This is a genomic window from Microbacterium allomyrinae (genome assembly GCF_020682705.1).
In the GTDB taxonomy this organism is placed as follows: Bacteria; Actinomycetota; Actinomycetes; order Actinomycetales; family Microbacteriaceae; genus Microbacterium; species Microbacterium allomyrinae.
The window spans coordinates 56,782-114,452 of the sequence record NZ_JAGTTN010000008.1; the positions used below are offsets into that span (position 1 = coordinate 56,782).

At 70.0% G+C, this 57,671-nt stretch carries 43 protein-coding genes (2 of these 43 only partly in view); 30 read left to right on the forward strand and 13 right to left on the reverse strand.

The window, feature by feature from the left end:
- The 4 genes from KEC57_RS17305 to KEC57_RS17320 form a co-directional block, all read left to right on the forward strand.
- Nucleotides 1–874 carry the 3' portion of an ATP-binding cassette domain-containing protein gene (locus KEC57_RS17305; protein ID WP_229385943.1) on the forward strand. The gene continues 194 nt to the left of window position 1, outside the view, so only the last 874 of its 1,068 coding nucleotides appear in the window; its start codon lies off the left edge, out of view; its stop codon occupies nucleotides 872–874.
- Nucleotides 871–1,683 (forward strand): ABC transporter permease, encoded by an 813-nt coding sequence (locus tag KEC57_RS17310; RefSeq protein WP_229385944.1) that lies wholly within the window; start codon nucleotides 871–873, stop codon nucleotides 1,681–1,683. The genes KEC57_RS17305 and KEC57_RS17310 overlap by 4 nt, the downstream gene beginning before the upstream one ends.
- A gap of 358 nt (nucleotides 1,684–2,041) precedes the next feature.
- A complete protein-coding gene (locus KEC57_RS17315; RefSeq protein WP_229385945.1) occupies nucleotides 2,042–5,608 on the forward strand; it encodes a lamin tail domain-containing protein in 3,567 nt (1,188 codons plus the stop codon).
- Nucleotides 5,609–5,721: 113 nt separating this feature from the next.
- Entirely contained in the window at nucleotides 5,722–8,760 is a 3,039-nt protein-coding gene (locus KEC57_RS17320) for a hypothetical protein (protein WP_229385946.1), read from the forward strand.
- Nucleotides 8,761–8,809: 49 nt separating this feature from the next.
- Here KEC57_RS17320 and KEC57_RS17325 read toward each other — a convergent pair whose 3' ends face one another.
- Complete coding sequence (locus tag KEC57_RS17325) at nucleotides 8,810–9,517, reverse strand: DUF1684 domain-containing protein (RefSeq protein ID WP_229385947.1); 708 nt, start codon at nucleotides 9,515–9,517, stop codon at nucleotides 8,810–8,812.
- An 89-nt stretch (nucleotides 9,518–9,606) separates the two neighbouring features.
- On the opposite strand from KEC57_RS17325, the gene KEC57_RS17330 reads away from it, so the two are divergent.
- The 11 genes from KEC57_RS17330 to ligD all read left to right on the forward strand — a co-directional run bounded on the left by KEC57_RS17330 (nucleotide 9,607) and on the right by ligD (nucleotide 23,405).
- A complete protein-coding gene (locus KEC57_RS17330; protein ID WP_229385948.1) occupies nucleotides 9,607–12,255 on the forward strand; it encodes an ABC transporter substrate-binding protein in 2,649 nt (882 codons plus the stop codon).
- Complete coding sequence (locus tag KEC57_RS17335; protein ID WP_229385949.1) at nucleotides 12,252–13,247, forward strand: ABC transporter permease; 996 nt, start codon at nucleotides 12,252–12,254, stop codon at nucleotides 13,245–13,247. The genes KEC57_RS17330 and KEC57_RS17335 overlap by 4 nt, the downstream gene beginning before the upstream one ends.
- Nucleotides 13,244–14,104, forward strand: a complete 861-nt coding sequence (locus KEC57_RS17340) for an ABC transporter permease (RefSeq protein WP_229385950.1) — start codon at nucleotides 13,244–13,246, stop codon at nucleotides 14,102–14,104. Before KEC57_RS17335 ends, KEC57_RS17340 begins: the two co-directional genes overlap by 4 nt.
- Nucleotides 14,105–14,109: 5 nt before the next feature.
- On the forward strand, nucleotides 14,110–15,678 hold the full coding sequence (locus tag KEC57_RS17345; RefSeq protein WP_229385951.1) for a dipeptide ABC transporter ATP-binding protein: 1,569 nt from the start codon (nucleotides 14,110–14,112) through the stop codon (nucleotides 15,676–15,678).
- Between the two features lies 1 nt (nucleotide 15,679).
- Nucleotides 15,680–16,747 (forward strand): peptidase C39 family protein, encoded by a 1,068-nt coding sequence (locus tag KEC57_RS17350; RefSeq protein ID WP_229385952.1) that lies wholly within the window; start codon nucleotides 15,680–15,682, stop codon nucleotides 16,745–16,747.
- 136 nt (nucleotides 16,748–16,883) lie between these two features.
- Nucleotides 16,884–19,379 (forward strand): ATP-dependent helicase, encoded by a 2,496-nt coding sequence (locus tag KEC57_RS17355; RefSeq protein WP_229385953.1) that lies wholly within the window; start codon nucleotides 16,884–16,886, stop codon nucleotides 19,377–19,379.
- Nucleotides 19,380–19,612: 233 nt separating this feature from the next.
- Complete coding sequence (locus KEC57_RS17360; RefSeq protein ID WP_229385954.1) at nucleotides 19,613–20,770, forward strand: SseB family protein; 1,158 nt, start codon at nucleotides 19,613–19,615, stop codon at nucleotides 20,768–20,770.
- 87 nt (nucleotides 20,771–20,857) lie between these two features.
- Nucleotides 20,858–21,253: an ArsR/SmtB family transcription factor gene (locus KEC57_RS17365; protein WP_229385955.1), complete on the forward strand. Its 396-nt coding sequence runs from the start codon at nucleotides 20,858–20,860 to the stop codon at nucleotides 21,251–21,253.
- Nucleotides 21,250–21,726, forward strand: coding sequence for an SRPBCC family protein (locus KEC57_RS17370; protein ID WP_229385956.1), 477 nt, complete (start codon nucleotides 21,250–21,252; stop codon nucleotides 21,724–21,726). Before KEC57_RS17365 ends, KEC57_RS17370 begins: the two co-directional genes overlap by 4 nt.
- 1 nt (nucleotide 21,727) lies before the next feature.
- Nucleotides 21,728–22,324: a dihydrofolate reductase family protein gene (locus KEC57_RS17375; RefSeq protein ID WP_229385957.1), complete on the forward strand. Its 597-nt coding sequence runs from the start codon at nucleotides 21,728–21,730 to the stop codon at nucleotides 22,322–22,324.
- A gap of 49 nt (nucleotides 22,325–22,373) precedes the next feature.
- Complete coding sequence (gene ligD / locus KEC57_RS17380; protein ID WP_229385958.1) at nucleotides 22,374–23,405, forward strand: non-homologous end-joining DNA ligase; 1,032 nt, start codon at nucleotides 22,374–22,376, stop codon at nucleotides 23,403–23,405.
- A 526-nt stretch (nucleotides 23,406–23,931) separates the two neighbouring features.
- Here ligD and KEC57_RS17385 read toward each other — a convergent pair.
- Both KEC57_RS17385 and KEC57_RS17390 read right to left on the reverse strand, forming a co-directional pair.
- Complete coding sequence (locus KEC57_RS17385; RefSeq protein ID WP_229385959.1) at nucleotides 23,932–24,978, reverse strand: ATP-dependent DNA ligase; 1,047 nt, start codon at nucleotides 24,976–24,978, stop codon at nucleotides 23,932–23,934.
- A gap of 52 nt (nucleotides 24,979–25,030) precedes the next feature.
- The gene (locus KEC57_RS17390; protein ID WP_229385960.1) at nucleotides 25,031–26,188 is read right to left on the reverse strand and encodes an AI-2E family transporter; all 1,158 of its coding nucleotides are present in this window, start codon (nucleotides 26,186–26,188) and stop codon (nucleotides 25,031–25,033) included.
- A gap of 171 nt (nucleotides 26,189–26,359) precedes the next feature.
- On the opposite strand from KEC57_RS17390, the gene KEC57_RS17395 reads away from it, so the two are divergent.
- Nucleotides 26,360–27,940 carry an aspartate:alanine exchanger family transporter gene (locus tag KEC57_RS17395; RefSeq protein WP_229385961.1) on the forward strand — a complete coding sequence of 527 codons (1,581 nt, stop codon included), beginning with the start codon at nucleotides 26,360–26,362 and terminating at the stop codon, nucleotides 27,938–27,940.
- Between the two features lie 16 nt (nucleotides 27,941–27,956).
- Here KEC57_RS17395 and KEC57_RS17400 read toward each other — a convergent pair whose 3' ends face one another.
- The 5 genes from KEC57_RS17400 to KEC57_RS17420 form a co-directional block, all read right to left on the reverse strand.
- The gene (locus tag KEC57_RS17400) at nucleotides 27,957–29,189 is read right to left on the reverse strand and encodes an acyl-CoA dehydrogenase family protein (protein ID WP_229385962.1); all 1,233 of its coding nucleotides are present in this window, start codon (nucleotides 29,187–29,189) and stop codon (nucleotides 27,957–27,959) included.
- Between the two features lie 102 nt (nucleotides 29,190–29,291).
- On the reverse strand, nucleotides 29,292–29,753 hold the full coding sequence (locus KEC57_RS17405) for a MaoC family dehydratase (protein ID WP_229385963.1): 462 nt from the start codon (nucleotides 29,751–29,753) through the stop codon (nucleotides 29,292–29,294).
- A complete protein-coding gene (locus KEC57_RS17410) occupies nucleotides 29,750–30,499 on the reverse strand; it encodes an SDR family oxidoreductase (protein WP_229385964.1) in 750 nt (249 codons plus the stop codon). The genes KEC57_RS17405 and KEC57_RS17410 overlap by 4 nt, the downstream gene beginning before the upstream one ends.
- 64 nt (nucleotides 30,500–30,563) lie before the next feature.
- Nucleotides 30,564–33,278 (reverse strand): cation-translocating P-type ATPase, encoded by a 2,715-nt coding sequence (locus KEC57_RS17415; protein WP_229385965.1) that lies wholly within the window; start codon nucleotides 33,276–33,278, stop codon nucleotides 30,564–30,566.
- Nucleotides 33,279–33,349: 71 nt separating this feature from the next.
- Nucleotides 33,350–34,057 (reverse strand): TetR family transcriptional regulator, encoded by a 708-nt coding sequence (locus tag KEC57_RS17420; protein WP_229385966.1) that lies wholly within the window; start codon nucleotides 34,055–34,057, stop codon nucleotides 33,350–33,352.
- 211 nt (nucleotides 34,058–34,268) lie between these two features.
- On the opposite strand from KEC57_RS17420, the gene sucC reads away from it, so the two are divergent.
- The 4 genes from sucC (at nucleotide 34,269) to KEC57_RS17440 (ending at nucleotide 37,768) form a co-directional block, all read left to right on the forward strand.
- Nucleotides 34,269–35,432, forward strand: a complete 1,164-nt coding sequence (gene sucC / locus KEC57_RS17425) for an ADP-forming succinate--CoA ligase subunit beta (RefSeq protein ID WP_229385967.1) — start codon at nucleotides 34,269–34,271, stop codon at nucleotides 35,430–35,432.
- 11 nt (nucleotides 35,433–35,443) lie between these two features.
- Nucleotides 35,444–36,346, forward strand: a complete 903-nt coding sequence (sucD, locus tag KEC57_RS17430; RefSeq protein ID WP_229385968.1) for a succinate--CoA ligase subunit alpha — start codon at nucleotides 35,444–35,446, stop codon at nucleotides 36,344–36,346.
- A 135-nt stretch (nucleotides 36,347–36,481) separates the two neighbouring features.
- Complete coding sequence (locus KEC57_RS17435; RefSeq protein ID WP_229385969.1) at nucleotides 36,482–36,919, forward strand: nitroreductase family deazaflavin-dependent oxidoreductase; 438 nt, start codon at nucleotides 36,482–36,484, stop codon at nucleotides 36,917–36,919.
- Between the two features lie 105 nt (nucleotides 36,920–37,024).
- Nucleotides 37,025–37,768 carry a formylglycine-generating enzyme family protein gene (locus KEC57_RS17440; protein ID WP_229385970.1) on the forward strand — a complete coding sequence of 248 codons (744 nt, stop codon included), beginning with the start codon at nucleotides 37,025–37,027 and terminating at the stop codon, nucleotides 37,766–37,768.
- 62 nt (nucleotides 37,769–37,830) lie between these two features.
- Here KEC57_RS17440 and KEC57_RS17445 read toward each other — a convergent pair whose 3' ends face one another.
- Nucleotides 37,831–39,297: an NCS2 family permease gene (locus KEC57_RS17445; protein WP_229385971.1), complete on the reverse strand. Its 1,467-nt coding sequence runs from the start codon at nucleotides 39,295–39,297 to the stop codon at nucleotides 37,831–37,833.
- Between the two features lie 129 nt (nucleotides 39,298–39,426).
- Here KEC57_RS17445 and KEC57_RS17450 point away from each other — a divergent pair, with 129 nt between their 5' ends.
- The 7 genes from KEC57_RS17450 to KEC57_RS17480 all read left to right on the forward strand — a co-directional run bounded on the left by KEC57_RS17450 (nucleotide 39,427) and on the right by KEC57_RS17480 (nucleotide 49,631).
- Complete coding sequence (locus KEC57_RS17450) at nucleotides 39,427–41,103, forward strand: cell division protein PerM (protein ID WP_229385972.1); 1,677 nt, start codon at nucleotides 39,427–39,429, stop codon at nucleotides 41,101–41,103.
- A 9-nt stretch (nucleotides 41,104–41,112) separates the two neighbouring features.
- Nucleotides 41,113–41,715, forward strand: a complete 603-nt coding sequence (gene purN / locus KEC57_RS17455; RefSeq protein ID WP_229385973.1) for a phosphoribosylglycinamide formyltransferase — start codon at nucleotides 41,113–41,115, stop codon at nucleotides 41,713–41,715.
- A 31-nt stretch (nucleotides 41,716–41,746) separates the two neighbouring features.
- Nucleotides 41,747–43,351, forward strand: coding sequence for a bifunctional phosphoribosylaminoimidazolecarboxamide formyltransferase/IMP cyclohydrolase (gene purH, locus KEC57_RS17460; RefSeq protein ID WP_229385974.1), 1,605 nt, complete (start codon nucleotides 41,747–41,749; stop codon nucleotides 43,349–43,351).
- Nucleotides 43,352–43,429: 78 nt separating this feature from the next.
- On the forward strand, nucleotides 43,430–45,037 hold the full coding sequence (locus KEC57_RS17465) for an Ada metal-binding domain-containing protein (protein WP_229385975.1): 1,608 nt from the start codon (nucleotides 43,430–43,432) through the stop codon (nucleotides 45,035–45,037).
- Nucleotides 45,034–45,561 carry a methylated-DNA--[protein]-cysteine S-methyltransferase gene (locus KEC57_RS17470; RefSeq protein WP_229385976.1) on the forward strand — a complete coding sequence of 176 codons (528 nt, stop codon included), beginning with the start codon at nucleotides 45,034–45,036 and terminating at the stop codon, nucleotides 45,559–45,561. The genes KEC57_RS17465 and KEC57_RS17470 overlap by 4 nt, the downstream gene beginning before the upstream one ends.
- A gap of 396 nt (nucleotides 45,562–45,957) precedes the next feature.
- Entirely contained in the window at nucleotides 45,958–47,817 is a 1,860-nt protein-coding gene (locus KEC57_RS17475) for an ABC transporter ATP-binding protein (RefSeq protein ID WP_229385977.1), read from the forward strand.
- Entirely contained in the window at nucleotides 47,814–49,631 is a 1,818-nt protein-coding gene (locus KEC57_RS17480; RefSeq protein ID WP_229385978.1) for an ABC transporter ATP-binding protein, read from the forward strand. Before KEC57_RS17475 ends, KEC57_RS17480 begins: the two co-directional genes overlap by 4 nt.
- A 110-nt stretch (nucleotides 49,632–49,741) precedes the next feature.
- Here the strand turns inward: KEC57_RS17480 and KEC57_RS17485 are convergent, their stop codons facing one another.
- Together KEC57_RS17485 and KEC57_RS17490 are read right to left on the reverse strand one after the other, a co-directional pair.
- On the reverse strand, nucleotides 49,742–50,707 hold the full coding sequence (locus KEC57_RS17485) for an acetylxylan esterase (RefSeq protein ID WP_229385979.1): 966 nt from the start codon (nucleotides 50,705–50,707) through the stop codon (nucleotides 49,742–49,744).
- 146 nt (nucleotides 50,708–50,853) lie between these two features.
- On the reverse strand, nucleotides 50,854–51,306 hold the full coding sequence (locus KEC57_RS17490; RefSeq protein ID WP_229385980.1) for a GNAT family N-acetyltransferase: 453 nt from the start codon (nucleotides 51,304–51,306) through the stop codon (nucleotides 50,854–50,856).
- A gap of 144 nt (nucleotides 51,307–51,450) precedes the next feature.
- On the opposite strand from KEC57_RS17490, the gene KEC57_RS17495 reads away from it, so the two are divergent.
- Nucleotides 51,451–53,682: an NADP-dependent isocitrate dehydrogenase gene (locus KEC57_RS17495; RefSeq protein ID WP_229385981.1), complete on the forward strand. Its 2,232-nt coding sequence runs from the start codon at nucleotides 51,451–51,453 to the stop codon at nucleotides 53,680–53,682.
- A gap of 192 nt (nucleotides 53,683–53,874) precedes the next feature.
- Here KEC57_RS17495 and KEC57_RS17500 read toward each other — a convergent pair whose 3' ends face one another.
- Both KEC57_RS17500 and KEC57_RS17505 read right to left on the reverse strand, forming a co-directional pair.
- Entirely contained in the window at nucleotides 53,875–55,383 is a 1,509-nt protein-coding gene (locus KEC57_RS17500) for a L,D-transpeptidase family protein (RefSeq protein ID WP_229385982.1), read from the reverse strand.
- A gap of 98 nt (nucleotides 55,384–55,481) precedes the next feature.
- Nucleotides 55,482–55,967, reverse strand: a complete 486-nt coding sequence (locus KEC57_RS17505; protein WP_229385983.1) for a hypothetical protein — start codon at nucleotides 55,965–55,967, stop codon at nucleotides 55,482–55,484.
- Nucleotides 55,968–56,117: 150 nt separating this feature from the next.
- Between KEC57_RS17505 and KEC57_RS17510 the strand changes: the two genes are divergently transcribed.
- A complete protein-coding gene (locus KEC57_RS17510; protein ID WP_229385984.1) occupies nucleotides 56,118–57,314 on the forward strand; it encodes an ROK family transcriptional regulator in 1,197 nt (398 codons plus the stop codon).
- Between the two features lie 142 nt (nucleotides 57,315–57,456).
- Nucleotides 57,457–57,671, forward strand: partial view of an extracellular solute-binding protein gene (locus KEC57_RS17515; protein WP_229385985.1) — the beginning only. Its footprint extends 1,120 nt past the window's final position; 215 of the gene's 1,335 nt are visible here — the first part of the coding sequence; it begins with the start codon at nucleotides 57,457–57,459; the stop codon falls past the right edge of the window.

Here is a 57,671-nt window from a genome sequence, read left to right on the forward strand (position 1 = left end):
CACCGCTCGGGTCGTCGGCTTCGACATCCTCCGCCAGCCGGCCGAGGTGCGTGCCCGCATCGGCTATGTCGGGCAGCTGACCAGCGGCAGCTTCTCGCAGCGGGCACGCGACGAGCTGCTCAGCCAGGGCGCGTTCTATGGAATGTCCAAGGCGGCGTCGCGCGCGCGGGCCGACGAGCTGATCGAGTCGCTGGATCTTTCAGGCTTCGCGACCCGATCCGTGCAGCAGCTGTCGGGCGGACAGAAGCGCCGGCTGGATGTCGCGCTCGGCCTCATGCACGCCCCACCGCTGATCTTCCTCGACGAGCCGTCGACCGGGCTCGACCCGCAGAGTCGTGCGAACCTCTGGCAGCACATCCTCGACCTGCGCCGGAAGTACGGCACGACGGTATTCCTCACCACGCATTACCTCGAGGAGGCCGACCGCTATGCCGAGCGCGTGATGGTCATGGACAAGGGGCGGGTCATCGCAGACGACACCGCGGCGCGGCTCAAGGCGAATCTGGCGGGCGACGAGCTGACCTTCGGCTTCGCGTCGGGAGCGGATGCCGAGACCGCCGTCGCCGTGATCCAGCGGCTCACCGATCGCGAGGTGCGACGGGAAGGCGAGGCATCCGTCGTTCTCACGGCGCCCGAGGGGGACTCCCTGCTTCCGGCAGCCGTGCGCGCTCTCGATGCCGCGGGCATCCAGGTGCAGCGGGCGACAGGGGTGCCGCCCACCCTCGACGACGTCTTCCTCGCGCTGACGGGACGGACCCTCCGCGAGGCCGGCGAGGGCGAGGCGCCAGACGAAGAAGAGAGCGAAGAGCATGCCTCCGCCGAGGCATCCGGCGCCACCGATGCGGTGGCCGAGACGACGGGAGCGAACCGATGACCACTGTGGGAAATGACACCGCGCGGACCGAGACGCGGCCCGACACCGTGGTGCGGGCGAACCCCGTGCGCGACACGTGGAACGTGCTCACCCGCGAACTCAAGCCCGTCGTGCGCGACCCGTTCACGCTCATCTTCAGCCTCGTCCAGCCGTTGGTGTTCCTCGGGCTTTTCGCTCCGCTGCTGGTCGGCTCGTCGGGTCAGCCGGTGGGGGAGACGCTGCAGTGGTTCGTGCCGGGCGTGCTCGTCATGATCGTGCTGTTCGGCACCGGAGCCACCGGATCCAACCTGCAGTACGAGATGATGACGGGCTCCCACGAACGCACGCTGGTCGCGCCCCTCGCGCGGTCTTCGCTGCTGGTGGGCCGTGCGCTCAAAGAGATCGCGCCGATCGTGGTGCAGGCGCTCATCATCGTGCTGATCGCCTGGCCGTTCGGATTCACGATCAACGTGCCGGGACTCGTGATCGGGCTCGCGCTGCTCGCCGTGTTCGGCGTCGGACTGGGATCGCTCTCGTACACGCTGGCGCTGAAGACCAAAGACCGCGAGTGGCTGTTCTGGGGCGTGCAGCAGACACTGATCTTCCCCCTGCTGATCCTCTCGGGCATGCTGCTGCCGCTGGATGAGGGGCCGGCCTGGATGAAGGCGATCTCCACGGTGAACCCCGTGAACTGGGTGGTGCAGGCCGAGCGTGCGCTCCTCGCGGGCGACCTCGGCGACATCACGGTGCTGTGGGGCTGGATCGCCGCCCTCGTGCTCGCCGCGCTCGGTCTCTGGGCCGGCATCCGCGCGATGCGCAAGAGCAGCTGACGGTCGCCCCTCGCAGAGAGGGGATACACCGTGAACGCGACGAGACATCATGCACGGCGTGGTGGTTCGCCGCGTTTGCGGTGTATCGCCCTGCGCGGAGTTGGGATACACCGTGAACGCGACGAGACATCATGCACGGCGTGGTGGTTCGTCGCGTTTGCGGTGTATCGCCTCGACGGATGCCCGCCCCGCACACGCGGGGGCGGGCATCCGTCGTTCCCGTCGTCGGGGCGCTCGATCGAGACGTCGCGCGCCGGCGTGATGCCTCGCGTTCACCCGGCCGACACCCTGCGTCTTCGATTCGTTCGGCGCGACCCGGTCATGTGGCAAGGTTCCCTCTCACCCGCACAGGAGCCCCATGCCTCGCATGCATCGCGCGCTCGCGGCAACAGTGGCATGCGCCTTCGGCGCAGCCACTCTCGTCGCGCTGCCCACGGCCGTCATCGCCGCCGAGCCCACCATCCGTATCAATGAAGTCGAGTCGTCCGGGGGCAGTCCCGGTGATTGGATCGAGTTCCACAATCCCGGCGCCGATCCCGTCAGCCTCGCCGGGTTCACGGTGAAGGACGCGGCCGACGACCACGCCTATGTGTTCCCCGCGGGCACGACGATCACCGGCGGCGCGTATCTCGTCATCGACGAGCTGACCGGCGGTGCCGGAGACTTCGACTTCGGCCTCGGCGGCGACGACCGGGTACGGCTGTACGACGCGGAGAACGTGCTCATCGACGAGCAGGCCTGGACGGCGCACGCGACCACGACCTGGGGAATCGGCGACGGCGGCGCCTGGCTGCTGACGAGCGCGCCGACGAAGTCCGCCGCCAACACGTTCCCTGAGCCGGTGGGGCCCGAGCCCGACGCCTCGACGGTCGTGGTGAACGAGATCGTGTACGACGGGATCTCGGGGTTCTCCGACCGCGTCGAGCTGTACAACGCGGGCACGAGCGCGACCGATCTCACCGGGTGGCGCATCTCGGACGACAAGCGCACCGAGTTCGGCGATGTGCCGGCCGGCACGGTGCTCGAGCCGGGGGAGTTCGTCGTCCTGGTGACCGACGTCGACTTCGGCTTCGGCCTCGGCAAGGGCGACGAGGTCGTCCTGTACGACGCCACCGGCACCGAGGTCGACAGCTACGCATACCTGAACACCGCACCCATTGCGGTGTGGGCGCGCTGCCCCGACGGCACGGGCGACTGGGCGCCTGCGACCGTGGCGACACCGGGCTCGGCGAACGACTGCGCGCCGCTCGCGGCGTCGGGCGAGATCCTGATCAACGAGATCGACTCGCAGCCGGCCGACTGGGTCGAGTTCTTCAATCCGGGTACGACGTCTCTGGACATCTCGGGTTACGAGATCCGCGACAACTCCGATGACCACCGCTGGCAGTTCCTGCCCGGTTCCACGATCGAGCCCGGCGCGTTCCTGATCGTCGACGAGCACAGCATCGGCCTGGTCGACGGTCAGCAGGCGGAGTTCAACGCGCCGATCGGGATCGGCAGTGCCGACCGCATCCGTCTCTACGACGCCGCAGGAACGCTCATCGACGACTCGGGCACGTGGGAGGGCCACGCCGCCATCGACGGCGACGCCGCGGCGGCGACGCTCGCGCGCTGCCCCGACGGCGCCGGTCCGTTCGTGCTCGCCTACACGACGCCCGGTGCGGCGAACGAATGCGTGATGCCGGATGCCGCCATCAACGAGATCGAGTCGAACGGCGACGCGACCGACTGGGTCGAGATCGTCAACACGGGCGCTACCACGCTCGATATCTCGGGCTGGACGCTCATGGACAACGATCCGGCCGGGCACGCCGCCGACACGACGCCACTGCCGGCCGGCACGACTCTCGCATCGGGCGAGTTCTTCGTCTTCGATCAGAACACCCATTTCACCTTCGGTCTGGGCGGCGGTGACACCGTCACCGTGCGGGACGCGCGCGGCAACACCGTCGCCGAGTACACGTACACCGCCCACGCGGACGGCGTCTGGGCGAGCTGCCCCGATGGTGCGGGCGCGTTCGTCGACATCGCGGTCTCGACCAAGGGTCTGCGCAACGCCTGCGGCAACCCGGTGCGCATCAACGAGGTCGAGTCCGACGGCGGTTCGCCCGACGACTGGATCGAGCTGGTGAACCCGACCGCATCGACACTCGACGTCGGCGGCATCGTGGTGCGAGACGACAGCGACGACAACGCGTACGCCATTGCGGCGGGCACGACGATCGCGGCCGGCGAGTACCTCGTCATCGAACGCGCCGACCTCGGCTTCGGGCTCGGCGGCGGTGACGCGGTGCGCCTGTTCGACGGCGACCTGCTCGTCGACGAGACCACGTGGGGCGAGGGGCACGCGGCCACCACGTGGGGGCGCTGCCCCGACATCGCGGGTCCGTTCTCGGTCACGGCCGAGGCCACCAAGGGCGGGGCGAACGTGTGCGCCGGAGAGATCCCGGTGGGGCTCTGGCCGGGATCGGCGGACGTGACGGTGATCGATCAGACGCCGACCTTCCTCGAGGACAGCTCGGGCCTGGACGTGCAGCAGACCGCGAACGGCACGTTCCTGTGGGCGATCGACAACGGCACCGGGCGCTTCTGGAAGCTCGCGATCGCCGATGACGGCACCGCCTCGTTCGCCCCCGGCTGGGAGGCAGGCAAGCGAGCTCGGTTCCAGAAGGACGCCGCAGACCCCGCCGCTGACGGTCCCGACGCCGAGGGAATCACGGTCGATGCCGCCGGGAGCCTGTACGTCGCTTCCGAGCGCGACAACTCGAACAGCGGGGTGAACCAGAACATCGTGCTGAAGATCGCTCCCGATGCCGCAGGCCCCGACGTGGTCGCGACCCAGCAGTGGGACCTCACGGCTCTGCTGCCCGCGGTCGGCGCGAACCTCGGCATGGAGGCGATCGAGTGGGTGGCCGACGGCGACCTGGTCGGCGAACTCGTCGACGGGTCGCGGAGCACGCTCTACGACCCCGCCGACTACCCGGGTCACGGCGACGGGCTGTTCTTCGTCGCGGTCGAGGACACCGGTGACGTCTACGCGTTCGCCCTGAACGCCGACGGGTCGGCATCGCTCGTCACGACGATCGATCCCGGGCTGGCAGGCGTCATGGCGCTCGACTACGACGCCGTGCTCGGAGTGCTGTGGGCCGTGTGCGACGACGGGTGCGAGGGTGCTGCGGCGCAGATCACGCTCAACGGCACGGATGCTCCCGGGATCGCGCATGTCGCACGCCCGGCCGGCATGCCCAACCTCAACAACGAGGGATTCGCCACGGCGCCCGCGTCGCTGGCCGTCGACGGGAAGCGCCCGGCATGGTGGTTCGCCGACGGCGCAGCCTCCGAGTCGCTGCGAGTCGGAAGTCTGACGGCGAGCACCGATCCGACGGACCCGACGGACCCGACCGACCCGACCAATCCGACCGATCCCACGGATCCGACCGATCCCACGGATCCGACCGATCCGACGGATCCGACCGATCCGACGGACCCCGTCGATCCGTCTGATCCGACATACCCGCTGCCGGGATCGTCGCTCGTCGACGGTAATCGCGGCGACGTGACCGCACCGTCGACTGCGACGGCCGGGAGCAGCATCACGATCGGAGCCGGTCCGCAGCACGCGGGCACGGACGTCCGGGTGTGGATGTACTCGTCGCCCGCCCAGATCGGCGTGGGCGCGCTCGACGCGTCCGGCCGGATCACGGTGACCATCCCCGCGGATGCCGTCGCAGGCGCACACCGCCTCGCGGTGTACGACGCGGACGGCGACCTGCTGGGGTGGACCGAGATCACCGTCACCGCATCGGGCGCCCTCGCCGTCACCGGTGGAGGCGACGCCACCGGTGCGCTCGCGATCGCGCTGATGATGCTCGCCGCCGGTGCGGCAGCGCTCGTCGTCCGCCGCAGGCGGACGCACGCGGCCTGACCGCGCTATCGAGGGTCCCGCGTCGGCGCGTACCGGCGCGGGGCCCCTCGTCGCGCCCCGGTGCCGAACTCCGCGGCGAAAGGGACATCGCAGAGGCGAGTAGCCTTTCACGCATGACACAGGCGACACGGCGGGGCATCCTCGCCGTGATCACCGTGATCGTGCTGCTCGCGCTGGGTGCGGGGCTCGCGTTCGCCGTCGGCGACGCGCTGGGCATACGCACCGAGCCCGCAGCGCAGATGCAGCCGGCCGCCGCGATCGTCCCCGACGTGGCCGATCCGGTGGCGCCGCCTGACTTCGTCTCGCTGGATGTGCCCGCCACCGTGCGGGTCGGAGTGGCGATCGACGAACTGCTCGACGCCGTCGCCGATGCGCCGACGCGCGAGGGCGAGGGATCGCTCACCGTCGTGCAGTCCGCCGCGGCGGGTGACGAAGCGGCCGACGGGTACACCCTGGAGGGCGACGCCGCGTCGCTGCGCATCGTCTCGGACTCCGAGACGGCGACGGTGCGGGCCATCTACGACCTCGCCGCGCAGGTGCGCGCCGCGCGACCGCTCGCGGACCTGCTCGGCGCGCACGCGCCGTCGGCCCTGCCCCTGCGGATGACCGATCTCGGCGCGGTGGGTGTGGCCCCCGACCCGGCCGAGTGGGAGTCGGGCACCGACTACTCGCACGCCTCGAAGGCGTTCGCCGACGTGTTCCAGCCCGAGGCTCCCTACATCGACGAGGCCGCGCTCGCCGAGTCGTATCGCGATTTCGACGAGTTCCTCCGCCATTCGCTCGCGAACGGGTTCAACGCCCTCGCGTTTCCCGGGTTCGTCGAGTTCGTGACCTTCGACGATGCCCCCGGTGGTCCGGTCTACGCCGACGGCGACGATCACCGCGACAAGGCGCTCGCCCTGCGCGAGGCCTTCGCGCCGTTCTGGGAGCGGGCGGACGAGCTCGGCGTGCAGGTGTTCCTCCGCACCGACATGCTCGCCCTCACGGGCCCGCTCGAGCACTATCTCACCGACCGCTTCGGCTCGCTCGACACCGAGAACCCCGAGTTCTGGGATGTCTACACCGCCGGGCTCGACGAGCTCTACGACGCGGCGCCCGCTCTCGACGGCGTGCTCATCCGCATCGGCGAGGCGGGGCCCGTCTACGACGTCGGCGGCTGGGACTATTACTCCGCGCTCGAGGTGACCACCGTCGATGCCGTTCGCACGATGCTCGGCGCGTTCACGGGGCAGGCGGAGGCATCCGATCGCGAAGTGATCTTCCGCACGTGGTCGGTGGGTGTCGGCGCCGTCGGCGACATGCACACGAATCCGGAGTCCTACGAGGCGGTGCTCGGCGGCATCGATTCGCCGGCGCTCATCGTGTCGACGAAGTACACGCTGGGCGACTTCTACACGTGGCTGCCGTTGAACGACACCCTCGAGCAGGGTGCGCAGCGCCGCATCGTCGAACTGCAGAGCCGGCGCGAGTTCGAGAACTTCGGCGCGTTTCCCAACGACCTGGGCGCCGAGTACCAGTGGGCGCTCCAGCAGATCCTCGCTGCGAACGATCAGCTCGAAGGCATCTGGGTATGGACCCAGGACGGCGGGCCGTGGCGCGCCGGCCCGATGACGCTGTATCTGAAGGCCGGGTTCTGGCAGCTGTACGAGCTGAACACGCAGGTCGCGGCATCCCTGGCGCAGAACCCCGACGTCGACGTCGCCGACGTCACGGCGGACTGGGCGCGCGAGTGGTTCTCGGACGACTCCGAAACGGTCGAGGCGATCGTCGACGCGATGACGAACTCGCGAGAGGCGATCGCGCAGGGCATGTACATCGAGCAGTTCGCCGCGCAGCGGGTCTTCGCGATCGGCCTCGAGCCGCCGCCGATGATGTGGATCTTCGAGTGGGACATCCTGACCGGCGACTCCGCCGTGCTCGACGTCCTCTATGCCATCGCGCGCGACGCGACCGGCGGCGACATCGCGCAGGCGATAGAGGGCGGCGACGACGCGGTCGCGGCGGCGGAGCGCATGCGCGGGCTGGTCGAGCAGACGGATGCCTCGACCTGGCGCTCGCCGGAACTCCGCGAAGCATTCGTCTCGACTCTCGACTACGAGGTCGACGTGCTCCGGTTGCTCACCGCGTATCGCGCCATGATCCTGCATCAGGGCGAGTGGCACGACACCCTGTCGCCCGACGCGTACGCCGCATGGGATGCCGATCGCGCCGCCTTCGAACAGCTCGCCGCCGTGCACCTCGATCGCTATGAGGGCGACATCGATCACCCGGCGTTCAACGTCACTGCCGCCCAGCTGGGCGTGGATCGCGCCGAGCGCGACCAGGTGATGGCGTGGATCGCACGCGGGCTGCTGGCGCTTGCCGCCGCGTGGGTCCTGATCGGCATCCTCGCCGCTCGGACTCGACTGGTGCGCCGGCCCGGGGCCGCCGCGGCGCGGGGGACCTGGCTCGGGTCCACGCGGCCCTGGCGGGCACGCGAGTCCACCCTCGGCATGCTCGAGCTCGATCGCTGGCTGCTGCTGATCGTCCCGGCGGCGCTGCTGGTCGCCACGCGCGCCGTCCAGACGTCGTTCCTGTCGTGGACGCACCTCGCCGTCGTGCTCGGAGCGTGGCTCATGTTCGCCGTCGTCGTGCGCATCTGCATCCGGCGTCGTTCGCCCTGGCCCGTGATCGCCGCGGTCGGCGGGGTGGTGGTGCTCCGCTGCATCCTCACTCTCTTCGCGCTGTCGTTCTCGGGACCGGGGGGGTACTGGTTCGCGTTCTGGACCGAGCCGGTGCTGCGCACGCTGTACATCGCGGTGGCGTTCGCACTCTTCGTCTGGGTGTTCGTGGCCGCCGGCTGGGCGCTGGCCGCGCAGGTCGGCGCACGCCGGGGGGCCGGCTACGTGCTGGCCGGGGTCGGAGCCGGACTGCTCGTGCCCGCTGTGGTCATCGGCGCGATCGGCCTGGAGACCGCGCTCACGCTGTGGAACGACGAGATGGGCCTGCTGCCGTGGGGCCTGGCTCGCATCCTCGGCATCACCACGTACCTCGAGATCCCCAGCGCGACCCCGTGGTACGCCGCGGGACTCGGAGCCGCGCTGCTGGTGATCGGGGTGCTGCTCGCCCTGCCGTGGCGGCGACAGCGAGCCGCGGCATCCGGAACCGACTGACGATCAGGCGGGACCACCGAGCGGAGGCTTCCCCCGGCAGCGACCGGATTCAGCGCACGACGAGCTCGCCGGCCGCGATCGGAACCGTCCAGCGGTTGCCGGGCGGTGGGAAGACACACGCGTAGTGGTCGGAGAACGCGCACGGGGGAAGGTAGGCCCGGTTGAAGTCGAGTTCGACACGGCCGTCGGCGTCGGGGCCGTCCATGCGCAGGAAACGGAAGCGATAGCTCTGCACACCGCTGGTGGCATCCGCGAATGCGGCGAACAGCGAGCCGTCGCCTTCGCGCTGGACGGTCAATTCGAACTCGAGTCCGTCGAGGACGAACGACACGATGCCGTGGTACTGCGTCTCGGTGTGATGCCCGTCGACGGATTCGGCGACGACCGCGCGGCTGCTCGGCGTGAAGCCGCCCGCGACCCGACGCGATGGGCTGAACTCCGCCCGTTCGATCCTCGCGATCCCGCGCCGGGCTGCGGCGGCAGGATCCAGCACGCGCAGGGCGACCGATCCTGCGCGACCCTTCGCACGCAGTGCCAGCTCGCCGCAGCGGGTCTGCTCTTCGGGACGCAGTCGCACCTCCCATGGCAGTTCCCGCCCGACAGCGGATTCGTCGTCGGCGCACCAGATGCCCGGGATGCCGTCGAAGCGTCTTTCGGTGGCGTCGAGCCAGTGGGTGGCGGCGAGCGACGCGATCCCGTGCGGGGCCCACACGGCGTTGTCTCGTGCGGAGATCCACAGTGCATGCGTGTCGTCCATCGGTCCCGTTCTCGCGTCGTATGTCGGCGTGTGTCCCATTGAGACATATTGTTACACAATAGAAATCTCAAGGTGAATAGCATCTACCTATGGATGAGGTGGATGCGCCGGAAGTCGACGCCCTGACCCGCGCACTGGACGTGCACTCGCTGCGCATTCTGGTCGCCATCGACCAAGAGGGTTCGATCAGCGCCGCCGCGCGGTCCCTTGGATACACGCAGCCGACCATCACCCAGCACGTGCAGCGACTCGAGGCCAGGCTCGGGGCGGCCCTCGTCGCCCGCACCGCGCGTGCGGCCACTCTGACACCGGTCGGCGACCTGCTGGCGCGGCATGCGCCGCGTATCGACGCCAGCCTCACGGCCGCCGCCACCGAGCTCGCGCGCGTGCTCGGCCGTCGCGCCGGCGTCGTCCGATTCGCGGCTCCCGTCGAGAGCGTCGCGCACGTGATCGCACCGACCATCGCGAGACTCGCCGCAGAGATCCCCGGGATCGAGGTCTCGGTGCACGAGACCGCCGACGCCGAGAAGGCCCTCGAGATGGTGCACGGCGGTCGCGCCGACATCGCGGTCACCATCGACGTCACCGCGGCGAATGGTCGGCGCACGAGCGCCCGGCGAAACGGGACGCGCACCACCTTCCTCTTCGCCGAGGAGATCGTCGTCCTCACTGCCGCCGAGGTCGATGCCCCGGGTGGCCGACTGGATGCGGGGCTGCTCGCCGCGCTGCCGTGGATTCGCGGACGCGGGACCTGCAGCGACGTCGTGGCCGCCATGATCGGGCGAGCCGACCGCGCGGACGACCTCGTGGTGAGCCGCCCGGATGCGGCGATCGCGCTCGCTGCGCACGGGGCCGGGTCAGCGTTCGTCGCGGAGTCGGACCTCGCGGGGATCTCCCTTCCCGCGAGTCTGCGCACGCTCGGGATCGCGCCGTCTTTCACGCGCCGCATGTCGGCGACGACTCTCCTGGAGGCTGCGTCGATCCCCGCCGTGGCAGCCGCCGTTCGCACGCTCGCCGCTCACCGTCCCACGCGCGCCGAGGTCGAGGTCCTCCTCGACGCCCGACGCCGCAGCGAGAACCACCGCTCTCGTTTTCGCACCGCTCATGCACCCCTACCCGAGGAGGGTCACACCATGCCGTTCCCGTCCACAGCCCGTCTGGCGAAGGCAGCAACCGTCGCCACCGCCGGCGCCCTGCTTCTGGCAGCCTGCTCCAGTCCCGCGCCCGAGACCAGCACGGGCCCCGACACCGGGGCGGAGATCGACCACGTCACGGTCGCCCTTCCTGGATCGCTGTCGAGCCTCTATGTCGGCCAGGAGGCCGGCATCCTGAACTACTACATCGCGTCGATCGCTCAGGAGGGGCTGGTCTCCATCGACGCGCAGGGTCGCATTCAGCCGGGGATCGCGGAGTCCTGGGAACAGCCCGACGACGTCACGTACGTCTACGAGCTGCGCGATGACGCCGTGTTCCAGGACGGCACCCCGGTGACCGCCGACGACGTGGTCTTCAGCCTCGAGCAGGCTCGCGACGAGACGAGTTCGCCTGGCCTCGCCTACTACCTCACGAACGTCGACACGATCGAGAAGACCGGCGATGCCGAGGTGACGATCACGCTGTCCGAGCCCGACGCGGCGTTCGCGGCGAACATGAGCACCGGCGGTGCCGCCTTCATCACATCGAAGGCGTTCTGGGAGGAGCACGACGGCACGGTCGGAACCGCGGATGCACTGCTGCTCGGCACCGGCCCCTACCAGGTGACCGAGTTCGCGCCCGATTCCCACGTCACCTTCGAACGGGTCGACACGTGGTGGGGCGAGCTTCCGAAGGTCAAGGAGATCACCGTCAACTTCGTCCCCGACGAGTCGACGAGGCTGCTCGCCGCCCAGTCGGGTGACGTCGACGTGGCCTTCAACGTTCCCCTCGCGCAGTCCCAGCAGTGGGAGAACCTCGACACGATGCGCGTCGACTACGTCAACGACCTGTCGTACGTCGGTCTCTACTTCAACACGAGCATCGCGCCGTTCGACGACCCGAAAGTGCGAGAGGCGTTCGCCCACGCCGTCGACCGCGACGCGTACGTCGAGAAGCTGCTGCGCGGTCACGGCGAGGCCGCCACGGCCATCATGACGCCGGAGTCGCTCGGGAAGGTCTACGACGCCGACGCGGCGCGCGACCTTCTGGCCGAGATTCCGCAGTGGGACTTCGATCTGGATGCCGCGAAGGCGGCACTGGCCGACTCTTCCGTGCCCGACGGGTTCGACGTCGAGATCCTCACCCCGAACACCGGCCCGCAGCTGGGCACGGCCGCTCAGGCGCTCGCGCAGAACCTCGCCGAGATCGGCATCACCCTCAACGTGCGCGAGGTGCCGATCGAGGAGTGGCTCGCGAGCCTGGATGCGTCGTCGGACCACGGCGCGAACCTGATGTGGTATTTCTCGACGCTGGGCGACCCGGCCGAGGTGCCGAGCTACCTTCTCGGCGCCGGCAACCCCGCCGCGTACGACAACCCCGAGATCCTGGACCTGCTCGCACAGGCGGGGGCGGAGGCGGACCCCGCGGCCCGCGTCGACCTGCTCGTGCAGGCCGAGTCGCTGCAGGCAGAGGATGCGATCAACATCCCGCTGTGGTGGGGGCAGTCGGCGACCGCGTTCGCGAAGGACCTGGGGATGACCGACTACAGCTCGTTCGCCTTCATCTCGTCGTGGCCGACCCAGCTGTACCGGACGGGTCAGTGACCCTCACCCTCCCTGTTCGAGCGCGCGCATCGCGGTACCGGTCGGTCGGCCGGCTGCTCGCGGTGCGCGTGCTCGGCATGCTCGTCGTGCTGCTCGTGCTGTCGGTCGTCATCTTCTCTCTGATGCACGTCGCACCGGGAGACATCGTCAAGAACCTCCTCGGCAACCGGCCGTCGTCGCCGGAAGCGGTGGCGGCGATCCGGGAGCAGTACAACCTGGACGATCCGGTCTGGCTGCAGTATCTGAAGTGGCTGGGCGCCTTCGTCGTCGGAGACCTCGGGCAGTCCATACGTCTGCAGGTGCCGGTGGCGGATGCCATCGGTCAGCGCGTCGGGATCACCCTGACGCTGTGCGCGCTGGCATTCGTCGTCGCCCTCGCGGTCGCCGTGCCGCTCGGCGTGCACAGCGCCGTGCGCGCGGGTGGCTGGACGGACCGCGCCGCCAGCAGCCTCGCGGTCGTCGGCCTGAGTGCGCCCACGTTCGCCGTCGGCCTGCTGCTCCTGTACGTGTTCGCCTACTACCTCCGGATCTTTCCCGTCTACGGCGCGGGCTCCGGCGGGCTGGACACCCTTTGGCACCTCGTGCTCCCGGCGGTCACTCTCGCCCTGGGTCTCGGCGCGATCGTCGTCAAGCTCACGCGTGCGGCGATGCTGCGTGAGCTCGAGTCCGACTACGTGACGTCGGCCCGGGCCCGCGGCATCCCCGAGTCTCAGGTGCGACGTACGGCCCTGCGAAACGCGGCGATCCCGATCGTGACCGGCGCGAGCCTCGTGCTCACGTTCCTCGTCGGCGGCACGGTGCTCGCCGAGACGACGTACGCGCTCCCCGGACTCGGGACGCTGCTGCAGGACTCCGTGCTGTTCAAGGACATCGCGGTCGTCCAGTCCCTGACACTGCTGGTCGCCGTCGTCATCGCCGTCATCGCGCTGCTCGCCGATCTCGCGTATCTGATGCTCGATCCCCGCATCCGCCGCAACGAGGGGGCGCAATGACCGCCGCGATCGATCTGCTCACCGCCCCGCCGCGATCACGTCGCCGTCGCCCTTCCGCGACCGCCGTCCTCGCCTTCGTGGTGCTGGGTCTGACCGCCGGCGCGGTCGCGTTCGGTGGGCTCGTGTACCCCGACGCCATGCGGCAGGACATCCTGTCGAGCCTGCTTCCGGCCGGCGCGCCCGGCCACCCGCTCGGCACCGACGAACTCGGGCGCGACGTGTGGGCGATGACCGTGGCAGGCGCTGCATCCGCGCTGATCGGACCCATCTGCGTGGCCATCGGCTCGATGATCCTCGGCATCGTCCTGGGCACCCTCGCCGGGTATGAGCGCGGCTGGCTCGACGTCGTGATCAGCCGCTGGACCGACCTGCTGCTCGCCCTTCCCGTGCTCCTGGCCGCCATCGTCGTGTCGGGGGTGTTCGGAGGCGGCTATTGGGTGACGGTGGTGCTGCTGATCCTCCTCTTCTCCCCGTCCGACATCCGCATCGTGCGTGCCGGTGTGCTCGAGCAGTCCGCGCGCCCGTACATCGAGGCGGCACGGATGCTGTCGCTGTCACGCTGGCGCGTCATGTTCCGGCACATCCTGCCCAACGTCTCCACCCTCGTGCTCACGAACGTCATGCTCAACGTCGCCTTCGCGCTGGTGGCGTTCTCGTCGCTGTCGTTCCTCGGGGTGGGTGTTCCGCCGGGGACGGCGGATTGGGGCCGTCAGCTCACCGACAACCGGGCGATCATGTTCGACAACCCCGCCGCCGTCATCGTGCCCGCCGGGCTGATCATCCTCGTCGCCTCCGCCGTCAACCTCGCCGGGGACTGGGCCGGCCAGCGGCTCTCGCAGGTGGGCAGGACACTGTGAGCGGCGTGGAGATCACAGCGCTCACGGTCATCGGGCACGACGGCCCGGTGGTGCACCCGCTCGATGCTCGCATCGAGCCCGGACGCACACTCGCCGTCATCGGCGAGTCGGGATCGGGCAAGACGCTCACCGCGAAGTCGCTCGTCGGGCTGCTTCCGCGCGGCTTCCGAGCCGAGGGCTCCGTGCGGATCGGTGAACGCACGCTCGCCCTCGACGCTGCGCAGGCGGCCTGGAGATCCGTGCGCGGCGGCACGGTGACGCTCCTGCTCCAGGATCCCTTCACGAGCCTCTCGCCCGTGCACCGGTGCGGCGATCAGATCGGGTGGACGTTGGATGCCGCGGCCGGGCGCCGTCTGCCGAGCGCGGAGCGCGATCGCGCGATCGCCGAGCGGCTCGCCGAGGTGAAGCTCCCCGCGCACGTCGCCCGCTCGTATCCGCATCAGCTCTCCGGTGGAATGAGGCAGCGCGTCGCCATCGCTGCGGCTCTCGCCGCAGACCCGCAGCTGCTCATCGCGGATGAGCCCACGACGGCGCTGGATGCCTCGAACCAGGCCGAGATCCTCGACCTCCTGCGGTCGGTGCAGCAGGCGCGGAGTCTCTGCGTCATCCTGATCTCGCACGACCTCGGGATGGTGCGAGGCCGCACCGATGACGTCCTCGTGATGCGCCACGGCGAAGTCGTCGAACGGGGCATGACAGCCACGGTGCTCGCCGATCCGCAGCATCCGTACACGCGCGCGCTCATCGAGGCGGACCCGACCATCGCGGTCTCGACCCACGCGAGCGATGACAGGATGCCGGTCGCGCACGACGCACCTCTGCTCCGCGCGACGGGAGTCGTCAAGACGTTCGGAGATCGGCTGGTGCTCGACGGCGTCGCCCTCAGCATCGGTGCCGGCCAGATCGCCGGAGTGGTCGGTGAGTCGGGTTCCGGCAAGTCGACTCTCGCCCGCTGCATCGCCGGACTCGAGACGGAGGACGCGGGTGAGATCGTGTTCGACGGCGAGCGTCTGGCGCCCGGCCGACGATCGCGCACGCCCGGGCAGATGCAGATCGTGTTCCAGGATCCGTATTCGTCGCTCAACCCGATGATGTCGATCGGCGCGATCCTGCGCGAGGCGCTCCGGGTCGCGCGGCGCCCGGCGAGCGAGATCCACGACCTGCTGGAGACGGTGGGGCTGCCGGCCGAGATCGCTCGCAAGCGGCCCGCAGAGCTCTCAGGAGGCCAGCGGCAGCGGGTCGCCATCGCCCGCGCTCTTGCGCCGCGGCCACGGCTGCTCATCTGCGACGAATCCGTGTCGGCGCTCGACGTATCGGTGCAGGCGCAGATCCTCGCACTGCTGCTGCGTCTGCGAGAGGAGATCGGCATCGCGGTGCTGTTCATCTCGCACGACCTCGCCGTCGTGCGCATGATCGCCGATTCCGTCACGGTGCTCTGGAACGGACGCGTCGTCGAGTCCGGTACGTGCACGCAGGTGCTGAACGCGCCGCGCCACGAGTACACGGCGCTCCTGGTGGCCGCCGCGCGCCGCGAGAACACGATGACCGCCCTCGAGATCCCCCGTGAGGACTGACATGCCCGCACCGCTCCGCGTCGATTCAGACGCGCTACCCGCCGACGTCGCAGACGAGCTCGAGGCCTTCGACCTGCCGGGGGAACGGCTCGAGAGGTGGCGCCTCCCGCGCAACGGGTATCGTCCCACCACCTGGGTCGCCCGCGACGCGGACGGAATCGTGGCCGCGGCCGCGCTGACGAGCGGCAGGCCGGCGACGGCCGCCGTGAAGATCGTCGACGTCTGGTGGCGAGATCGAGCGGCTGCAGTCCTCCTCGTCGACGCGGTCGTGGAGCGGTCGCGCTCCGTCGGCGATGTCGCGGTGAAATGGGAGGTTCCTGCCGGCGCCGAACTGCCGGCGTTCGCCGCAGAGCAGGGTTTCATGCAGATGCGTCGGCCCTGGGCGGCGGTCGGCACAGAGGCCGTCGGCGGCTTCGTCCGCTGGCTCGCCCCGGCCGAGCACGACGAGCCCGGGTACTACGCCCAGACGACGCTGTTCACCTGCGGTGCGGTCGCGGCACTGATCGCCTCCGAGGGAAGCAGCGCCGGCGGCTTCAGCGGAGGTGAAGCGGACCGGGATGCAGAGGTCGGGTTCTGGCGCCGGGCGAGCAACTATCCCGCGTGCGAGCCCGTCGGCCTGGCCGTCGCACTGCATGATCACCTCGTCGATGCGACGGTCGAGGTCGCCCTCGACATCGACGGTCCGGCGCTGCTGGAGGGCCTCACCGGCTTCGACCGCTCGTTCCGCGCGGAGCTGCAGGACGATTCGCTGCGGCAGGCGGGGGAGCGAGGGATGCCGGTGCGCCGCGATCGGGTCGCCGTGTCCGAGATCGCGCGCCGCGTCGACGCGGGCGAGCAGGCCCTGCTGCTGATCGACGAGGCGCCGATGCACGGTGAGAGCGGGCCGCACTGGATCGTCGCCCACGCGCGCGTCGGCGACGCGGTGATCGTCGAGGACCCGTGGATCAGCGTCGAGGTGGGCGAGACGTGGGTCGACACTCACGAGATGCCCGTCCGCCCCGAGGATCTGGACCGGCTGGTGCGCTGGAGCGCCGACGCCTACCGAGGCGTGGTCTTCGTCGCAAAGTGACGACGCGGTGCCGTGACGATGTGCGCCCGACGAGGTCCATCGTCCCTGCTGTAGCGCGGTTTCGGCGCACCGCGCGTCCGCCGCCGGACGCGACCGCGGACGCGGTGTCGGGTCACGCGCCTAGACTTGTCAGGTTATGACCGACGCCTCCGCGGCCGCGCAGCGCGCGGCATCCATCCCCCTCATCGTCGGCGCAGATGCCGGCCCCCGTTCCGCGGGCGCTCGTCCCGACGAAGACCTTCTCGAGGGGCTCAACCCGCCGCAGCGCGAGGCCGTCACCTACCGCGGCCCGGCGCTGCTGATCGTCGCGGGCGCGGGCTCGGGCAAGACCAGCGTGCTGACGCGTCGTGTCGCATCGCTGCTGCGCACCCGTGAAGCGTGGCCCAGCCAGATCCTCGCGATCACGTTCACCAACAAGGCCGCCGGCGAGATGCGCGAACGGGTCGAGGCGCTCGTGGGCGAATCCGCGCGGGGCATGTGGATCTCGACGTTCCACTCCGCGTGCGTGCGGATCCTGCGCCGCGAGGCCGAGCAGTTCGGCTTCACGAAGTCCTTCACGATCTACGATTCCGGCGACTCGCGGGCGCTCATCAAGCGCCTGGTCAAAGAGCACGAGGCAGACGCGTTCGGGCTCACGCCCGCCGCCACGCAGTCGAAGATCTCCAAGCTCAAGAACGAGCTGGCGGATGCCGAGTCCTATGCGCGCTCGGCGAATATGAGCGACCCCGCCGAACGGGTCTTCGTCGAGCTGTTCGGCGCCTACCAGCGCGAGCTCCAGCGGGCGAACGCCTTCGACTTCGACGACCTCATCGGCCAGACGGTCTTCCTGTTCCGTGCGTTCCCGCACGTCGCGGACGTCTACCGGCGCCGGTTCCGTCACATCCTCGTCGACGAGTACCAGGACACCAATCACGCCCAGTACGCGCTCATCCACGAGCTGACGCGGCCCATCGGCTCCGACGCACCGCCGCTGGCCGGCGCGGGCGGCATGATGATCTTCGAGCCGGACCCGGCGGACGATCCCGACAAGGCGGGGGCGTCGCTCACCGTCGTGGGCGACTCCGACCAGTCGATCTACGCGTTCCGCGGCGCCGACATCCGCAACATCAGCGAGTTCGAGCGCGACTATCCGGGTGCCAGGGTCGTGCTGCTCGAGCAGAACTACCGGTCGACGCAGAACATCCTCACCGCCGCCAACGCGGTCATCAGCAACAACTTCGACCGCAAAGACAAGAAGCTCTGGACCGACGTCGGCGCCGGTGAGCAGATCATCGGCTTCACCGGGTACTCGCAGCACGACGAGGCGCAGTTCGTCGCCGACGAGGTCGAGGTGCTCCGGCGCACGGGCCTGGACTACTCCCAGATGGCGGTGTTCTACCGCACCAACTCGCAGTCGCGCGCGCTGGAGGAGATCTTCATCCGCTCGGCCGTGCCTTACAAGATCATGGGCGGCACGAAGTTCTACGACCGCGCCGAGATCAAAGATGCTCTCGCCTACCTCGTCGCGGTCTCGAATCCCGCCGACGAGATGGCGCTGCGCCGCATCATCAACCGGCCGCGCCGCGGCATCGGCGACGTCACGATAGAGACGATCTCCCGCTACGCGCAGGACGAGGGGATCACTTTCCGCGATGCCCTCGCGAACTCGTCGGCGCTGGGCGTCGGACCCAAGATCCAGGCGGCCATCGCGCATCTCGACGCGGTGCTGGCCGAGGCATCCGAGATCATGCTGCCCGCGTCGGGCGAGCTCGCGCCCCCGACCGCGGTCGCGGCGGGACTGCAGCTGCTGCTGACCAAGGGCGGGTACTACGACGCGCTGCGCGCCAGCAAGGGCGCACAGGACGAGGCGCGCATCGAGAACCTCGACGAACTCGTCGCGGTCGCCCGCGAGTTCGCGCGCAACAACCCCGAGGGCACGGTGCTCGACTTCCTGACCGAGGTCGCGCTGGTCTCTGACGCCGACGACCTCGAAGACGCGTCGGGCTCGGTGTCGCTCATGACCCTGCACACCGCGAAGGGTCTCGAGTACGACGCCGTGTTCGTCACCGGTGTCGAAGAGGATCTCATCCCGCACCGCATCTCCGCGGGTGAGCCCGGCGGGCCGCAGGAGGAGCGGCGCCTGTTCTACGTCGGCATCACGCGTGCGCGCAAGCGTCTGTACCTGTCGCTCGCGATGACCCGCGCCCAGTTCGGCGAGGTGACGGTGGCGATGCCGAGCCGGTTCCTCCAGGAGATCCCGAACGAACTCATGCACTGGCGCCAATCGCCCGGCGACGTCAACTCGCGCGGTGGCACCCAGTCGCGTGCCCTCAATGCGCGACGTCAGTCCGGATCGGGCTTCGGCGGCTCGGGCGGCGGTCAGCGATACGGGGACGACCTCGTTCCCCTCCCGCGCAGCGCCCGACGAGAGCCCGGGGCGATCGATCGTTTCGCGAACAAGATCCCTGCCAAGGTGCGCGACAACGGCGACATGGAACTCGCCCCCGGGGATCGCATCCGCCACGACGACTTCGGCGAGGGCCGAGTGGATGCCGTCACGGGCGAGGGTGCGAAGCGCGTCGCGCACGTGCGCTTCGACTCCGCCGGCCCCAAGAAGCTGCTGATCAAGATCGCGCCGATCTCGAAGCTCTGACAGGCGAGGACCGCGCGAGCCCGGGCGGTCTCGAGTCGCTCGTTTCGGCGATGGCGGACCGCGGGAAATACGCTGTCGGGGCTCTCGGCTGCGGTCGGTCGGGTGCGTCCAGACCCGCAGATTGCGCGACCGGTGTGACGCCGGTGTCTCGCGAGTGACGGTCGGGCGAATCCTGCGGCGCCTGCACTCGAGCGGCGGCTGTCCCGGCTGCGGAGCCGGGTTAGGCTCGCACAATGGCTCTGTTCTCGCGCCGCTCGAAGAAGCCCGCCGCCGCACAGCACGAAGCGTCCGCGATCGACGCCGACTCCCGGACCGAACCCGCGGTCGCCGACACTCCGTCGGCGTCGACCGGCGCCGAGGGGGCGGGCAATGCGACGGATGCCGCTGCCGGGCCCACGCGACCCGGGTCTTCGTCCGACGCTCCGGCCGCGGATGCAGAGGTCGCGGCATCCGTCTCGATCTCGCTCTCGTCCTACGCGGGCCTGGGGTCCGTGGCGGTGCCGACGCCCCTGAGCGCTCCGGGCGCCCCCGCACCCGCCGGCGATGCTCCCGCCGCGCCGCGGGCTCGCCCCGCCGCGCGTGCGGCCACCGAGACGGCGCCCGCGGCGACCGAGACCCTTCCGGGCCTGCGCGACAATGTGCTGCTGCGCGAGGCGCTCGCCCGCGTCGAGGCGGGGCCGGCGTCCGCGGCGCTGCTGGATGTGGCCCGCCAGCTGCTGCAAGGACACGTGTTCCTCCGGGTGAGAGGCGACGCGCGCACGCTGCTCGCCGAGGGCAAGGATCTGCCGCTCGCCGCGGCGACGGCGGGGGAGCGCTCGTTCGCCCTGGTGTACTCCAGCGGGGCGGCGCTGCAGGCCAGCCTGAAGGCCGACGGCGACACCGATACCTCGGCGATGGCCCAGCCTGTGCTGCCGGTTCTGCGCCATGTTCTCGCCGGCACGTACGACGGCGTCATCCTCGACCACGCGTCGGCCCCGGCGCGTGCGGTGCTCCCGCGTGAGCTGCTGCAGAAGATGGTCGAGCAGATGGATCCGAAGCTCACGGTGAAGAACCTGCTCACCGCCGAGCGCACCCCCGCGAGGGCGGCCGAGGTGTCCGAGGCCCTCACCCGTGTGCCGCTGTGGGTCGCGGTCGGTACCGCCGAAGGGGGGCAGCCCGGACTCGCCGAGGGGCGGCTGCCCGACGGCTCCCGCTATCTCGAGGTCTATTCGCATCCGCTCGAGGTCGCGGTGATGGGTCGCGGCGACAACGCGGCGCCCCTGTCGGGAGCGCAGCTCGCCCGCGCGCTGGGCGGCGCGACGGGGCTGAGTGGCATCGTCGTCGACCCGGCCGGCCCGTGGATCCGCCTCACCTTGGCCGATCTGGCACCGGTGCTTGCTCTCGCGGACTGACCTGCGCGGCCCTCGGGCGAGGGGTTGACAGCCGGTTCTTCGTGGGTATCCTATTCAACATAAATGTTGATAAACAAGGATGTTGATATGGATGCCGACCAGCTCGACCGCGCATTCGTCGCGCTGGGCGACCCGGTGCGCCGAGCGATCATCGCGCGGCTCAGCCGTGGGCCGGCGACCGTGAACGAGCTCGCAGAGCCGTTTCCGATCACCGTCCAGGCGGTGTCGCGGCACATCCGCGTGCTCGAAGACGCCGGCCTGGTGACGCGTTCGCGCGATGCCCAGCGTCGCCCGGTCCATCTCGAGGCCGCCGCCCTCGAGCAGCTGACCGCGTGGATCGACCGCTACCGGCTCGAGTCCGAACGCGCCTACCGGCGGCTCGACGCGGTGCTCGCCGTCGCGGCATCGGCATCGGCATCCGCATCCGGGACCCCCAGAACCCCTCGCAACCAGAACACTCGCACGAAGGAGAAGGAATCATGAGCAACCCACTCGTCATCGACGCCGTGCCGGGCACGTCCTATGCCGACATCACCCGCGAGTTCGACGCGCCCGTCGCCGACCTGTTCCGCGCGCACGCCGACCCCGAGTTGTACAAGCAGTGGATCGGTCCCGGCGAGGAGCACACCGAGATCACGCACTGGGACTTCCGCTCCGGCGGCGGCTACCGGTTCGTGCAGCGCGACGCCGACGGCGAATACGCCTTCCGGGGCGTATTCCACACGGTCCGCGAGAACGAGCTGATCATCCAGACGTTCGAGTTCGAGGGCTGGCCCGACGAGGTGAGCATCGACACGATCCGCTTCGAGGAGCTGCCCGGCGGACGCTCGCGCCTGGTGGACCACAGCGTGTTCCCGAGCGTCGAGGTGCTCGAGAACATGCAGGCGGAAGGCATGGAGCGCGGCATGCGCGAGGGTTACGAGAAGCTCGACCGGATGCTCGCCGGGAAGAGCTGACATGGGCAAGGTCATCACGTCGGCCTCGGCATCCCTCGACGGATTCGTCGCCCACGAGAACAACGATCCCGGGCGCCTCTTCGACTGGTACGAGGCCGGCGACGTCGAGGTCGTCACCGCCAGCGAGCCGGCCGCGTTCCATCTCACCCGCACGAGCGCCGACTACTGGCAGAGCTGGGTCGGCGACGTCGGATGCCTCGTCGTCGGCCGGCTGCTGTTCGACATCACGGACGGGTGGCAGGGCGAGCACCCGATGGGCGTGCCTTTCGTCGTACTGACGCATGAGGTGCCGACCGAATGGGCCCACGCCCACACCGGCAACGCGCACTTCGTGACGGAGGGCATCGAGGCCGCCATCGCCCGGGCGCAGGAGATCGCCGGCGACCGCGTGGTCGGCGTCGCCGCCGGCACCATCGCCGGCCAGGCGCTCGCCGCAGGGCTCGTCGACGAGGTCGCCATCGACCTCGTGCCCGTGGTGCTCGGCACCGGCCATCGATACTTCGAGGGCGTGGACCCCGCCGCCGTGCGGCTGGGCGATCCGACGGTGGTGATCCAGAGCGCGCGCGTCACGCACATGGTGTTCCCCGTCGAGAGGTGAGCGCGAATGCGGGGTGCCGGATGTCGCGGCATCCCGCTAGCGTCGGACCATGGCGTCCGAACGCATCACGCTCACCGTTCCCGGTCCCGACGGCGCCCGCGAGGTGGGGCTGTCGAGCCCCAATCGTGTGCTGTGGCCCGAGCTGGGGATCACCAAGCACGAGCTCGCCGAGTACGTGATCGCCGTGGCGGTGCCGTTCCTCGCCGCGAACGGCGACCGGCCGGTCTCGCTCGAGCGATTCCCCGACGGCGTCGACGGGGAGCGCTTCTATTCGAAGAACCCGCCGAAGGGCGCCCCGGGGTTCGTCGAGGCGCAGACCGTGACCTACAACAGCGGGCGGCGGCATCCGCAACTCGTGCTCACCGAGATCGCCGCGGCCGTCTGGGCCGTGCAGATGAACACGGTGGTCTTCCACCCGTGGGCGTCGCTCGCCGGCGACACCGACAATCCCGTCGAGCTGCGCATCGACCTCGACCCGCAGCCCGGCACGGATTTCGCGGATGCCGCCGCCGTCGCTCCTGCCCTGCGCGAGGTGCTGGCCGAGGCAGGGCTCACCTCGTTCGTCAAGACCAGCGGCAATCGCGGCATCCATGTCTTCTGCCCGATCGAGCCGACGCACGAGTTCCTCGACGTGCGCCATGCCGTGATCGCGGCCGGACGCGAGCTCGAGCGACGCCTGCCCGAGAAGGTGACGATGAACTGGTGGAAGGAAGAGCGCGGCGAGCGCATCTTCATCGACTTCAACCAGGCCAACCGCGACCGCACGATGGCGGGCGCCTACAGCCCGCGTGCGCTGCCGACCGCCACGGTGTCGACACCGGTGACCTGGGACGAACTGGCCGCTGGAGTGGATCCTGCCGCATTCACGGTCCGCTCGGTGCCCGGGCGCCTGGCCGAGGTCGGTGACCCGTGGGAGCACCTGCTCGCGACGCCCGGGCGCATCGACACGCTGCTGGAGTGGTGGCAGCGCGACCTCGACGCCGGACTCGGCGAGCTCGCGTTCCCGCCCGACTTCCCCAAGATGCCGGGAGAACCCCCGCGCGTGCAGCCCAGCCGCATCAATCCCGAGAACTGGACCTGACGCTGGCGACTGGGCCGACGAGCTTCACCGACCACGCGCCGGACTGAGCGGGCCGGAAGTGGATACACCGTAAACGCGACGAGACGACGTGCGCGGCATGGTGTTTCGCCGCGTTTGCGGTGTATTGCCTTGCGTGGAGTTCGGATACACCGTAAACGCGACGAGACATCGTGTGCGGCATGGTGTTTCGCCGCATTTACGGTGTATTGCCCGGCCCCGGCATCCGGCGCCCGGCACCCGGCCCCGGCCCCCGGCATCCGGCATCCGGCATCCGGCGCCCGGCACCCGGCCCCGGCACCCCGGCATCCCGCCCTGCGGCACCCCGGCCCCCGGCACCCCGGCCCCCGGCACCACGGCACCCCGGCCCCCGGCACCCCGGCCCCCGGCACCACGGCACCCCGGCACCCCGGCACCCCGGCCCCTGCACCCTGCAACCGGCCCCGGAGACCCCGGCACCCGGCACACGCCGCGGCACGCCGGCGCAGGACCGCGCAGGTCTCGGATGCCGCGCCCCGCGGCATCCGCGTCACTCCAGCACGTCGGCCAGGTCGTACGCCGACACCGTCTCGAGCTGCTCGTACGTGCACGAGCGCGGATCGCGGTCGGGCCGCCACCGCTCGAACTGCACGGTGTGGCGGAAGCGCCAGCCCTCGAGCTGGTCGTAGCGCACCTCGAGAACGCGCTCGGGACGCAGCTTCACGAAGGACGAGTCGGCGCGGCCGGCCTGGAAGCGCGACTTCTCACCCTCGCCTCGCAGCGCCTCGCCGTCGGCGTCGCGCTGCACGAGCGGTGCGAGCTCGTCGATGAGTTCGAGACGGCGGGCGTTGCTCCATGCGGCGACTCCACCGACGGGGTAGAGCGTGCCGTCGTCGCCGTACAGTCCGACAAGGAGCGAGCCGACGCCCTGCCCGGACTTGTGGATGCGGTAGCCGAGGGCCACGACGTCGGCGGTGCGCGCATGCTTGATCTTGAACATCGTGCGCTTGTTCGGGGCGTAGGGCTGGCCGAGCGGCTTGGCGACCACGCCGTCCAGGCCCGCGCCCTCGAACTCCGAGAGCCAGCGCCGCGCGCGGTCGGGGTCGTCGGTGGTGCGAGTGACGTGCACCGGGTGCGGCACGTCGCCGAGCAGATCGACGAGCTCGGCACGCCGGACCGAGAAGGGCTCGGGCTGCAGGTCGCGATCGCCGCGGGCGAGGAGGTCGAACGCGATGAACATCGCCGGAGTCTGCTCGGCGAGCAGGTTCACCCGCGAAGCGGCGGGGTGGATGCGCTGCGAGAGCGACTCCCAGTCGAGGCGCTGCGCGCCGGGGTCGCCTTTCGGCACCACGACCTCGCCGTCGATCAGGCACGGTTCGGGCAGAAGCCGCGAGAAGGCCTCGACGAGCTCGGGAAAGTAGCGGGTGAGCGGCTTGGCGCCGCGTGAGCCGATCTCGACGCGCTCGCCGTCCCACGAGACGAGGCCGCGGAAGCCGTCCCACTTCGGTTCGAAGCTGAGGCCGCCCGGCACCTTCGCCGGGTCGGGAACGTCGGGCACGGACTTGGCGAGCATCGGCGCGGGGATCTCATACGGCATGGGTACATCCTGCCCGGGGGAGCGGACGCCCGACAGTGCCCGGTGCTGCTCTTCAGGTCTCGAGGCGCTGCTTCGGGCGCGCCCAGCGGGCGGGTAGATCCGGCCCGTCCCAGACCTGCACGATGCCCCACACTGCCGCGGCGATGGGTACCGCGAGCACGGCGCCGACGATGCCCCCGAGCACGGTGCCGATGGTCAGCGCGATCAGGATCACGAAGGCGTGCAGCTTCATCGAGCGGCCCATCAGCACCGGCTGCAGGAAATTGCCCTCGAGCTGGTTGACGAGCACCACGACCCCGACGACGAACAGCGCGTTGATGGGCCCGTTCGCGACGAGCGCGACCAGCGCCGCGACGATGCCGGCCAGCGTCGCGCCGACGATCGGGATGAAGGCGAGGAGGAAGACGAGCACCGCGAGCGGGATCGCCAGCGGCACCTGCAGGATCAGCAGGCCGATCAGGATGCCGATCGCATCGACGAACGCGACGGTCGCGGTACCTCGCACATAGGAGCCCAGCACGACGGTGGTCTTGTCGCCGATGCGCCGTGCGCGGCGGTACTGCTCGCCGTGGAACGGGCGCAGCAGGAACTCCCACATCTGCGGTCCGTCCTTGAGGAAGAAGAACAGGATCGTCACCATGAGCACGAGTCCGGTGAGGAAGTTCGCCACGGCCCCCACTCCGGCCAGTGCTCCCGAGCCGAACTGGGCGCTCAGCACGAAATCGGTGAGCCAGGCGACCCATTCGTCGATCTGGTCGGTCGAGAGGAAGTCGAACGGCAGCGTGTCGAGCCACGCGAGCAAGCTCTGGAAGCCGCTCTCGGCCTGAACGTACAACTCGTCCCACTGGTCGCGCACGGCCCAGACGATCAGCCACCCCAGGAGTGTCAGCACGATGGCGATCGCGAGCAGTGTGATGAGCGTCGCGAACACCGAGGGGACGCCGCGTCGTCGCAGCCACGTCATCGCCGGAGCGAACGCGCACGCGAAGATCAGCGCCAGCACGAGGGGGATCGTCACGAGCGTCACCTGCTGCATCGCGAAGACGATGCCCGCCGTGACCGCGACGACCACGATGACCTGGATGGAGCGGATGCCGAGCCGGCCGAATCCGTCGGCCCACAGGCTCCACGGGGCCCGTGACGCAGACAGCTCGACCTCTCGCGATTCGAGTCGCACGGTCTGCGGATCGTCTCGGCGGAACAGTCCCATGACGACGAGGCTATCCGCGGCTCGGGGACCGGGACGGATGCCGCGCGGAGGGTGCCCGCCGTACAGAGATCGCCCGCCGCGCGGACGTGAGGACCCGGAGCCGCGGAGTTTTCCCGGCGCGCGGAGGTGCGCCGTTGGGCGGTGCACGGCAGAGTGGAGCCGGAGGTGCGCGTGAGCACTGTCTTCGAGTTCCTCGCCGCTCAGCCGGTGATCCTGCTCTTCCTGCTGCTCGGCGCCGGTGCGGCGATCGGGCGGATCCGCATCGGCGGCATCTCGCTCGGCGCGGTCGCCGTGCTCTTCACGGCGATCGGCCTCAACGCGTGGGCGGTGTCGCAGGGCGTCACGCTCGAGATCCCCGCGGTACTGGGCGACTTCGGGGTGGTCGTCTTCGCCTTCTGCACGGGGATCATCGCCGGCCCGGCGTTCTTCCAGGCGCTGCGCACGTCCTACCCGCTCATGCTCGTGGTGTCGGCGATCGTGCTTCTCGCCGCGGCAACCGGGTACGGGCTCGGCACCGCGATGGGGCTCTCGCCCGTGACGATAGCGGGGACCTTCGCCGGCGCCGTCACGAACACCCCTGCGCTGGCCGCGACCGGCGGCAGCCCCGAGGCGACCGTCGGGTACGCGAGCGCCTACGTCTTCGGGGTCGTCGGGGCGATGGCCGCGGTGTGGTTGGCCCTGCGGCATGCCCGGCACGACACCGACGCACCGGGCGTCATCGTCGACAAGCCGGTCCAGGTCGACACCACGTCACTGCCGACGGCGACGGATGTCGCCGGCCGGCACGGCGGTCGCGTCGCCTTCTCGCGCATCGAGCACATCAGTGGGGATCCGGCAGAGACCGTGCACAGCGGCACGGAGTTCCGCCCGGGCGATGTCGTCAACGTCGTCGGGCCGGCGGACGAGGTGCAGGCGGTCGCTGCCGAGCTCGGCCACACCAGCGCGATCGACATCACGCGCGACCGGACGCGCCTGGACTTCCGCCGCATCATCCTGTCCGACGCGGCGCTGGCCGGTCGCACCATCGGGAGCCTGCGGCTGCGCGAGCGGTTCGGTGCGAGCATCATGCGCGTGCGGCGGGGCGACGTCGACGTCGTCGCCGGACCCGATTTCCCCCTGCATCTCGGCGACCGCCTGCGGGTTGTCGCCCCGACCGAGCAGATGCCGGCGGTGACCGCGTTCCTCGGCGACTCGGAGCGGGGCCTCGCCGACGTCCATCCGGTGGCCCTCGGCGTCGGCGTCACGATCGGTCTGCTGCTCGGGTCGGTCCAGATCCCGATCCCGGGCGGGGGGTCGTTCAGCCTCGGATTCGCGGCGGGGGCGCTGATCCTCGGACTCGTGATGGGAAGGGTCGGGCGGATCGGGCCCTTCGTCACGGCGCTGCCGAACACCGCAGCGACCGTGCTCGCCGAGATCGGACTGCTGATCTTCCTGGCGTTCGCCGGAACCAAGGCCGGTTCGCTCATCGTCTCGGCGATCGTCTCGGGCGAGGTCGTGGGGCTCCTGCTCCTGGGCGGCACGATGACCGTCATCCTCATGGGCGGGGTCTACCTCGTGATGCGATTCGCCTTCCGCCTTGGCGGCACCCGGCTCTCCGGCCTCATCGGCGGCGCCCAGACCAACCCGGCGATCCTCGCGTTCGCGAACTCCCGCACCGCGTACGACGTACGGGTCGCACTCGGATACAGCCTCGTGTACCCGGCCGCGATGGTGGTGAAGATCGTGCTGGCGCAGGTGATCGTCGGACTCTGAGCGGTCTTGCCGATGCTCAGACGAACGCGCTCATCCCGGTGATGTCCCGGCCGATCAGCAGCGCCTGCACGCTCTCTGTGCCCTCGTAGGTGTGGATCGCCTCGATGTCGGCCATGTGCTGGATGACGCCGTTCTCGAGCAGGATGCCGTTGCCGCCCAGCAGGTCGCGTGCGGTCGAGGCGATCCGGCGCGCGGCGCGCGTGTTGTGGTACTTGGCGAGCGAAGCCTGCGTGGGGCGCAGCTCGCCGCGTGTCTCGAGGTCGGCCATCCGGCGACAGAACAGCTGCATCGCGGTGAGATCCTCGAGCATGTTCGCGAGGCGCTCCTGCACCATCTGGAACTTCGCGAGCGGCTTTCCGAACTGGATCCGCTGCTGCGAATAGGCCAGCGACGCCTCGTAGCAGGCGGTCGCGTGCCCGAGCGCCGACCAGGCCACGCCCGAGCGGGTCGAGTAGAGCACGGTCGAGGCATCCTTGAAGCTCTTGGTTCCCGGCAGCACCGCGTCCAGCGGCACCCGCACGCCGTCCAGAACGATATGGGCCTGGTGGATGCCGCGCAGCGACCCCTTTCCCGCGATCACCGTGCCGAGGTATCCGGCCGTCTCCTGCTCGACCAGGAAGCAGCGGACGGCGCCGTGCTCGGGCGTGCCGGCATCGTCGACGCGGGCCCACACGAACGTGATGCCGCCCGAGGCGCCGTTGCCGATCCACTTCTTCGCGCCGTCGAGCACCCACGCGTCGCCGTCGCGGCGTGCGACCGTCTCGAGAGAGACCGAGTCGGACCCGTGGTCGGGTTCGGTGAGGGCGAAGGATGCCGCGACCTCGCCGCGTGCGACCGGTACGAGCCAGCGATCCTGTTGCGCAGGGCTTCCGAAGAGCGCGAGCGTGCGCAGCGCCAGCCCGCCTTGGACGGCGATCACCGTGCCCAGCGATCCGTCGCCACGCGAGACCTCCATGTTGACCAGGCCTGCGGCGAGCGGCGAGAAGCGCGTCAGCGCGGGGTGGTCGATGCCGTCGTTGAAGAGGTCGAGCTCGCCCAGGCGCATCCCGATGTCGAGGGGGTACTCCGCCTTGTCCCAGGCATCCTGCATGCGGGTGCCGACTTCGTCGACGTATCCCTGCGCGCGTTCCCAGATCTCGCGGTCGCCGTCGGGGATGTCGGCGAACACGGCGTAGTAGTCGGTGCCGAGGCGGGCGGTGACGTCGTAGCCGGCGACGCTCTGACCGGGGCGGGGCTGGAAGTCGGTCACGATCGGGCTCCTGACGTGCGGGGACAGTGGTGCAGCATCCGAGTCTAGTGGAACTCGATACCGCGTCCCCTAGGACTGAGTCTCACCGCTAGAGGGGATGCGTCAGTGAGAGTCGCTGACGAACAGCGTGAGCGTCTCGGCGACGAGCGCCGGACGGTCGGAGCCCTCGAGCTCTACGGTCGTGCGCAGACCCACGCGGCACCCCTGGGGCGTGGGCTCGGCCGAGGCGACCACGGTCACGGCCCGCACCCGCGAGCCGGCGAGGACCGGCTGCAGGAACCGAACCCTGTCGAGTCCGTAGTTGACGACCATCGCGGAGCCGCCGACCGACAGCAGGCCCGACGTCAGCCGGGGCAGGAGTGAGAGCGTCAGGTAGCCGTGCGCGATGGGCCCGCCGAAGGGGCCGGATGCCGCGCGCTCGGCATCGAGATGGATCCACTGCCAGTCGTCGGTGGCGTCCGCGAACGCTCGTATCCGCTCCTGGTCGATGGTGAACCAGGCGCCCGTCGCGGTGCGCCCGACGGCCCCGGGCAGATCGGCGGCGGACGCCACCGCGATGCTCATCCGCGCGGCCCCCCGGCGACGTACAGCACCTGACCCGAGACGAATCCCGCACCCTCCGAGCAGAAGAACGACACGGCCGCGGCGATGTCTTCGGGCGTTCCGGCCCGCTGGAGCGGGACCTCGGCGGCCCGTGCCTCGATGAACTCCTCGAAGCCGACGCCCAGACGCTCGGCCGTGGTTCGGGTCATGTCGGTGACGATGAACCCGGGCGCGACGGCGTTGGCCGTCACGCCGAAGCGCCCGAGCTCGATGGCGAGAGTCTTGGTGAGACCTTGCATGCCCGCCTTGGCGGCGGCGTAGTTCGCCTGGCCGCGGTTGCCGAGCGCCGACGTGCTCGACAGATTGACGATGCGACCCCACCCCGCCTCGACCTGGTGCTTCTGCACCTCGCGGCTCATCAGGAACGCTCCGCGCAGGTGCACCGACAGCACCGTGTCCCAGTCGTCCTCGGTCATCTTGAACAGCAGGTTGTCGCGGATGACGCCGGCGTTGTTCACGAGGATGGTGGGGCCGCCCAGCTCGGCATCCACCTGGGCCACGGCGCGTGCCACCGCATCGGCGTCGGCGACGTCGGCGCCCACCGCGATCGCCCGGCCCCCGGCATCCGCGATCGCATCGACCGTGGCAGCGCACGAGCCCGCGTCCAGGTCCAGCACCGCGACGGCGCAGCCGTCGGCGGCGAGTCGCTGCGCGGTCGCGGCGCCGATGCCGCGCGCGGCGCCCGTGACGATGGCGATTCGAGTCATGGGTTCTCCTCACGGGGATTTCGCGGTGCCCGTGCGGCCGGCGGATCCGCGCGGTGAAGAGCGATCAGCTGTGCGCGGCCGCCGCGCGGCGGCCGATGCGGGCGCGCCGGATCCACTTCTCGAGTTCCACGAAGATCGGGACCACGACGGCGAGGCCGATCGCGATGAGCCATTCGGTCCCCGACAGGCCGGTCGTCCCGATGAGGCGCTGCAGGAACCCGATCTCCACCGCGGCCACCGTGAGAGCGAGCGGGATCGAGAGCCACTTGACCGCGGTGAGGATCGGCGCCGTGAGGCCGCTCTCGGGATCGCGGCGCATCGCCAGGCCTCCGAGCACTGCCCCGAAGGCCGCGACGACGAAGGTCATGGTGACCGGGACGTTCGGCTCGGTCGAGCTCAGAAGGTCGGGGAACATGAGCAGCGGGACGAGGGTCATGAGGAACAGCACCCCGCCGTACACGAACCACAGCGTGACCGCTCCGCCGTTGGCGATCGTCTTCTTCGGGTCGCGCGGGGGCTGCAGCATGATCCCGTCCGGCACGGGGTCCAGCAGGATCACGACGACCGGGAAGATCGAGACGAAGAAGTTCAGGAACAGGATCATGATCGGCGTCAGCGGGACGCCGTCGTTGATGTCGAAGAGACTGGCCACCAGGAACAGCAGCACGAGCGAGAACAGCTGCGACATCTGGTAGCGGACGTAGCTGACGATCTTCTCGTAGATCGCGCGCCCCAGGCGCACGGCCGTGACGAGCGTGCCGAAGTTGTCGTCGATCAGGATCATCTTGCCGGCCTGCTTCGTGACCTCGCTGCCCGACCCCATCGCCACGCCGATGTCGGCCTGCTTGAGTGCCGCGGCGTCGTTGACGGCATCGCCGGTCATGGCCACGACATCGCCGGTCTCCTGCATCAGGCGGGCCAGGCGCAGCTTGTCTTCGGGAGTCACGCGCCCGAAGACGTGGAGACTCGGCAGCGCCGCCTTGAGCTCGTCGTCGCTCATCGCCTGGATGTCGGCACCGCTGGCGGCGCCGGGTCCCAGGCCCAGCTTCGCGCCGATCGCGGCCGCCGTGATGGCGTGATCGCCCGTGATCATGCGCACCTCGATACCCGCTTCGTGTGCGATGCGCACGGCCTCTTTCGAGGAGGGGCGGAGAGGGTCGATGATGCCCACCAGGCCGACGAGGGTGAGGTCCTTCACCTCGGCCATCGGGTCCGCGGGCACCGCGGCGCCCGCGGGGAACCGCCGCACCGCGAACGCGAGGACGCGCAGGCCCTGCTCGGACAGCTGCCGGTTCGCGTCGAGCACGGTCTGGCGCTGCTCCTCGATCGGTGCAGGACCATCGGCGGTGGCGACTGCCGAACACCGGTCGAGCACCACGTCGGGTCCGCCCTTGACGAGTGCGACCAGTTGCGTCTCGCCGTTCTGGCCGACCTCGTGGAAGGTCGCCATGAACTTGTAGGCCGAGTCGAACGGCACCTCGGCGGCTCGGGGGTACTGCCCGCGCGTCAGCTCGGCATCCGCCCCCATCTTCGCCGCGAGCACGACCAGCGCCGCCTCCGTCGGATCGCCGATCACGGCGCCGTCGTCCGACACCGTCGCATCGCTGCAGAGCGTCAGCCCGAGCGCGAGCTGCGTGAAATCGGGAGTCGGCTGCCCCGCGGCCCCCCGGATGTCGCCCACCTTCTCGTACCCGCTGCCGCCCACGGTGAACCAGTCGCCCGCGAGATAGAGGGACTCGACCGTCATCTCGTTCATCGTGAGCGTGCCGGTCTTGTCGGAGTTGATCGCGCTCGTCGCGCCGAGCGTCTCGACGTCGGTGAGGTTCTTGACCACGGCGTTGTGCTCGGCGAGCTGCCGGGACCCGTACGAGAGCATCGCCTGCACGAACGACGGCATGCCGGTGGGGATCGCGGAGATCGCCATGGAGATGCCCAGGAGGATGACCGCGGCGATCTCCTGACCGCGTAGGAGACCCGTGATGATGATGATGGCCACCGCGCCCCACGCGATCCAGCCGAGGACGCCGGTGAGCGCATCGAGTTCTCGCTGCAGCGGAGACTTCGCGGGCTTGACCGCCGACAGCATCGACGCGATCTGGCCCATCTGCGTGCCCATGCCGGTGTCGGTGATCACGACGCTGGCCGTGCCGCGGGTGACCTGGGTGTTCTGGAACACCATGTTCGCGCGGTCGCCGAGAGTCGTCTCGGGGTCGGGGATGGCCGCGGCGTCCTTCGCGATCGGGGCGCTCTCTCCGGTGAGCGCCGCCTCTTGCGTCTCGAGGGTCGCGGAGCGGAGGATGCGCCCGTCGGCGGGGACGATGTCGCCCGCTTCGACCATGACGATGTCGCCGGGCACGATGTCGGTCGCCGCCACCTGCAGGAGCGATCCGTCGCGGATGACCTTGGCCTGCGGGATCTGCATCTTCGCGAGCGCGTCGACCGACGCCTTGGCCTTGAGCTCCTGCCGGGCCCCCAGCACGACGTTGAGCACGACCAGGGCGCCGACCAGGATGCCGACACTCACCTGATCGATGAGCAGGCTGATGACCGCGACCGCGACGAGCATGACGTTCATCGGGTCGGCGAGCTGGCGGAGCGAGACCTGCCAGACGGAGGGCGCGGGCTCGGCGGCGATCGAGTTCGGGCCGTGCTCCGCGAGCCGTCGAGCAGCCTCCGCTCCGGTGAGTCCGCGCTCTCGGTCGGTCTGCATCGCAGTGACGACGTCGGAGGCTTCTTGGGCGAACCAGGGGGCGGGCGGCGAGGTGTCCACGGTGGTCATGGCTTGACCATACCCCGAGGCGCACTCCGGCGAGAGGGGAATTTCGGGCGTGCAGCGCGCGCCGCACGGCGTCAGTCCAGGCGCTCCTGCAGGCGCCGCGCGACCTCTGCGGTCGGCATGGAGCGGGGGAACACCGCGACGACGAGGTCGTCCGAGGCAGCCCGGGATGTCTGTCCATCGGGATGCACGCCGAAGCGGCGCAATGCGTCGTCGAGAGCCGAGCGCAGCACCGACGCGGGAACCTTCTTCGGACCGCGCAGCAGGCGCCGGAGCACGTGGTTGTGGATGGCGGTCACCAGGGCGGCGAATCCGACCGCGTCGAGCGGGTCGAGCCCGGGCAGTGATGCGCGCAGGTACTCGTCGAAGAGGCGCTCGTAACGGAAGACCGTGACGATCTCGCGCTCGCGCAGCGCCGGCACGCCGCGGACGACCGCGTAGCGGCGGCGGGCGAGCTCGGGGTCGGCGGCGAAATGCGCGTAGACGAACAGGGAGGCGTCGCATACGGCGACCCACGGATCGGCGTGCGGCTGCGCCAGGAACTCGCGCAGCTGATCGAGCAGCTCTTCGTGATCGGTGAAGACGACGTCGTCCTTACCGCCGAACTGACGGAAGAACGTCGAGCGCGACACCCCGGCGGCCTGCGCGATCTGCTCGACCGAGGTCTGATCGAAGCCCTGCCGGGCGAACAGCTCCAGCGCCGCTGCGACGACGGCCGCACGCGGGGATGCCTGCGGTGCGGAGGTCGGGCCCGTGACGCGGGCGGAGGCGGTGTCGGACATCTCGGATCAGAGCCTAGTCGCAGCGTCTGCGGAGGTCGCGGCATCCGCTCGGCGACCCGCCGCGTGCATCCTCAGCCGAACCGCTGGCGCGTCGTTGCGGTCCGGAGCGCGCCGTCGGCGGTAGTAGGCTGGGGGACTGGTCGATATCTCGACGTCGAGACGCTTTTCGGGCGTCAACCCACCCCATTCGCCACCTGCGAAGGAATGCACTGTGGATCTGTACGAGTACCAGGCACGTGACCTTTTCGAGAAGTACGAGGTGCCGGTTCTCGCCGGCATCGTCGCGGACACGCCGGAGGAGGTGCGGGCCGCAGCCGAGAAGATCGGCGGAGTCGTCGTCGTCAAGGCGCAGGTCAAGGCCGGCGGCCGAGGCAAGGCCGGCGGCGTCAAGGTCGCCAAGACGCCCGATGAGGCATACGAGGCCGCCAAGGCGATCTTCGGCCTCGACATCAAGGGTCACATCGTCAAGCGCGTGATGGTCGCGCAGGGCGCGCGCATCGACAAGGAGTACTACTTCTCGGTGCTGCTGGACCGCGCGAACCGCGCCTACCTGTCGCTCGCGAGCGTCGAAGGCGGCATGGAGATCGAGGAGCTCGCGGTCGAGCGCCCCGAGGCGCTCGCGCGCATCGCGGTCGACCCGCTGCAGGGCATCGACAAGCAGAAGGCCGTCGAGATCGCCGAAGCCGCCGGCTTCAGCGCCGACCTCGTCGACAAGGTGAGCGACGTCTTCGTCAAGCTCTACGCCGTCTACACGGGTGAGGACGCGACGCTCGTCGAGGTCAACCCTCTCGTGCTCACCGAAGAGGGCGACATCATCGCCCTCGACGGCAAGGTCTCGCTCGACGAGAACGCCGACTTCCGTCACGCCGGGCACGCGCTGCTCGAAGACAAGGACGCGGCCGACCCGCTCGAGGCCAAGGCCAAGGAGAACGACCTCAACTACGTCAAGCTCGACGGCGAGGTCGGAGTCATCGGCAACGGTGCAGGCCTCGTGATGTCGACGCTCGACGTCGTGGCATACGCCGGTGAGAACCACGGCGGCGTCAAGCCCGCCAACTTCCTCGACATCGGCGGCGGCGCGTCGGCCGAGGTCATGGCCGCAGGCCTGGACGTCATCCTCGGCGACCCCCAGGTCAAGAGCGTGTTCGTCAACGTGTTCGGCGGCATCACCGCGTGCGACGCGGTCGCCAAGGGCATCGTCGGCGCGCTCGCCGAGCTCGGATCGAGCGCCTCCAAGCCGCTGGTCGTGCGTCTGGACGGCAACAAGGTCGAGGAGGGCCGCGCGATCCTCCGCGACGCCAACCACCCCCTCGTGACGCTGGCCGAGACGATGGACGAGGGCGCCGACAAGGCCGCCGAGCTCGCGAACGCATAAGGACTGAGAACATGTCGATTTTCCTCAACAAGGACTCCAAGGTCATCGTCCAGGGCATCACCGGCGGCGAGGGCACCAAGCACACCGCGCTCATGCTCAAGGCCGGCACGCAGGTCGTCGGCGGCGTGAACGCCCGCAAGGCCGGCACCACCGTGCTGCACACCGACGCCGACGGCAAGCCCGTCGAGCTCCCCGTCTTCGCATCCGTCGCCGAGGCCATCGCGGCAACCGGTGCCGACGTGTCGATCGCGTTCGTGCCGCCCGCGTTCACGAAGGACGCCATGGTCGAGGCCATCGACGCCGAGATCCCGCTCCTCGTCGTGATCACCGAGGGCGTGCCCGTGGGCGACACCGCCGAGGCCTGGGCCTACGCGCAGTCCAAGGGCAACACCACCCGCATCATCGGACCGAACTGCCCCGGCATCATCACGCCCGGCGAGTCGCTGGTGGGCATCACGCCCGCCAACATCACCGGCAAGGGTCCCATCGGCCTCGTGTCGAAGTCGGGCACCCTGACCTACCAGATGATGTACGAGCTGCGCGAGATCGGCTTCTCGACCGCCATCGGCATCGGCGGCGACCCGGTCATCGGCACGACGCACATCGACGCGCTCGCCGCCTTCGAGGCCGATCCCGAGACCAAGGCGATCGTCATGATCGGTGAGATCGGCGGCGACGCCGAGGAGCGCGCGGCCGACTTCATCAAGGCGAACGTGACCAAGCCGGTCGTCGGCTATGTCGCGGGCTTCACCGCACCCGAGGGCAAGACCATGGGCCACGCAGGCGCCATCGTGTCGGGCTCGGCGGGCACCGCCCAGGCCAAGAAAGAGGCTCTCGAGGCCGCCGGCGTCAAGGTCGGAAAGACCCCGTCCGAGACCGCCGACCTGATGCGCAGCATCATCGCGTCGCTCTAGGCACCGCACGTCGACAGGGGCGGATGCCGCGGCCACAGGCCGAGGCATCCGCCCCTTCGTTCTGCGCCTCGGGATGCGCCCGCGCTGTCTCCGCAGACGGGCCTCGGCGGGTTCCCGGCGTCGTATCGTGGGAGCATGCCGCTGACCGGAGAGTACAAGCCGTCCACGTCCGATTGGGCCCGCAAGCAGGCGGAGGCCTTCGAGGCCTCCAACGGTGAGCAGGCGAACCTCTTGCGCGGGGTGCCGATCATCGTGCTGACCACCGTCGGCGCTCGGAGCGGTGCGCTGCGCAAGACCGCCCTCATGCGCGTCGAGCACGAGGGCCGCTACGCGGTCGTCGCGTCCAAGGGCGGCGCGCCCGACGAGCCCAAGTGGGCCGAGAACATGCGACGCCATTCCCACGTAGAGCTGCAGGACCTCGATGAGAAGCGCGACTACACGGCGCGCGAGCTGGAGGGCGACGAGCGCACCGAGTGGTGGCTGCGCGCCACCGCGGTATGGCCCGATTACGACACATATCAGACGAAGACCGACCGCCAGATCGCGATCTTCGTGCTCGAGCCGCACGCCTGATCCCGACCTGGGAGGGTCGAGAGTGCACGAACCGCGGCATCCGCCGACCTCAGCGCGCAATTCGTGCACTCTCGACCGCATTCCGGGATCCGATGGAGGGCGAGGGTGAGTGAGATCGAGGTGGCGCGGATCGACGCCGGCGTCGTGACGCTGCACGACGCGCGGCGCAAGGTGCGCCGGAGCGTCGAGCTCGAGGCCTTCGAGATCGGCGTCTACGCCGTCACCCAGGCTCAGCTCGCGGAGCTGCTGGGAGAGTCCGCGTCACACCCGGACCGGCCCGCCGTCGATGTGAGCTGGCTGCGGGCGATCCGCTTCTGCAACGCGGCGTCGGAATGGGAGGGGCTCGACCCCGCGTACACATTCGACGGCGAGGATGTCACCTGGCACGTCGACTCCGACGGGTTCCGGTTGCCGACCGAGGCCGAATGGGAGCACGCCTGCCGTGCCGGATCCACCGGCCCGCACTACGGTCCGCTGGCCGAGATCGCCTGGACGAGCGCCGACGGCGTGACGGCGCCGCAGAACGTGGGCGGCAAGCATCCCAACCTCAACGGGCTGTTCGACACGCTCGGCAACGCGTGGGAGTGGTGCTGGGACCTGCTCGACCCGGCGCGGTACGGCGACTACCGGGTCTTCCGGGGCGGCGGCTTCGCCGACGACGCGTGGAGCGTCCGCGCGTCGACCCGCCGCGGGGGAGCGCCCCGGATGCATCACGACGACGTCGGCTTCCGCGTCGCTCGAGGCGGGTTCGATACGACGGATGCCGCGCAGGGCTGGTCCGCACGCGCGGACGAGGAGCGCGCCGCCGCCGACGGCCCGCTGCCGCCGGGCTGGACGCCGCTGCGCTGATCGGCCCGCTGCCGCCGGGCTGGGCGCTCCGGCGCCCCCCCCATCACCGCGGCGCGGGCTCGTCAGCCCAGCAGCGTCTCTATCGGTCCGCGCGCGAAATAGAGCACGAAGCCGGCGGCGACGATCCAGAGCAGCGGGCTGATCTCTCGCGCCTTGCCCGAGAGCGAGCGCACCACGACCCACGCGATGAAGCCCGCACCGATGCCGTTGGCGATCGAGTACGTGAGCGGCATCACGGTGACGGCGAGGAACACCGGCAGCAGCACCGAGAAGTCGGAGAAGTCGATGAACCGGATCTGCGACATCATCAGCGCGCCCACGATCACCAGAGCGGATGCCGCCACCTCGGTGGGCACGATCGACACGAGCGGCGTGAAGAACATCGCCACGAGGAACAGCGCGCCGGTGACGACGTTGGCGAAGCCCGTACGGGCGCCCTCGCCGATGCCGGAGCCGGACTCGATGAACACCGTGTTGGACGAGCTCGAGGTGAATCCGCCGGCGACGGCGCCGACGCCTTCGACGATCAGCGCCGACGTGATGCGGGGGAAGTCGCCCTTCTCGTTCGCGAGCCCTGCTTCCTTCGACAGGCCGGTCATGGTGCCCATCGCGTCGAAGAAGTTCGTGAAGACGAGCGTGAAGACGAGCATGAGCGCCGCGAGTACCCCGATGCGCTCGAACGAGCCGAACGAGATCTGACCGACGAGCGACAGGTCGGGAACGCTCACGAGCGACGCCGGCAGCTCGGGCACCGACAGCCCCCACCCGCCCGGATTGACGGTGTCGCCGTCGAACTTCGGTCCGATGTTCCAGATCGCCTCGACGATCACGGCGACCACGGTGCCCGTGACGAGGCCGATGAGGATGCCGCCCTTGACCTTGCGTGCGACGAGGATGCCCGTGAGCAGCAGGGTGAAGACGAAGACGAGCGTCGGGACCGTGCTCACCGAGCCGTCGACGCCCAGGCCGACCGGGGGAGAGGCGGCGCCCGTCGCCGACACGAAGCCCGCGTCGACGAAGCCGATGAACGCGATGAACAGGCCGATGCCGACCGTGATCGCGAGCTTCAGCTGGATCGGCACCGCGTCGAAGATCATGCGCCGAAGCCCTGTCACCGCGAGCAGCACGATGATGAGGCCGTTGATCACGACCAGCCCCATCGCCTCGGGCCACGTCACCTGGCCGACGACCGATACCGCGAGGAACGAGTTGATGCCCAGGCCCGCAGCGAAGGCGAACGGCAGGCGGGTCACGAGGCCGAACAGCACGGTCATGAGACCGGCTGTCAGCGCGGTCGTCGCGGCCACCTGGGCGAATCCGAGAGTGTTGCCGTCGACATCGACGCCGCTGGACAGGATGATCGGATTCAGGATGACGATGTACGCCATCGTGACGAAGGTCACCACCCCACCGCGGACCTCGGTGCCGACGCTCGACCCGCGTCGGGTGATCTCGAAGAAGCGGTCGAAGCCGTTCTTCGGCTCGGGAATATCGGTGGTGTCGGGAGCGGTGGATGGGGCAGTGCTCATGGAAAAGGAACCTCCGACGAAGAACGTTAGCCGCTCGAGCGCTTTCCTGGGGATTCGCTGAGCGGATGCCGCCGCCCTCCGCGCGGATGCACCGGGCGCCCTCGTCGCGCGAAGTAGGGTCGATGGCGCATGCATCGCCTCATCGTCGCCCTACTCGCCGCCGTCGACGCCGCCATCGCGGTCGCCGTCGGCCTCGCGGCGACCCTTGCCCCGCTGACCCTGCTCTGGGTGTTCGGTCTGGGCGGCGGCGCCGACTGGGGCGTGCTGTGGCCGACCGGAGTGACGGTGTGGCAGCTGGGCAACCTCGTCCCCCTGCTCGTCACGCTGCCGGCGGAGTATCTCGCCGCGACCGGCATCGACCCGAGCGTCGCGTCGTTCACCCTCTCGCTCGCGCCCCTCGCGTTCGCGACCTTCACCGCGGTCTTCGCGGCCCGTTCCGGGATCCGGGCCGCACGCGCCGACGCCTGGGTGACCGGTGTGGTCACCTCGACCGTCGTGTACGGCGCTCTCGCCGCGGCCGCGGGTTTCACCTCCCAGAATCTCGTGGCCGACGCCGAGCTGTGGCAGGCGATCCTCGTGCCGACCCTGGTCTTCGCGCTGCCGGCGTTCGTGGCCGCGGTGATCACCGAATGGGCCGAGGCCGGTGCCGGCGCGATCGCGCGCGTGCGCGACAGGGTCGAGGCCGCTCGCGACGGCTGGGCCCATGTTCCCGGGCTCATCGCGCGCGGTGGGGCGGTCGTGGTGGTCGGGCTCATCGGGCTGGGCGCCGCGGTCACGGCTGTCGCGGTGCTCGCGAGCGCGGGCCAGATCGTCGCCCTGTTCCAGGCGGGCAATGTGGACGCGCTCGGAGCCACCGTGCTGACGCTCGGGCAGCTCGCCTATCTGCCCACCCTGGTGGTGTGGGGTCTGTCGTTCGCGGCCGGTCCGGGCTTCGTCGTCGGCGAGGGCGGTGTCGTCTCGCCCGCCGGTACTCAGCTGGGCGTGCTGCCCGGCATCCCCGTGCTCGGCGCGATTCCCGAATCCACCACGACCTGGCTCCTGCTGCTCGCGCTCGTTCCGGTGGCGCTCGGCGCACTCGCCGGCTGGATCGCGCGTTCCCGCATGGTGGGCCCTCATGCCGAGACCCCTCGCGCCCCGACCGCGCCTGCCGAGCGCCCGCTGCCCGCCACGTCAGTCGTCGGTGAGGACGCCGACGAGCGCACGGCCGCGTTGTCGGGACTGCTCGCGACCGCGCCGATCGTGAGCGCGACGGATGCCGCGGCCCTCGTCGGCCACGTCGGCTCGGGCATCGGCGAGCCTGACCGCTCCGCTGCCGCGGATCACGAGCACGCGGAGCCCATCGCCGCGCGAGTCGTGGTCACCGCCGGCATCGCCGTCGTCGCCGCCGCCGCGGCGGCCGTGCTGGCCGCGTGCGCCTCCGGCTCACTGGGGCCGGGAGCCCTCGCCACGGTCGGTCCCCAACCCGGTCCTGTCGCCTTCGCGGTGGGCCTCGAAGTGCTGGTCGGCGCCGCGATCCTGCTGCTGGCGCCGCATGCGTCGGGGCGCACACGGCGTGTCGGCGGCGCCGGAGCGCCGGTCGACACGTCGTGGCAGGGAGCCGGCGACGGCGCGTACGACGTCGACAGCGACACCGGGGCGTCCGGCGAGGCGGGAGCGGGCGACACGCCCCGCGCACCGCGCGCGGCAGGAACGGCGCCCTCGGCGCCCTCGTCGGCCGAGACCCAGCCCTTCGAGTTCCCGACGATCCCGGCGCGCCTGCTGCGCGATGCCGGGGCACGCGACAGCGAGGGCGACGCGCCCCGGTAGACTGGGCCCGTGCTCACGGTCGCCGTCCTCATTTCGGGCACAGGGTCGAATCTGCGAGCCCTGCTCGACGAGGCTGCCGACCCCGAGTTCCCCGCGCGCATCGTCGTCGTCGGCGCCGATCGCGAAGCCGAGGGCTTCTCGCACGCCGAGGAGTACGGCATCCCGACGTTCATGGTCCCGTTCGCGCAGTTCGCGACGCGCGAGGCCTGGGGGGCGGAGCTCGCAGAGCAGCTCGCGGTCTGGAAGCCCGACCTCGTCGTGCTGAGCGGGCTGATGCGGCTGCTGCCGGCCGCTCTCGTCGACGAATGGGCGCCCCGTATCGTCAACACGCACCCCGCGTATCTGCCCGAGTTCCCCGGTGCGCACGGCGTGCGCGACGCGCTCGCGGCCGGAGTCGCACAGACCGGTGCCAGCGTGATCATCGTCGACAACGGCGTGGACACCGGCCCGATCCTCGCGCAGGAGCGAGTCCCCGTGCTGCCGGGTGACGACGAGCACGCGCTCCACGACCGCATCAAGCCCGTCGAACGCCGCCTGCTCATCGATGTCGTGCGCCGCGTCGCGGCCGGTGACCTCGATCTCGCCGCGGTCGCCGCGGCGCCCGCCTCCTGACTCGTCCCACCCCACCCCGAGGAGTTCCGCCATGGCCGGACCGCGCCACGACCCCGCCCTGTACCGCGACCGCGACGTCGTCCCCGTCCGCCGGGCGCTCGTCTCGGTGAGCGACAAGACCGATCTGCTGAGCCTCGCGACCGCGCTCGCCGATGCCGGGGTCGAGATCGTCTCGACCGGCGGCTCCGCGACGTTGCTGCGCGACGCGGGCTACGCCGTCACCGACGTCTCGGCGATCACCGGATTCCCCGAATCCCTCGACGGACGCGTCAAGACCCTGCACCCGAGCGTGCACGCCGGTCTGCTGGCCGATCTGCGGCTGGAAGACCACGAGCAGCAGCTGGCACAGCTGGGCATCGAGTCCTTCGAGCTCGTCGTGGTGAACCTGTACCCGTTCGTCGAGACCGTGCGCTCGGGCGCCCAGGGCGACGATGTCGTCGAGCAGATCGACATCGGCGGGCCCGCGATGGTGCGCGCGTCGGCGAAGAACTACGCGAACGTCGCGATCGTGGTCTCGCCCGAGTCCTATGCGTCCGTGATCGAATCCGTCCGTGCCGGCGGCACGAGCCTGGTGCAGCGCCGCGAGCTCGCCGCCCGCGCCTTCGCCCACACCGCGGAGTACGACCGTGCGGTCGCGACCTGGTTCGCCGAGGGCACGCTCACGGCGAAGGACCTGCCCGCGCACCTCACGATCAAGGCCGAGCGCCTGGCGACGCTGCGCTACGGCGAGAACTCGCACCAGCGCGCCGCGATCTACACGCGCACCGGCGGGCACGGCATCGCCCAGGCCGCACAGCTGCAGGGCAAAGAGATGTCGTACAACAACTACGTCGACGCCGATGCCGCCCTCCGCGCCGCTTTCGACATGATCAAGCCCGCGGTCGCCATCATCAAGCACGCGAATCCGTGCGGCATCGCGGTCGCAGCCCCCAGCGCCCTCGACCCGATCGCGAGCGCTCACCTGCGCGCGCACGAGTGCGACCCGGTGTCGGCATTCGGCGGCGTGATCGCCGCGAATCGTACCGTCACGCTCAAGATGGCCGAGAACCTCCGCGACATCTTCACCGAGGTCATCGTCGCCCCCGACTTCGAGCCCGAGGCGCTCGAGGTCTTCAAGCTCAAGAAGAACCTCCGCGTGCTGCGTCTGCCCGTCGACTGGCAGCAGGAGCGCATGGACGTGCGCCTCGTCTCGGGCGGGCTGCTGCTGCAGGATGCCGACCGTTTCCCCGACGACATCGAGTCGGTCGCGAAGGACTGGCAGCTCGTCTCGGGCGAGCAGCCCGCCGCCGACGAGATGCAGAATCTCATCTTCGCGTGGAAGTCGTGCCGCGCGGTGAAGTCGAACGCCATCGTCCTCGCCAAGGGCTCCGCCACGGTCGGCATCGGCATGGGGCAGGTCAACCGCGTGGACTCGTGCAGGCTCGCGGTCGAGCGCGCCGGTGATCGTGCCGCGGGGTCGGTCGCGGCATCCGACGCGTTCTTCCCTTTCGCCGACGGCCCGCAGGTGCTGATCGATGCCGGCATCACCACGATCATCCAGCCCGGCGGCTCGGTGCGCGACGCCGAGGTGATCGAGGCTGCTCGCGCGGCGAATGTCACGATGTTCTTCACCGGAGAGCGCCACTTCTTCCACTGACGGGCGCCTTCGGGATGCCGTCACCACGGTGTCCGATTTCCGCGAGTGCATGTCGGCGGCCCGTGACAGGCTAGAGGCATGAGCCTGGCCATGACGTTCGATGAGCGGTACCGCGCGATCGACTCGCGCGATACCCGCTTCGACGGTCAATTCGTCACGGCGGTGCGCTCGACAGGCATCTACTGCCGTCCGAGCTGTCCTGCACGCACACCGAAGCCGTCGAACGTCACGTTCTATCCGACCAGCGCGGCGGCGCACGAGGCGGGCTACCGCGCGTGCAAGCGGTGCCTGCCGGAGGCCGCGCCGGGCTCGCCGCAGTGGAACCTCCGCGGCGACACGGCGGGCCGTGCGATGCGGCTGATCGCGGACGGCGTCGTCGAGCGCGAGGGAGTTCCCGGGCTGGCGCGGCGCCTCGGCTACTCGCCACGCCATCTCACGCGGCTGCTCACGGTCGAGCTCGGCGCGGGGCCACTCGCCCTCAGCCGGGCGCACCGCGCCCAGACGGCGCGAATGCTGCTGGTCGGCACCGACCTGCCTGCCGCAGATGTGGCCTTCTCCTCGGGATTCTCGAGCGTGCGTCAGTTCAACGACACGGTGCGGGAGGTGTTCGGCATGCCGCCTCTCGAGCTGCGCGCCACGCGTCGGATCCCTCGACCGGTGCGCGGCCCGGGCGGGACTGCCGTGCCCGACGGGACTCAGGGCGCGGGTGCGAGAGGGCTCGTGGCTGCACAGGGGCCGGCCGCCGCGATCGATCTCGTGCTGCCGCATCGCGGCGCCCTCGATGCGGACGGGCTGTTCGCGTGGATGTCGGCCCGCGCGATCAGCGGGGCCGAGACCGCGACGGCGACCACGTTCGCGCGCACCCTGCGGCTGCCCCACGGACCGGCGTGGTTCGAGCTGAGACTCGACGAGACCGGCCGTGTGCGGCTGCGTGCACGGCTCACGCACCTCGCCGACCTCTCGACCCTCGTGACGCGCGCGCGCCGGCTCTTCGACCTCGACGCCGATCCGATCGCGATCGACGAGGCGCTGTCGCGGCATCCGCAGCTCTCATCGCTGATCGCCGGGCTCCCGGGCATTCGCGTGCCGGGGGCTGCCGACCCGCACGAGATGCTCATCCGCGCGATGGTCGGGCAGCAGATCACCGTGGTCGCTGCGCGCACGGCGCTCACGGGGCTGACCGCGGCGCTCGGCGACGAGGTCGACGTGCTCGAGGGTGCTCGGGGGCCCGAGGGCGGGCCATCCGTCCCGTTGACGCTCTTCCCGACGATGCCGGCGATCGCCGAGCACGGGCACGAAGTGCTGCGCGGTCCGGCCGCGCGCATCCGCGCCATCACCGGAGCAGCGGCGGCGCTCGCCGACGGGTCGCTCACTCTGACGCCCGGTGACGATGCGGCCGAGCAGCGCGCGGCGCTGCTGGCCATGCCCGGCATCGGTCCGTGGACGGCCGACTACGTCCGGATGCGCGTGCTCGGTGACCCGGATGTCTTCCTGCCGGGCGACGTGGCGGTGCGCGCCGGTGCGGCAGCGTCCCGCCTTCCGTCTGAGCCGCGTCCTCTCACCGACTGGGCTGCGCGCACAGCGCCGTGGCGCAGCTACCTCACCGCACACCTGTGGCGCGCGGTCCCGTCGAAGCGACCCGCACTCCGCACAAGCTCCCGCCCGAACCCAGGAGGAACGCCATGACCACCGCGACGATCCAGACCATCGCCACTCCCGACGGCGGATTCACCCTCCTCGCCGACGAGGCCGGGCATGTGCTCGCGTCGGGCTGGACCGCGGATGCCGGACGCATCCTCGAGCGGCTGCGGACGGCGGATCGGCCGTCGACCGTGACCGCCTTCGACACGAACGCGCCGCAGACGGATGCCGCCGCCGCCGTCGCCGCGTACTACGAGGGCGAATTGTCCGCGATCGACGACGTCCGGGTGGCGCAGCGCGGCACCGAGATGCAGCGGGCCGGGTGGGAGGCCCTCCGCCGCATCGAGCCGGGGCATCCCCTGACCTACGCGGAGTTCGCGATCCTGCTCGGATCGCCGAACGCGGTGCGGGCCGCGGCATCCATCTGCGCCCGCAATGCTCCCGCGCTCTTCGTCCCGTGCCATCGGGTGCTGCGCACCGGGGGAGCGCTCGGCGGGTTCGCGTGGGGTCTCGAGGTCAAGCGCAGTCTGCTCGAGCGCGAGGCCGGGGTGCCGGCGCTGATCGGCTGACCCACCGGCGGTCGCCGATCCGCGCGGGAGGTCTTCCGGGGGACCGGAAAGCGCTTGTTGCTTTCAGCGAATCCTCAGGTATAGCCTAGAGGGCTGTCGCGTCGCCACTTCGGAGGCGCCCCAGCTACTCACCGAGCCCAAGGAGGACGCCATGCATCAGGCCGCCATCGTCGCGAAGACCGCCTTCGTCCTCGGGTTCGCCGGGTCGACCCGGCCTCGTATTCAGGGGTAGTCGCTCGTCCGCAGGTCCCGGCTTCGGCCGGATTCGGCATATCGCCGTCATTCGGAGCGTTCCCTCCTCGGGAGCGCTCCGCCGCGCCCGACAACCCGGTTGTCGAGCCTGTCGAAACACGACCCCGATCCCGGGTCATCCGCCACACCATCCCCACAAGGATCATGACAACCACCGCCATTCCGCAGCCCCCAGAGCTGTCGCCACGGTCCGAGAAGTCCACCCTCAAATCCCTCGCGCGGCTCCTGCCGTTCGCCAAGCCCGTCCTGCCCCGACTCATCCTGGGCGCGGTCAGCGCGCTCGTCGCGAGCCTGCTCGCCCTGTCGATCCCGCTCGTCCTCGAGGTCATCGTCGAGGGCCCGATCGCCTCGGGCGACTTCGGGCAGATCGCGTGGGGCGCGGCCGTGATCCTCGTACTGGGGCTGGCCGAAGCCGCCATGGTGTGGCTGCGTCGCTGGTTCGTGCTCGGGCCCGCGACCATGGTCGAGTACGAGATCCGTCAGACGTTCTACTCGCGCCTACAGCGCCTGCCGGTGTCGTTCCACGATCGGTGGCAGTCCGGACAGCTGCTCAGCCGGATGATGCAGGACATCAGCATGCTCCGCCGCTGGATGGCGTTCGGCGTCGTGCTGCTCGTCGTCAACGTCATCACCATCGCGATCGGATCGCTGCTGCTGTTCCGCTGGCACTGGCTGCTCGGCACGATCTTCCTCGTCACCTCGGCCCCGCTCTGGTACGCCGGGTACCGGTTCGAGAAGACGTACGGCACGCTCGCCCGCCAGTCGCAGGACCAGGCGGGCGACCTCGCGACATCCGTCGAAGAGAGCGTGCACGGCATCCGTGTCCTCAAGGCGTTCGGGCGCGGAAAGCACGCCCTCCAGAAGTTCACGAGGCAGGCCGAGACGCTGCGCGAGACCGAGCTCAGCAAGGCCCGCGCGGTCGGCTGGATCTGGTTCTGGCTGGTGCTGCTGCCCGACATCGCCTTCGCGCTGTGCCTGGGCGCCGGCATCTATCTGACAGCGCTCGGGCAGCTGCAGCCGTCCGAGCTCATCGCGTTCTTCGCGATGGCGACGGTGCTGCGCTGGCCGATGGAGTCGATCGGATTCCTGTTCTCGTTCCTGCTCGACGCCCGCACCGCGACGGACCGCATCTTCGAGGTCTTCGACGAGGAGAACACCATCGTCGACCCCGAGGAGCCGACGTCGATCGAGAGCCCGCGCGGCGCGCTCGTGTTCGAGGGGGTGCACTTCCGCTATCAGGATGCCGCGACCCGCGAACGCGACCTGCTCGACGGCATCGACCTGGTGCTGGAGCCCGGCGAGACCATGGCTCTGGTCGGCCTCACCGGTTCGGGCAAGACGACGCTCACGACGCTCCCGTCGCGCCTGTACGACGTGACCGGCGGCCGCGTGACCCTCGACGGCGTCGACGTGCGCGAGCTCACCCTGGCGGAGCTGCGCACGCACATCGGCATGGCGTTCGAGGACGCCACGCTGTTCTCGCAGAGCGTGCGCGACAACGTGCTGCTGGGCCGGGAGGACCTCGAGCCGGGAAGCCCCGAGGCTGAAGCGGTGCTGCGCGAAGCGCTCGGCGTCGCACAGGCCGGGTTCGTCGAAGATCTGCCCGACGGCGTCGACACGATCATCGGCGAAGAGGGGCTCTCGCTCTCGGGAGGCCAGCGCCAGCGCCTCGCGCTCGCGCGCGCCGTCGCCGCGCGTCCGGCGGTGCTCGTGCTCGACGACCCGTTGTCAGCGCTCGACGTCGACACCGAGGCGCTCGTGGAGGATGCCCTCCGCGAAGTGCTGCACGCCACGACGGCTCTCGTGGTCGCGCACCGCCCGTCAACGGTCATGCTCGCAGACCGGGTGGCGCTCCTGGAGGCGGGGCGCATCACGGCGGTCGGCCGGCACTCCGATCTGCTCCGCGAGAGCGAGCACTACCGGCACGTGATCTCGAGTCTCGAGGTCGAAGAAGCCCGTCTGCGGGCCCGTCAGCAGGATCAGGACCTGGAGGTGACCCTGTGAGCACCGCGACCGTCACCGGAACCAGCGGCGAAGACCGCTCCGACTACACACGCGACGAGAGCAAGGCGGTCCGGGGGCGCTCGCTGCGCCTCCTCGGCTCGCTCATGGCACCCGTTCGCAAAGAACTCATCCTCGCCGGGATCGTGCTGGTCGTGTCGACGGCGCTGCGCGTCGCCGGCCCTGCGCTGATCGCGTACGGCCTGAACACCGCCCTGCCTGCCGCCGTCGACCAGATGAACTGGCTGCCGACCATCGGCGTCGTGCTCGTCTACCTCCTCACCGCGATGGGTGGTGCCGCGCTGATCGGGTGGTACGTCGTGGTCGCTGCGCGCCTCACCCAGGCGATCATGCTGGACCTGCGCAAGCGCATCTTCCTGCACACGCAGCGGCTGAGCCTCGAGTTCCACGAGTCGTACACGTCGGGCCGCATCATCTCGCGCCAGACGAGCGACCTCGACACGATCCGCGAGCTCCTCGACGGCGGTCTCAACGAACTGGTGTCGGGCATCCTGTTCGGCGCCTTCACGCTGATCATGCTGCTGATCGTCGACTGGCAGTCCGGCGTGATCCTCATCGTGATGGGGCTGCCGCTGTTCCTGCTGATGCGCTGGTTCTACACGCGCTCGCAGGTGGTCTATCGCGAGTCGCGGGTGATCAGCGCGAAGGTGATCGTCAAATTCGTCGAGACCATGACCGGCATCCGCGCCGTGAAGGCGTTCCGCAAGGAGCCCCGCAACGACGAGGATTTCGGCGCTGTGGCCCTGGACTACCGCGACGTCAACATGCGCTCCATCCGGCTGTTCGGCACGTTCGAGCCGGGGCTCATCGCGATCTCTGCGGTGACAGTCTCGGTGGTGCTCCTGTGGGGCGCCATCCGGGTGGTGGACGGGTCGATCCTGATCGGCACTCTGCTGGCCGCGGTCCTGTACGTCCGCAACTTCTTCTCGCCGCTGCAGGAGGTCGCGTTCTTCCTGAACTCGTACCAGTCCGCGACGGCGGCGCTCGAGAAGGTCTCGGGCGTGCTCGAGGAGGAGCCGACGGTTCCAGACCCGAAGAAGCCCGTGGACCTGTGGGCCGCGAAGGGGCACATCCGCTTCGACGACGTGCTGTTCGGGTATGCCGAGGATCGCGTCATCCTGCCGGACTTCTCACTCGACATCCCGGCCGGTCAGACGATCGCGCTGGTGGGCACCACCGGTGCCGGCAAGTCCACGCTCGCCAAGCTCGTCTCGCGGTTCTACGACCCGACGCGCGGCACGGTCACACTGGACGGGGTCGACCTGCGGTCGCTGCACCCGAAGGACCTCCGCCGCGCGATCGTCATGGTCACGCAGGAGGCCTACCTGTTCAGCGGTACGGTCGCCGACAACATCGCGCTGGGAAAGCCCGACGCGACGCTCGACGAGATCAAGTCGGCCGCTCGCGCGGTGGGGGCGGATGCCTTCATCGAGCGACTGTCCGACGGCTACGCCACCGACGTCAACAAGCGCGGCGGCCGCGTGTCGGCCGGACAGCGCCAGCTGATCTCGTTCGCGCGGGCGTTCCTCGCCGACCCTGCCGTGCTGATCCTCGACGAGGCGACGGCATCGCTCGACATCCCGAGCGAGCGTCAGATCCAGGATGCGCTGCAGACGCTGCTCGCCGACCGCACCGCGATCATCATCGCGCACCGTCTGTCGACGGTGGCGATCGCCGACCGCGTGCTCGTCATGGAGCGCGGCCGCATCATCGAGGACGACGCCCCCGCGACGCTCATCAGCGGTGACGGCCGGTTCGCACGGCTCCACGCCGCCTGGCGCGAATCACTCGTCTGACCGCGGCCGCCGAGCGTCGTGAAGCGCCGGATGCCCCGTCCCCGATCCCGGGGCCGGGGCATCCGCAGTTCACGCGGTCGGCGTGCCACTTGTTCTCGCGGGGCGTGCGCCTAGACCAGTGGCGCGAGGAATCGCGCCTGTGCGTCCCACTGGTATGCCTGGCCGCCCTCGTGGCCGTTGTGGGTGTACACCTCGATCTGCTTCGCCGCGGGATGGCGGTTGTACGCGGCGAAGACCGTCGACGGCGGGCAGACCGTATCCATGAGCGCGACGGAGTACAGTGCCGCGGCATCGGCCCGCTTGGCCATGTTGGCGCCGTCGAAGTACGACAGCGTCTCGAACACCCGCTCGTCCGCTCCGCGGTGCACCGACAGGTAGCGGACGACCTCCTGGTACGGGTCGGCATCGGTGAAGCCGACCGCACGCTCGAAATGGCAGAGGAACGGCACGTCGGGCATCACCGCGACGAGCCCGGCGCTGAGCGCCGCGGCCGCGATGGCGATGCCGCCGCCCTGGCTCGTGCCCGTCACCGAGACGCGGTCGGCATCGATCTGGGGGAGGCTGCGCGCGGCGTCGACGGCACGGACCGCGTCGGTGAAGACGCGCCGGTAGTAGTAGCCTGCGGGATCGTCGATGCCGCGTGTCAGGAAGCCCGAGGCCGCAGGGCCCGCGCCGTGCGGATCAGGGGTCTCGCCGCCGGAGCCCCACATCGAGCCCTGGCCGCGCGTGTCCATGGACAGATGGGCGTAGCCGGCCGCGGCCCAGCCGAGGCGATCGCCCGGGAGCCCTCGGCCGCCGCCGTAGCCCTGGTACTCGACGATCGCCGGCAGGGAGCCGGTCGCGCCGGCGGGGACCGTGAGCCATGCCTTCACGGGATCTCCGGCGAACCCGGGGAAGGTCACGTCGAAGACGTCGACCAGAGTGAACGGCGTGTCGACGCGCACGATGCGGGGTGCGGCATCCCACCCCCTCGCCTCGGCGATGGTGGCGCCCCAGAATGCGTCGAAATCTGCGGGTTCGCGGATGTCGGGGGAGAACTGCTGCAGCTCGGTGAGAGGGAGGTCGAATCTCGGCACGCGCTCAAACCTAGCGTCTCGAGCGAGTGGATCGTGAAGGCGACGGAGCCTCGATGGGGGAGGGGTATTCGAGGCCCCGCCGCCGGTTTCGGGGACCATGGTAGGGCGAATCGCGGAGGCGATTCGGGTTGCATACGCGCCTCGTGTCAGAGACGGATCTCCGCGATGACTTCACCGTACTCGGTCTCGCCGACCGGAGTGAAGCCCACGCGCTGGAAGAAGGCCTCGGGCCCGTCCGAGCCCGCCTCGTAGATGACGTCGACGTGGTCCATCCCGCGCGCGCGGGCCTCTTCGATGAGCCCGGCGACGGCGAACCGGCCGACGCCACGACCCTGGTCGTCGGCGTCGACGTTGATGCGCCAGAGGACGGAGCGGAAGTGCTCCTCGGACTCCTCGGGGTCGAAGTTCGCGCTGACGAACGCCACGACCTCGTCGCCGTCTAGCACGACCCGCTGCCACGTGGTCTGAGGATTCACCACCGTCGCGGCGATGCCGTAGCTGACGGGAGCGAGGAACTGCTCCTGGCCCGGCTTGAGTGAGAGGTTGTTGACCGCCACGATCGTGGACGCGGACAGTTCGACGAGTCGCAGGTCACCCATACGCACAGGCTAACCCGGATGGCGAGGATCCGGCATCGTCGATGTCACGGATCTCCACCGTGCTCATCGATGCGGATATCTCGACATCGAGATACTTTGACCCGTGCGATAGGCTGAGCCACGACCCGTACGAAGGACTTTCAGGTGACCGACTCCTCCATCATCTACACCTACACCGACGAGGCTCCGGCACTCGCGACCGCCTCGTTTCTGCCGATCGTGCAGGCCGTCACCAGTCAGGCGGGGGTGGAAGTCGAGACGCGTGACATCTCGCTCGCCGGCCGCATCCTGGCGGCGTTCCCCCAGAACCTGACGCCTGAGCAGCAGGTCGGCGACTCGCTCGCCGAGCTCGGCGGCCTCGCCACCCTCCCCGAGGCGAACATCATCAAGCTGCCGAACATCTCGGCGTCGATCCCGCAGCTCAAGGGCGCGATCGCCGAGCTGCAGGCGCAGGGCTACGACATCCCCGACTACCCCGACGACCCGCAGTCGCTGGGTGAGAAGGATGTGCGTGCGCGCTACGACCGCATCAAGGGGTCCGCCGTCAATCCCGTGCTGCGCGAGGGCAACAGCGACCGCCGCGCGCCGCTGTCGGTGAAGAACTACGCGCGCAAGCACCCGCACCGCAACAAGGCGTTCGCCGACGGTTCGAAGACCCGTGTCGCCACGATGGGCCACGACGACTTCAAGAGCAACGAGAAGTCGTGGGTCGCCGCCCATGACGACGTGCTGACCATCCGCCACATCGGCGAGGACGGCACCGCCACGGTCCTCAAGGACAACCTGAAGGTCCTGCCGCGCGAGGTCATCGACGCGACGTTCCTCTCGGCGGCCGCGCTGGACGCCTTCCTCTCCGAGACGCTCGCGACGGCCGAGGCCGACGACGTGCTCTACTCGGTGCACCTCAAGGCGACCATGATGAAGGTCAGCGACCCGATCATCTTCGGCCACGTCGTGAAGGTCTACCTCGCCGATGTCTTCGCCCGCTACGGCGACAGGATCGCGGCGGCCGGACTCACCCCGAACAACGGACTCGGCTCGATCCTCGCGGGTCTCGGTTCGGTCGAAGGCGGCGACGAGATCGCCGCGGCCATCGCGGCCGACCTCGCCAACGGGCCGCGTCTGTCGTACGTCAATTCCGACAAGGGCATCACGAACCTCCACGTGCCGTCCGACGTCATCGTCGACGCGTCGATGCCCGCTCTCGTGCGCAACGGCGGAAAGCTGTGGGGCGTCGACGGCGGCGAAGACGACACGCTCGCGGTCATCCCGGACTCGTCCTATGCAGGCGTCTACCAGGCCGTGATCGACGACGTCATCGCCAACGGTCCGCTGGACCCTGCCACGATCGGCACCGTTCCCAACGTCGGGCTCATGGCGCAGGCCGCCGAGGAGTACGGCAGCCATGACAAGACGTTCGAGATCGACGCCCCCGGTGTGGTGCAGATCGTCGACTCCGAGGGCGAGGTGCTCATCGAGCACACCGTCGACACCGGAGACATCTGGCGGGCGACGCAGACCAAGCACATCGCTGTCGTCGACTGGGTGCGTCTCGCCGTCGGCCGCGCCCGGGCGACCGGCTCGCCCGCGGTGTTCTGGCTCGATGTGAACCGCTCGCACGATGCGCAGCTGATCGCGAAGGTGCACCAGGCGCTGGCACTGCTCGACACGAAGGGGATCCAGATCTCGATCCTGGCCCCCGAAGAGGCGACCCGGTACACGCTGGCCCGCATGCGCCATGGTCTGGACACCATCTCGGTGACCGGCAACGTGCTGCGCGACTACCTCACCGATCTGTTCCCGATCCTCGAGGTCGGCACGAGCGCCAAGATGCTCTCCATCGTGCCGCTGCTGGCAGGCGGCGGTCTCTTCGAGACCGGGGCCGGCGGCTCGGCCCCGAAGCACGTGCAGCAGCTGCTCGAAGAGGACTACCTGCGCTGGGACTCGCTCGGCGAGTTCTTCGCGCTGGCAGCGTCGCTGGAGCACCTCTCGGAGTACACCGGCAACGCCAAGGCCAAGGTCCTCGCCGACACGCTGGACGCCGCGACCGGTACGTTCCTCGAGAACGACAAGTCGCCCGGACGCGCTCTCGGCACCATCGACAACCGCGGCAGCCACTTCTATCTCGCGCTGTACTGGGCGCAGGAGCTGGCCGGGCAGACGACCGACCCCGAGCTGGCGGCGGCGTTCGCGCCGATCGCCGAGGCGCTCGCGGCGAACGAGGAGAAGATCGTCGCCGAGCTGAGCGCCGTGCAGGGCGAAACCGTCGACGTCGGCGGGTACTACCGTCCAGACCCGGCGCTCGTCACCGCCGTGATGCGGCCCTCTGCGACCTTCAACGAGATCATCGACGCGCTGGGCGCTCAGCGCAGCTGACGTACGACGAAGAGGGACGGATGCCGCGGCATCCGTCCCTCTTTCGTGCGCGGGTCAGAAACCCCACGCCGGCCGCTGCACGGGAGGCTGTGCTCCCGCGGGGGCCGCACAGGTCGACCGAAGGGGCGGCACGGCTCTCTTCGGGATGGGCTCGCGGCGATCGGCGCCGATGGGCGATGATCGCGCTCGTGATCAGTAGTGGACCCAGACCTCGGTGCCGGTGGCCGTCCACTCGTAGACGAATTTGGCATCGTCGTTCCACATGTTCACGCAGCCGTGGCTCTGCGGAAAACCGAGCGAGGAACGGAAGGCCGACGCGCCGTGGAAGGCGATATCGGGCGCGAACCACGTGATCCAGGGCACGTCTTCTGTGCAATAGCTGTTCACTGCGTTCGGGTTGTAGCACAGCGCACCCATGTCCTGCATGCGGGTGTAGGCGTTCACGGTGAAGCGCCCGGTGGGAGTCGCCGTTCCGGGGAGTCCCGAAGAGATCGTGTAGGAGCCGATGACGCTCCCGTTCTCGAAGAGGGACGCCGTCTGGGTGGAGAGGTTCACCTCGACGGTGCGGGCCAGCGTCGTGATGACGGGCTCGACCTCGGTCGCGGGCAGTTGGAACGTCGCGTTGCCGGTGGCCAGCTGCTCGGCGAAGTCGGACGCCACGTTCGAGGTGTCGCCGAGCTCGCGGCCCGAGACGCCTGCCGCCTCCTCGCGGAGCACATCGCCGGAAGAGTTGGTGATGACGGCGCCGTTCTCCACCGGCCGGTTGACGGACGCGGCGAGGCCGTCGACGAGGGGCTGGATCGCCCCGGCATCGGCGGTGATCTCGAAGGTGCCGCGCTCGCCGGGGGCCACCGTGAGCCACGAGGCGGCGAGGGCCCGATCGACGGGGACGGTGCGCTCTTCGCCGATGTAGAAGCCGGCGGAGTCGAGCATCGCGTTGAGCCGCGAGGCCGTGGCCGTCGCCACGTAGGTCGGCGTATCGGCTTGGATGTCGGCCTCGACGACCTCGAACTCGACGCGCTCCTCGCCGGCGGCGAATGCTGCCTGCAGGGTGTCGCGGACGGCATCGACGTCGATGCCGGTGCCGAGGACGGCGGGGGTCGCGACGTACGACGCGGTCGCGGGATCGAACGCGAGGACGGCATCGACGGGGTCGGTGTAGAGCTCCGGCGCGGCGGCGCGAAGGGCGCTCGTCGCAGCCTCTGCGTCGACGAACACGGGTGCCGCCGGCACGGGGGCGAACCACGTCGTCGGGTTCCACATCGGGTGCTCGGCGAATGCCGCATCGGCGAGGGCGCGTGCATCGACCGAAGCGCCCAGGTCGGCGCCGGTGACCTCGACGTCGCCGCCTTCTCCCGTCAGCACGACGGTGGTCGCTGCGAGCCGCTGCTCGATCGCATCGGCCGCGGCCCCCGGCGTCATCCAGCCGACCGATACGCCGGCGACCGTGGTGCCGGGGGCGATCAGCACGAGCGACGACGCCACCAGGGCGACCACTGCCGCTCCCGCGCCGACGCCGATCCACAGCGCCGTCCGGCGCTTCTTCGGCTCGGGCTCGACCGGAGCCCAGGCATACACGGGTGCATCGGGCCCGCCGCCGGTGGGTGTGCCGTCCGTGGGGGTCGTCTCGGATTCCCCTGGGTCGACGACACCGTCGTTCGACGCCTCATCGGCGCCTGGCTTGGTCGCCAGATCCGTCACGTCTTCACCCCCCGACTGTGAGCAACGCTTCCCTCATGGTAATCGACGCGCGCGAGCGCGCGGGTTACAGGCTGATCACGCGTGCGGGGAGGGCTGGCTCAGGGCGCGCAGAGCTCCTGGAACTTCTCGCCGGTCTCCTGGAAGGTCGTGCCGAGCTCCTCCATCTCGGCGAGCTTCGACACGTCGCCTTCGGCGATCGCGCCCATGACGTCGGCGACATTCTGGAACATCTCCTGGAGCGAGGGCAGCACGGCGGCGACCTCGTCGTTGGTGATCTCCGATGACATGTCCGCGAGGCGGTCGGCCGCGGCGTTCATCGCGTCGACGACGGCGCCCGGGTCTTCGCTGGAGACGTTCTCGAACTCGTCGGTGGCCTCGGTGATCGTCTCCTGCACCAGCTGGCACGCAGCGGCGGTGGACTGGCCGTCGTCGCCCGAGGCGTCCTCGCTCCGCGGCGCGGTGGTGGCGTCGCCCGCCGATCCTCCCGGGAGGAACGGGATGCCGCTGCACGCGGTCAGCCCGAGCAGAGCGGTGCAGGCGATTGTCAGAGCGGCGATCGGGCGGGCCAGGCGCGACGTGGTCATCGCACCACTGTAAGGGACGGAATTCCGGTGCATCAGGGGTCCGCCTCGCCCCACCGGGACGGATGCCGTTGCGTAACAGTTTTGTAAACCATCCGATCAAATGGAGGGGAACGCTTGCGGTTTGTTTGTTCGTAAGGTCTACTAACAAACATGTCAACGTCGGATGCGCAGAGCGGCCCTTCGATCCTGGAGTCGCCGTCCAAGCCTGTCGCCCACGGGCGTGCGTTCGCTCCCGGACGCACGCTCCGCCAGGGCGGCAAGGTTCTTCCCGAGCACGCCCGCGGACACAACCGGTCGCTGGTGCTTCAGACGCTGTTCCACCAGGGCGCCATGAGTCGTGCCGATCTCGCACGCGAGACCGGGCTGACACGCGTGACGATGTCCGACCTCGTCGCCGAGCTCATCGCCGACGGCTTCGTCGCCGAGATGGGGGTGCGCGAAGCATCGGGCCCCGGCAAACCCGCGATGCTGATCGATCTCGATCGCGACGGTCACCGCATCGTCGGAATCGACCTGTCGGGCAACGACTCGCTGATCGGCGCCGTCTTGACGCTCGACGGCAGCATCGTCGCCCGTCGCGAGGTGCCGCTGCCCGTCGCCGCAGATCTCGTCAGCACCATGGTCGACCTCGCCCGTGCCCTCGTGGCCGATTCGCATGCCCCTGTCCTCGGGATCGGCGTCGGCACGCCCGGTGTCGTGGATGACCGCGGCGTGATTCTGACCGCGCCGAACTTCGGCTGGGCCGGCTTCGATCTCGAAGGCGCGCTGCGCGGGGCCCTGGGGCTGCCGGTCCTGGTCGCCAACGACGCGAACGCCGCGGTGCTCGCCGAGTACACGTTCGGCGGAGCAGCCGACGATGTGCTGCTCGTCAAGGTCGGTCGAGGCGTCGGCTCAGGGCTCCTTGCATCCGGTCAGCCCATGCGCGGCAGTCGCTTCGCCGCCGGCGAGATCGGCCACGTCACCGTCGGCACCGACGGCGGGCCGCAGTGCGCCTGCGGCAAGGTGGGATGCCTGGAGGCATGGCTGTCGGTGCCCGCCCTCACCTCGCGCCTGGCCGCGGCGTCCGCTCCCGCCGATCGCGAAGGCATCCTGCGCGACGCGGGCGAGCGACTGGGCATCGCCCTGGCCCCGGTCGTCGGTGCTCTCGACGTATCGGAGATCGTGCTGTCGGGGCCGCCCGAGCTTCTCAGCGGGCCTCTCGCCGAGGAGGCCCTGGCAACTCTCCGCGCCCGCACGCTGGCCCAGCCGCACGAGGGTGTGCGCGTGCGCATGACGCAACAGGGCGACGACATCGTCCTGCGAGGCGCCGCCGTCATGGTCCTGTCCGGGCAGCTCGGCGTGTCGTAGCCGTTCGCGCCCGGCCTCGCGCTCCGGCATCCGCATCGCCCCACATCTGAAGATCCCCCGGATGGGTCACCCGACCCGTCATCACCCCCCCGGATGGGTCACCCGACCCGCCCGACACCAAGAGAACACGAAGGAAGAGACCATGAAGAAGACGCTTGGAGCCGTGGCGCTTCTCGGCGCCTCGGCACTGGTGCTCGCCGGCTGCGCCGGCGCGAGCACGCCCACCGGAGACTCCGACGCCTCGGGATTCGACACCGAAGGCGCCCAGGGGCAGGACATCACGTTCTGGCTCATGGGCGGCGACACGCCGGCCGCGCTGCGCGAGTACCTCGTCGCGGAGTACGAGGACGCCACCGG

Coding starts and splice junctions, on each gene's coding strand:
- KEC57_RS17465 (WP_229385975.1), top strand. CDS start 43,430: ATGAGCCTGGCCATGACGTTCGATGAGCGGTACCGCGCGATCGACTCG.
- KEC57_RS17340 (WP_229385950.1), top strand. CDS start 13,244: ATGACCGCCGCGATCGATCTGCTCACCGCCCCGCCGCGATCACGTCGC.
- KEC57_RS17420 (WP_229385966.1), bottom strand. CDS start 34,057: ATGTCCGACACCGCCTCCGCCCGCGTCACGGGCCCGACCTCCGCACCG.
- KEC57_RS17325 (WP_229385947.1), bottom strand. CDS start 9,517: ATGGACGACACGCATGCACTGTGGATCTCCGCACGAGACAACGCCGTG.
- KEC57_RS17405 (WP_229385963.1), bottom strand. CDS start 29,753: ATGAGCATCGCGGTGGCGTCCGCCGCCGATCTGCCCGGGGCCGTCGGG.
- KEC57_RS17350 (WP_229385952.1), top strand. CDS start 15,680: ATGCCCGCACCGCTCCGCGTCGATTCAGACGCGCTACCCGCCGACGTC.
- ligD (WP_229385958.1), top strand. CDS start 22,374: ATGGCGTCCGAACGCATCACGCTCACCGTTCCCGGTCCCGACGGCGCC.
- KEC57_RS17315 (WP_229385945.1), top strand. CDS start 2,042: ATGCCTCGCATGCATCGCGCGCTCGCGGCAACAGTGGCATGCGCCTTC.
- KEC57_RS17490 (WP_229385980.1), bottom strand. CDS start 51,306: ATGGGTGACCTGCGACTCGTCGAACTGTCCGCGTCCACGATCGTGGCG.
- KEC57_RS17375 (WP_229385957.1), top strand. CDS start 21,728: ATGGGCAAGGTCATCACGTCGGCCTCGGCATCCCTCGACGGATTCGTC.
- KEC57_RS17355 (WP_229385953.1), top strand. CDS start 16,884: ATGACCGACGCCTCCGCGGCCGCGCAGCGCGCGGCATCCATCCCCCTC.
- KEC57_RS17510 (WP_229385984.1), top strand. CDS start 56,118: ATGTCAACGTCGGATGCGCAGAGCGGCCCTTCGATCCTGGAGTCGCCG.
- KEC57_RS17475 (WP_229385977.1), top strand. CDS start 45,958: ATGACAACCACCGCCATTCCGCAGCCCCCAGAGCTGTCGCCACGGTCC.
- purH (WP_229385974.1), top strand. CDS start 41,747: ATGGCCGGACCGCGCCACGACCCCGCCCTGTACCGCGACCGCGACGTC.
- KEC57_RS17390 (WP_229385960.1), bottom strand. CDS start 26,188: ATGGGACTGTTCCGCCGAGACGATCCGCAGACCGTGCGACTCGAATCG.
- KEC57_RS17470 (WP_229385976.1), top strand. CDS start 45,034: ATGACCACCGCGACGATCCAGACCATCGCCACTCCCGACGGCGGATTC.
- KEC57_RS17445 (WP_229385971.1), bottom strand. CDS start 39,297: ATGAGCACTGCCCCATCCACCGCTCCCGACACCACCGATATTCCCGAG.
- KEC57_RS17310 (WP_229385944.1), top strand. CDS start 871: ATGACCACTGTGGGAAATGACACCGCGCGGACCGAGACGCGGCCCGAC.
- KEC57_RS17410 (WP_229385964.1), bottom strand. CDS start 30,499: ATGACTCGAATCGCCATCGTCACGGGCGCCGCGCGCGGCATCGGCGCC.
- KEC57_RS17450 (WP_229385972.1), top strand. CDS start 39,427: ATGCATCGCCTCATCGTCGCCCTACTCGCCGCCGTCGACGCCGCCATC.
- KEC57_RS17385 (WP_229385959.1), bottom strand. CDS start 24,978: ATGCCGTATGAGATCCCCGCGCCGATGCTCGCCAAGTCCGTGCCCGAC.
- KEC57_RS17365 (WP_229385955.1), top strand. CDS start 20,858: ATGGATGCCGACCAGCTCGACCGCGCATTCGTCGCGCTGGGCGACCCG.
- KEC57_RS17415 (WP_229385965.1), bottom strand. CDS start 33,278: ATGACCACCGTGGACACCTCGCCGCCCGCCCCCTGGTTCGCCCAAGAA.
- KEC57_RS17435 (WP_229385969.1), top strand. CDS start 36,482: ATGCCGCTGACCGGAGAGTACAAGCCGTCCACGTCCGATTGGGCCCGC.
- KEC57_RS17370 (WP_229385956.1), top strand. CDS start 21,250: ATGAGCAACCCACTCGTCATCGACGCCGTGCCGGGCACGTCCTATGCC.
- sucD (WP_229385968.1), top strand. CDS start 35,444: ATGTCGATTTTCCTCAACAAGGACTCCAAGGTCATCGTCCAGGGCATC.
- KEC57_RS17360 (WP_229385954.1), top strand. CDS start 19,613: ATGGCTCTGTTCTCGCGCCGCTCGAAGAAGCCCGCCGCCGCACAGCAC.
- KEC57_RS17505 (WP_229385983.1), bottom strand. CDS start 55,967: ATGACCACGTCGCGCCTGGCCCGCCCGATCGCCGCTCTGACAATCGCC.
- KEC57_RS17330 (WP_229385948.1), top strand. CDS start 9,607: ATGGATGAGGTGGATGCGCCGGAAGTCGACGCCCTGACCCGCGCACTG.
- KEC57_RS17320 (WP_229385946.1), top strand. CDS start 5,722: ATGACACAGGCGACACGGCGGGGCATCCTCGCCGTGATCACCGTGATC.